52 protein-coding genes (2 of these 52 cut by a window edge) are annotated in these 57671 nt (G+C 45.6%); 29 read left to right on the top strand and 23 right to left on the bottom strand.

Features of this window, described 5'->3' with window-relative positions; translation table 11 throughout:
- On the top strand, positions 1 to 45 hold the 3' end of the coding sequence (locus QUB33_RS04640; protein ID WP_333347874.1) for an adenylate/guanylate cyclase domain-containing protein. It extends 1935 nt beyond the left edge of the window; 45 of the gene's 1980 nt are visible here — the last part of the coding sequence; the start codon falls outside the window, past its left edge; the stop codon is at positions 43 to 45.
- A 223-nt stretch (positions 46 to 268) separates the two neighbouring features.
- Here the strand turns inward: QUB33_RS04640 and QUB33_RS04635 are convergent, their stop codons facing one another.
- Positions 269 to 409: a hypothetical protein gene (locus tag QUB33_RS04635; protein ID WP_333347871.1), complete on the bottom strand. Its 141-nt coding sequence runs from the start codon at positions 407 to 409 to the stop codon at positions 269 to 271.
- Positions 410 to 795: 386 nt separating this feature from the next.
- Positions 796 to 1116: a ShlB/FhaC/HecB family hemolysin secretion/activation protein gene (locus QUB33_RS04630; RefSeq protein ID WP_333347868.1), complete on the bottom strand. Its 321-nt coding sequence runs from the start codon at positions 1114 to 1116 to the stop codon at positions 796 to 798.
- On the opposite strand from QUB33_RS04630, the gene QUB33_RS04625 reads away from it, so the two are divergent.
- The gene (locus tag QUB33_RS04625; RefSeq protein WP_333347865.1) at positions 1078 to 1872 is read left to right on the top strand and encodes a hypothetical protein; all 795 of its coding nucleotides are present in this window, start codon (positions 1078 to 1080) and stop codon (positions 1870 to 1872) included. The two genes, QUB33_RS04630 and QUB33_RS04625, sit on opposite strands and share 39 nt — an antisense overlap.
- Positions 1873 to 2339: 467 nt before the next feature.
- On the opposite strand, the gene QUB33_RS04620 is transcribed toward QUB33_RS04625, so the two are convergent.
- Positions 2340 to 3125, bottom strand: a complete 786-nt coding sequence (locus QUB33_RS04620; protein ID WP_190663796.1) for a PspA/IM30 family protein — start codon at positions 3123 to 3125, stop codon at positions 2340 to 2342.
- Positions 3126 to 3195: 70 nt separating this feature from the next.
- On the opposite strand from QUB33_RS04620, the gene QUB33_RS04615 reads away from it, so the two are divergent.
- Positions 3196 to 3372 (top strand): hypothetical protein, encoded by a 177-nt coding sequence (locus QUB33_RS04615; protein WP_333347862.1) that lies wholly within the window; start codon positions 3196 to 3198, stop codon positions 3370 to 3372.
- Positions 3373 to 3426: 54 nt separating this feature from the next.
- Here the strand turns inward: QUB33_RS04615 and QUB33_RS04610 are convergent, their stop codons facing one another.
- Together QUB33_RS04610 and QUB33_RS04605 are read right to left on the bottom strand one after the other, a co-directional pair.
- On the bottom strand, positions 3427 to 4131 hold the full coding sequence (locus tag QUB33_RS04610; protein WP_333347859.1) for a PspA/IM30 family protein: 705 nt from the start codon (positions 4129 to 4131) through the stop codon (positions 3427 to 3429).
- 268 nt (positions 4132 to 4399) lie between these two features.
- On the bottom strand, positions 4400 to 5626 hold the full coding sequence (locus QUB33_RS04605; protein WP_333347857.1) for a hypothetical protein: 1227 nt from the start codon (positions 5624 to 5626) through the stop codon (positions 4400 to 4402).
- 469 nt (positions 5627 to 6095) lie between these two features.
- On the opposite strand from QUB33_RS04605, the gene QUB33_RS04600 reads away from it, so the two are divergent.
- On the top strand, positions 6096 to 6425 hold the full coding sequence (locus QUB33_RS04600) for a hypothetical protein (protein WP_333347854.1): 330 nt from the start codon (positions 6096 to 6098) through the stop codon (positions 6423 to 6425).
- 223 nt (positions 6426 to 6648) lie between these two features.
- Here QUB33_RS04600 and menB read toward each other — a convergent pair whose 3' ends face one another.
- Positions 6649 to 7482 (bottom strand): 1,4-dihydroxy-2-naphthoyl-CoA synthase, encoded by an 834-nt coding sequence (menB, locus tag QUB33_RS04595; RefSeq protein WP_006635932.1) that lies wholly within the window; start codon positions 7480 to 7482, stop codon positions 6649 to 6651.
- Positions 7483 to 7789: 307 nt separating this feature from the next.
- Positions 7790 to 8386, bottom strand: a complete 597-nt coding sequence (locus QUB33_RS04590; protein WP_006635931.1) for a TerB family tellurite resistance protein — start codon at positions 8384 to 8386, stop codon at positions 7790 to 7792.
- Positions 8387 to 8464: 78 nt separating this feature from the next.
- Here QUB33_RS04590 and tadA point away from each other — a divergent pair, with 78 nt between their 5' ends.
- From tadA to QUB33_RS04575, 3 genes are all read left to right on the top strand, one after another.
- Positions 8465 to 8965 carry a tRNA adenosine(34) deaminase TadA gene (tadA, locus tag QUB33_RS04585; RefSeq protein ID WP_333347851.1) on the top strand — a complete coding sequence of 167 codons (501 nt, stop codon included), beginning with the start codon at positions 8465 to 8467 and terminating at the stop codon, positions 8963 to 8965.
- A gap of 283 nt (positions 8966 to 9248) precedes the next feature.
- Positions 9249 to 9977 (top strand): lysophospholipid acyltransferase family protein, encoded by a 729-nt coding sequence (locus QUB33_RS04580; protein WP_333347848.1) that lies wholly within the window; start codon positions 9249 to 9251, stop codon positions 9975 to 9977.
- Between the two features lie 181 nt (positions 9978 to 10158).
- Complete coding sequence (locus QUB33_RS04575; RefSeq protein WP_333347845.1) at positions 10159 to 10539, top strand: hypothetical protein; 381 nt, start codon at positions 10159 to 10161, stop codon at positions 10537 to 10539.
- Between the two features lie 180 nt (positions 10540 to 10719).
- On the opposite strand, the gene QUB33_RS04570 is transcribed toward QUB33_RS04575, so the two are convergent.
- Both QUB33_RS04570 and QUB33_RS04565 read right to left on the bottom strand, forming a co-directional pair.
- Entirely contained in the window at positions 10720 to 11484 is a 765-nt protein-coding gene (locus QUB33_RS04570; RefSeq protein WP_333347842.1) for an ABC transporter ATP-binding protein, read from the bottom strand.
- A 386-nt stretch (positions 11485 to 11870) separates the two neighbouring features.
- On the bottom strand, positions 11871 to 15383 hold the full coding sequence (locus tag QUB33_RS04565; RefSeq protein ID WP_333347839.1) for a HEAT repeat domain-containing protein: 3513 nt from the start codon (positions 15381 to 15383) through the stop codon (positions 11871 to 11873).
- Positions 15384 to 15907: 524 nt separating this feature from the next.
- Between QUB33_RS04565 and gor the strand changes: the two genes are divergently transcribed.
- The 10 genes from gor (at position 15908) to QUB33_RS04515 (ending at position 26079) form a co-directional block, all read left to right on the top strand.
- Positions 15908 to 17251, top strand: a complete 1344-nt coding sequence (gene gor / locus QUB33_RS04560; RefSeq protein WP_333347836.1) for a glutathione-disulfide reductase — start codon at positions 15908 to 15910, stop codon at positions 17249 to 17251.
- A 161-nt stretch (positions 17252 to 17412) separates the two neighbouring features.
- Complete coding sequence (locus QUB33_RS04555) at positions 17413 to 17949, top strand: opioid growth factor receptor-related protein (protein ID WP_333347833.1); 537 nt, start codon at positions 17413 to 17415, stop codon at positions 17947 to 17949.
- 55 nt (positions 17950 to 18004) lie between these two features.
- The gene (locus QUB33_RS04550; protein WP_333347829.1) at positions 18005 to 18967 is read left to right on the top strand and encodes a MoxR family ATPase; all 963 of its coding nucleotides are present in this window, start codon (positions 18005 to 18007) and stop codon (positions 18965 to 18967) included.
- Between the two features lie 3 nt (positions 18968 to 18970).
- Positions 18971 to 20323 carry a DUF58 domain-containing protein gene (locus QUB33_RS04545; RefSeq protein ID WP_333347826.1) on the top strand — a complete coding sequence of 451 codons (1353 nt, stop codon included), beginning with the start codon at positions 18971 to 18973 and terminating at the stop codon, positions 20321 to 20323.
- 2 nt (positions 20324 to 20325) lie between these two features.
- Positions 20326 to 22371: a transglutaminase domain-containing protein gene (locus QUB33_RS04540; RefSeq protein WP_333347823.1), complete on the top strand. Its 2046-nt coding sequence runs from the start codon at positions 20326 to 20328 to the stop codon at positions 22369 to 22371.
- A gap of 384 nt (positions 22372 to 22755) precedes the next feature.
- The gene (locus tag QUB33_RS04535; protein WP_333347820.1) at positions 22756 to 23346 is read left to right on the top strand and encodes a sigma-70 family RNA polymerase sigma factor; all 591 of its coding nucleotides are present in this window, start codon (positions 22756 to 22758) and stop codon (positions 23344 to 23346) included.
- Positions 23343 to 23789 (top strand): hypothetical protein, encoded by a 447-nt coding sequence (locus QUB33_RS04530; RefSeq protein WP_333347817.1) that lies wholly within the window; start codon positions 23343 to 23345, stop codon positions 23787 to 23789. The genes QUB33_RS04535 and QUB33_RS04530 overlap by 4 nt, the downstream gene beginning before the upstream one ends.
- Before the next feature lie 19 nt (positions 23790 to 23808).
- Complete coding sequence (locus QUB33_RS04525; RefSeq protein WP_333347814.1) at positions 23809 to 24294, top strand: Spy/CpxP family protein refolding chaperone; 486 nt, start codon at positions 23809 to 23811, stop codon at positions 24292 to 24294.
- Positions 24295 to 24646: 352 nt separating this feature from the next.
- Positions 24647 to 25339, top strand: coding sequence for a YqiA/YcfP family alpha/beta fold hydrolase (locus tag QUB33_RS04520; RefSeq protein WP_333347811.1), 693 nt, complete (start codon positions 24647 to 24649; stop codon positions 25337 to 25339).
- 32 nt (positions 25340 to 25371) lie between these two features.
- The gene (locus QUB33_RS04515; protein ID WP_333347809.1) at positions 25372 to 26079 is read left to right on the top strand and encodes an ROK family protein; all 708 of its coding nucleotides are present in this window, start codon (positions 25372 to 25374) and stop codon (positions 26077 to 26079) included.
- 288 nt (positions 26080 to 26367) lie between these two features.
- Here QUB33_RS04515 and QUB33_RS04510 read toward each other — a convergent pair whose 3' ends face one another.
- Positions 26368 to 26658, bottom strand: coding sequence for a WGxxGxxG family protein (locus QUB33_RS04510; protein ID WP_333347806.1), 291 nt, complete (start codon positions 26656 to 26658; stop codon positions 26368 to 26370).
- 183 nt (positions 26659 to 26841) lie between these two features.
- On the opposite strand from QUB33_RS04510, the gene QUB33_RS04505 reads away from it, so the two are divergent.
- Together QUB33_RS04505 and QUB33_RS04500 are read left to right on the top strand one after the other, a co-directional pair.
- Positions 26842 to 28014, top strand: coding sequence for a histidinol-phosphate transaminase (locus tag QUB33_RS04505; protein ID WP_333347803.1), 1173 nt, complete (start codon positions 26842 to 26844; stop codon positions 28012 to 28014).
- A 53-nt stretch (positions 28015 to 28067) separates the two neighbouring features.
- Complete coding sequence (locus QUB33_RS04500) at positions 28068 to 28463, top strand: VOC family protein (protein WP_333347800.1); 396 nt, start codon at positions 28068 to 28070, stop codon at positions 28461 to 28463.
- Positions 28464 to 28497: 34 nt separating this feature from the next.
- On the opposite strand, the gene QUB33_RS04495 is transcribed toward QUB33_RS04500, so the two are convergent.
- On the bottom strand, positions 28498 to 29076 hold the full coding sequence (locus tag QUB33_RS04495) for a hypothetical protein (RefSeq protein ID WP_333347798.1): 579 nt from the start codon (positions 29074 to 29076) through the stop codon (positions 28498 to 28500).
- Positions 29077 to 29134: 58 nt separating this feature from the next.
- Between QUB33_RS04495 and QUB33_RS04490 the strand changes: the two genes are divergently transcribed.
- Positions 29135 to 29560: a DUF2358 domain-containing protein gene (locus QUB33_RS04490; RefSeq protein ID WP_333347904.1), complete on the top strand. Its 426-nt coding sequence runs from the start codon at positions 29135 to 29137 to the stop codon at positions 29558 to 29560.
- A 165-nt stretch (positions 29561 to 29725) separates the two neighbouring features.
- Positions 29726 to 30142, top strand: a complete 417-nt coding sequence (locus QUB33_RS04485; protein WP_333215488.1) for a fasciclin domain-containing protein — start codon at positions 29726 to 29728, stop codon at positions 30140 to 30142.
- Positions 30143 to 30335: 193 nt separating this feature from the next.
- On the opposite strand, the gene QUB33_RS04480 is transcribed toward QUB33_RS04485, so the two are convergent.
- On the bottom strand, positions 30336 to 31802 hold the full coding sequence (locus QUB33_RS04480; RefSeq protein WP_333347795.1) for a glycoside hydrolase family 13 protein: 1467 nt from the start codon (positions 31800 to 31802) through the stop codon (positions 30336 to 30338).
- 764 nt (positions 31803 to 32566) lie between these two features.
- On the opposite strand from QUB33_RS04480, the gene QUB33_RS04475 reads away from it, so the two are divergent.
- The gene (locus QUB33_RS04475; protein ID WP_190732340.1) at positions 32567 to 33856 is read left to right on the top strand and encodes a glucose-1-phosphate adenylyltransferase; all 1290 of its coding nucleotides are present in this window, start codon (positions 32567 to 32569) and stop codon (positions 33854 to 33856) included.
- Positions 33857 to 34081: 225 nt separating this feature from the next.
- On the opposite strand, the gene QUB33_RS04470 is transcribed toward QUB33_RS04475, so the two are convergent.
- The gene (locus QUB33_RS04470; protein WP_333347791.1) at positions 34082 to 34285 is read right to left on the bottom strand and encodes a hypothetical protein; all 204 of its coding nucleotides are present in this window, start codon (positions 34283 to 34285) and stop codon (positions 34082 to 34084) included.
- A gap of 195 nt (positions 34286 to 34480) precedes the next feature.
- Between QUB33_RS04470 and QUB33_RS04465 the strand changes: the two genes are divergently transcribed.
- Entirely contained in the window at positions 34481 to 34774 is a 294-nt protein-coding gene (locus tag QUB33_RS04465; protein ID WP_333347788.1) for a hypothetical protein, read from the top strand.
- Between the two features lie 402 nt (positions 34775 to 35176).
- Positions 35177 to 36187, top strand: a complete 1011-nt coding sequence (locus QUB33_RS04460) for a J domain-containing protein (protein WP_333347786.1) — start codon at positions 35177 to 35179, stop codon at positions 36185 to 36187.
- A 163-nt stretch (positions 36188 to 36350) separates the two neighbouring features.
- Here the strand turns inward: QUB33_RS04460 and QUB33_RS04455 are convergent, their stop codons facing one another.
- From QUB33_RS04455 to QUB33_RS04435, 5 genes are all read right to left on the bottom strand, one after another.
- Positions 36351 to 36626, bottom strand: coding sequence for a DUF1816 domain-containing protein (locus QUB33_RS04455; protein ID WP_333035734.1), 276 nt, complete (start codon positions 36624 to 36626; stop codon positions 36351 to 36353).
- Positions 36627 to 36995: 369 nt separating this feature from the next.
- A complete protein-coding gene (locus QUB33_RS04450; RefSeq protein ID WP_006635224.1) occupies positions 36996 to 37286 on the bottom strand; it encodes a DUF1816 domain-containing protein in 291 nt (96 codons plus the stop codon).
- Between the two features lie 577 nt (positions 37287 to 37863).
- Complete coding sequence (locus QUB33_RS04445; protein WP_006635225.1) at positions 37864 to 38619, bottom strand: LmeA family phospholipid-binding protein; 756 nt, start codon at positions 38617 to 38619, stop codon at positions 37864 to 37866.
- A gap of 127 nt (positions 38620 to 38746) precedes the next feature.
- Positions 38747 to 39340: a pentapeptide repeat-containing protein gene (locus QUB33_RS04440; protein WP_333347781.1), complete on the bottom strand. Its 594-nt coding sequence runs from the start codon at positions 39338 to 39340 to the stop codon at positions 38747 to 38749.
- A gap of 87 nt (positions 39341 to 39427) precedes the next feature.
- On the bottom strand, positions 39428 to 40840 hold the full coding sequence (locus QUB33_RS04435) for an HD domain-containing phosphohydrolase (protein ID WP_333347779.1): 1413 nt from the start codon (positions 40838 to 40840) through the stop codon (positions 39428 to 39430).
- A gap of 276 nt (positions 40841 to 41116) precedes the next feature.
- On the opposite strand from QUB33_RS04435, the gene QUB33_RS04430 reads away from it, so the two are divergent.
- The 4 genes from QUB33_RS04430 (at position 41117) to QUB33_RS04415 (ending at position 47166) form a co-directional block, all read left to right on the top strand.
- Positions 41117 to 41854 carry a DUF2993 domain-containing protein gene (locus tag QUB33_RS04430; RefSeq protein WP_333347776.1) on the top strand — a complete coding sequence of 246 codons (738 nt, stop codon included), beginning with the start codon at positions 41117 to 41119 and terminating at the stop codon, positions 41852 to 41854.
- A gap of 414 nt (positions 41855 to 42268) precedes the next feature.
- Positions 42269 to 43323, top strand: a protein-coding gene (locus tag QUB33_RS04425) for an IS630 family transposase (RefSeq protein ID WP_333347773.1) whose coding sequence is annotated in 2 segments (ribosomal slippage) — positions 42269 to 42661 and positions 42664 to 43323 — 1053 coding nt in all. Because the reading frame shifts where the segments join, the coding sequence is not laid out codon by codon here.
- A 202-nt stretch (positions 43324 to 43525) separates the two neighbouring features.
- The gene (locus tag QUB33_RS04420) at positions 43526 to 44098 is read left to right on the top strand and encodes a DUF6658 family protein (RefSeq protein ID WP_333347769.1); all 573 of its coding nucleotides are present in this window, start codon (positions 43526 to 43528) and stop codon (positions 44096 to 44098) included.
- 920 nt (positions 44099 to 45018) lie between these two features.
- Positions 45019 to 47166, top strand: coding sequence for a SpoIIE family protein phosphatase (locus QUB33_RS04415; RefSeq protein WP_333347766.1), 2148 nt, complete (start codon positions 45019 to 45021; stop codon positions 47164 to 47166).
- Positions 47167 to 47571: 405 nt separating this feature from the next.
- On the opposite strand, the gene psb35 is transcribed toward QUB33_RS04415, so the two are convergent.
- Positions 47572 to 47784 carry a photosystem II assembly protein Psb35 gene (gene psb35, locus QUB33_RS04410; protein WP_333347902.1) on the bottom strand — a complete coding sequence of 71 codons (213 nt, stop codon included), beginning with the start codon at positions 47782 to 47784 and terminating at the stop codon, positions 47572 to 47574.
- A gap of 211 nt (positions 47785 to 47995) precedes the next feature.
- On the opposite strand from psb35, the gene QUB33_RS04405 reads away from it, so the two are divergent.
- Positions 47996 to 51001 carry a glycerol-3-phosphate acyltransferase gene (locus QUB33_RS04405; RefSeq protein ID WP_333347763.1) on the top strand — a complete coding sequence of 1002 codons (3006 nt, stop codon included), beginning with the start codon at positions 47996 to 47998 and terminating at the stop codon, positions 50999 to 51001.
- 113 nt (positions 51002 to 51114) lie between these two features.
- Here the strand turns inward: QUB33_RS04405 and QUB33_RS04400 are convergent, their stop codons facing one another.
- From QUB33_RS04400 to QUB33_RS04385, 4 genes are all read right to left on the bottom strand, one after another.
- Positions 51115 to 52845 (bottom strand): chemotaxis protein CheB, encoded by a 1731-nt coding sequence (locus QUB33_RS04400; protein ID WP_333347759.1) that lies wholly within the window; start codon positions 52843 to 52845, stop codon positions 51115 to 51117.
- Between the two features lie 329 nt (positions 52846 to 53174).
- Positions 53175 to 54395 carry an ABC transporter permease gene (locus QUB33_RS04395; RefSeq protein ID WP_333347899.1) on the bottom strand — a complete coding sequence of 407 codons (1221 nt, stop codon included), beginning with the start codon at positions 54393 to 54395 and terminating at the stop codon, positions 53175 to 53177.
- A gap of 108 nt (positions 54396 to 54503) precedes the next feature.
- A complete protein-coding gene (locus QUB33_RS04390) occupies positions 54504 to 55721 on the bottom strand; it encodes an ABC transporter permease (protein WP_333347756.1) in 1218 nt (405 codons plus the stop codon).
- A 297-nt stretch (positions 55722 to 56018) separates the two neighbouring features.
- Positions 56019 to 57671, bottom strand: the 3' portion of a protein-coding gene (locus QUB33_RS04385; RefSeq protein ID WP_333347753.1) for an efflux RND transporter periplasmic adaptor subunit. 216 nt of this gene lie beyond the right edge of the window; 1653 of the gene's 1869 nt are visible here — the last part of the coding sequence; its start codon lies off the right edge, out of view — the gene reads right to left on this strand; its stop codon occupies positions 56019 to 56021.

The raw sequence follows: 57671 nt of genomic DNA, 5'->3' as shown, positions 1-57671 counted from the left end.
GAAGGAATATTAGCCACTAGCACTGGAGAGGTGAATAACTGTTAAAATAACGTTAACTAAGGGTAGTTTTAACTCAAGATATCTCTCAATATTTTGGTCTAATTATCAACAATAAATATATCTAAGTCTGGTTTTATCGTACATACTAGCTAATTTAGGATGATTGCATTTACGGCCGAGAGCTTAAGTACACAGAGGCTTCGGTTGTTTTCGGAGATGTCTAGAGTTTTTCCCCATCGCACCTCATAAATAATGAGACTTTAAATAATTATGGCTGACAGCTAGATAGTTTTCCTAACCCACAGGCATTTTCCTGGATTCCATTCAAATTACATAAAAAACTCTCCATGCCTTTTTCCGGTTCTGCTTCACAACCGCTAAATTCTCGCTTTTCTTTTACCTTTAACACTCAATTGCTTAGTAATTGATGTATAATAATGCAAAGCAAAAATTAGATTAATTCCAAAAAAAACCAAAGTTAAAACAAAGGTAAAAAAAGACGTAAACGACAACCTAGAAGTCATCGTAAACATCGCCAAAATGATTGAGCAAAGCCCAAAACCGGAAGCAAAAGAACTTAAAAGCAGCAACCGCACCTTAGACATAGTTTAATTTAAAGATTATCAGTAAAATGCACTCTTGGCATCTACAGAGGAGTGCCAAATGATACTTATTACTATATAGCGGAAGTGCTCAGTTCTGCCAAGGGCAAAACGACTGCTTTCCTAAAAAGGTTTGAATTATACAGAAAAATATAGCCCGCGCTCTTGTAAACTCCTGTTGGTTGACTTAATATCAATCCAAGGAATTCCCCAGCCTCCGCGAGCATTCCACCTTTCGCGGTACAGTCACCGGCCGCAATCCCGCTGAGAGCAAAGATTCGCTTCCAAAACCGCGCATTCCCTGGGATTCCAAACATTGCCAAAATCCACAAACGGCGTCACCCGCAAAACTCCTTGTTTGTCGTCGGTGCCCTTGCATCGGATACCGCAACTCAACTGAATCAAAAATCCCGCTATCTGCCAGCAAAGCATCCTGACGGTAGCCCCGCAATGTGTCTGAGCCTCTTATACCGAATTGTTCGATCGCCAAAAGCTCGGCCCGAACCAATGCCACATCCGATCGCACCTGCAGCAGCGTCTCACGAGCCAACAACCGCACGTACTGCAACCCCGCCCTCAAAAATTAACGGTCAGCGTCGTTCCTGCTCACGGTAGCGCCAAATGCTGCTGTTCCGAGACAGAACTGCGATCGCGCCGCCAAGACATCTCTCTCTCCCCTCTGAGTAAAAGCCTGAAACAGCCTCACCGCCGCAACCCGAGTTCTACGCCGATTATCTGCTCCCAGCGACAGCGCGATCGCGATTTCTCTTCTGTGATTTCGCACGCTCGGCTCGCGGTAAATCAACTGCCAACTACTTCCGCCATCGATCGAGTTTTATCGTACCCGGAATCTTACCAATTCTGCTGGCTGTGCCGGCGCGGGAACCGCAGGCGGCAAAAGAGCTGTTCGCATGAAAGCAAGGGCGCCGCGCGGGTTATCGTAGGGGAGCCGGATTTGGCGGCCGCGGGTTGGGAAGGGGAAATTCTTGTCTGTTTTCTCCTCGGTTCGGCAATTGAGGGAGAGTTTCTGGGGCCTCACTTTGGGTCGATTGATCGAGCTCCGGGATGCTATTTTCTTGCTCTTTACTGCCTCTATCTGATTCTGAACCCGAGTATAAATTACGAAGCCGATCGCGATCGTCTGCTGTTTCTTGATTTAGTTTTAATTGAGACGGTAAATTATTATGCAAAATTGGCGCTTGCACCCCTGAGTCGGTACCAACCATCGACTCGCCAACACTTAGAGCTGATAGCAGTGCGGGGCAAATAGCTGCAATTGAAAAACCAAGTGCTAATGCCTTGAAAAACTTGATTTTACAAAAGCCTCTAGAAAATTGCACGGGCATGACAGATTAGCCATATTTGATAGTTATTTACACTTACGATCGGGCGAAGCCGACGCAACTGCAAGGAATAAAATTACTTTATCACTTTTTAAAGAGTTAATTCCTTAAGTCAATATAAAGATAGTTGACAGCCATTCTATTTTGTGTACTTAACAATTGCTAAAAACACTGCCACCTCCCAAGCTAGACCTCTTGCAAGGAATAAAATTACTCTATCACTTTTTAAAGAGTTAATTCCTTAAATCAATATAAAGACAGTTGACATAAATCCTATTTTGTGTATTTGACAATTACTTAAAAAAACTCCGACCTCCCAAGCTAGCCCTGTAGGTCGGCGGAGCATTCTATCAAACCTGCGATCTGAGAAATAGGTAAATTTTGATAGAGATTACTACATTTTATTGAGCTGCGATCGCAATTCTTCCAACTCAGCGTCAATCACCTGGCTCGACTCCGAGCTACTAGCTGCTGCTGTTTTACCCGCTGCCGGCAATTGACCTTGAGACACAGAACCCCCGGTCAGTTGAGCTTTCATCTGAGCCAACTCGTCGTCAACATCACCGCCGCTTTCGAGCAAGCGGAACTGTTCCTCTAAATTGCTGCCGCCAGCCGCCAATTCTGCCGAAGCTCCCGCGCGAGCTTCAATCTGCAAAACTTTTTCTTCCATGCGATCGAAAGCTGCCATTGAACTGCCAGTATTCAATGTGCCAATGGTATTGTTGAGCTGTTCCTGAGCCTTAGCAGCGGATATCCTCGCCTTGAGCATATCCTTCTTAGTCTTAGCTTCGGAAATTTTGCTCTCCAAACCGATCAAGTTGCGCTTGAGACTTTCCACCTGAGCCGATTGCTGATCCAGGCTGGCTTTCAGCGTAGCCGCCGTTTCAGCGTGAGACTTTTTGCGAACCAGCGCTTCCCGGGCCAAAGTCTCGTCTCCTTTTTGCAGGGCTAGCTGGGCGCGCTGCTGCCACTGGTTAGACTGAGATTCAGCTTGATTGTACTGAGTCTGGGTACGCTTTTGAGTGGCGATCGCGCTGGCAACGGCCTGACGCAACTGCACCAAGTCTTCCTGCATATCCGTAACGGACTGTTCTAAAATCTTTTCCGGGTCTTCAGCTTTGTTGACCAGATCGTTAAGATTGGCTTTGACGACTCGGCTAATGCGGTCAAATAATCCCATAATGCTATTTTTCCTGGGTGAGGTGTACGAAGTAGGCGGAAAGCAGGCTTGATAGCCCTAGCCCGCAGTTGTGAAATTCACTCTTGTCAGATTTTTAGTGCGATTTAGTTTTTGGCAATTTTTGCAGACAGATAAATCCAGTTTAAAGCGATCGAGTAATGTGATGCAGGCAAGCTTATTCATGCACCTATCTACTGAGTTTAACGTCGATCCGGGAATTCCCCAACAGGCTTCGAGCCATCTCTAGCTAGGCTGTTGATAAGTTTTTGCTCGTCCCGACTCTTGTTCTCTTGCCTGGGGTTCAGGATGCGGGCGGATCGCTCGACGGCAATTTGGGTGTATTCTTGCCCGGAAGCATTTGTGCTTTCATCGCCGCCAACTCGGTATCCACATCGTCGGCACCTTCGAGAGAGAGAAACTTCTTTTCTAAATCATTAGTTCCGAGTTCTGCGATTGCTTCGGAGCGAGCTTCTAGCTCCATGACTTTCTCTTCCATCCGTTCAAATGCGCTCAAAGTGCTGCCGGTACTGAGATTGCCCATCATTTCTTGAAGCCTTTCCGACGATGCGGCCGATCGAGCTCGGGCAATGTACATATCTTTTTTAGATTTTGCCTCGGAAATTTTACTTTCGAGCGCCCGCATATTTTCTTTAAGTTTAGTCACAACAGCGTTCTGTTGTCCGAGACTGGCTTTCATCGCCGTTGCCGTTTCTTGATAAGATTTCTTGCGCGTCAGAGCTTCCCGCGCCAAATTTTCCTCGCCTTTTTGCAAAGCTAGCTGCGCCCGCTGGTGCCATTCTGCTGCTGTAGACTCAGCTTGGGAGCACTGGCGTTCAGTGCGTTTTTGAGCTGCAATCGCTCCTGCCACAGCTTGTCTGAGCTGCACTAAATCTTCCTGCATATCCATTACAGCCTGTTCCAGAATTTTTTCTGGGTCTTCTGCTGCCCCGACCAAACTGTTAATATTGGCTCGAATCACTCGCCATAGGCGATCGAATAATCCCATTTTGCCAGTCTCCCAATTTTCAACTTTAGAATTAAGACAGAGAAATCAGAATTAAAAACTAAAAACGAAAACTCATCAATCGTCTTTTTAATTTTTAATTGTGAAATTTTAATTCCCTCTAAGTTAGGTCGTGATGATTATTTTTAGGATGGGTAGGGCGCGAGCATTACCCATCAAAACTGAGCAAATGTTGGGTGAAGCGAAGCGGAGGGTTCGTGCCTCGGCCCAACCTACTCCCCGATCATTAGTTTAATTGTCTTTGCCTAATTTATGGTTGATAGTATTGTGGCTTCACCCCTTTTTCTTGGAGTTCTTTCACCAAACGTTCTGCTGAGGCAGCATCGTTCAAAGCCCCCATTTGGATCTTGACACCCTTTGAGAAGTTCCGCACGTAGGCATCGGGAACTGCTTTTCTGGCTTGCTGCAGCGATTTTTCGTCGGTGTAATCGGTGACAACGTAATAGAAACCGTCGGCGGCCCGTGCAGGCCTTCCCAGGGGAGATGCTGCGGCTGGGGATGCTGCGGCTGGGGATGCTGTCGCCGGAGATGTGGTGGCAGGCTGGGCTGGGGATGGTGTTGCAGGCAGTGTTGGCAGTGCCGGCACAGGCTGGGCAGCGCTAGGGCTGGGACTGGGAAGCAAAGCCGTACTCAGATTGTTGAGTCCTTGTTCCCTGCCTCTGGGGGGGTTGCCGTCTTCTGTAGGAATCGGCACAACCCCACTGGGGCCCGGAGGCGCTGGCGGGGTTGGCGGGATTGATGCTTTTGGTGACGGGGAAGGAATCGGGCTGACTGTCGGCTTGACATTGCTGAGAGTGCTCAAATCTAGCTCCACAAATTCCTTGGATACCAGATTTGGAGCTTTCGGCAGTTCCTTGGTGCTGGTATCTGAGATGGAAGTAGAGGCGGGACTGTCGCTTGAAGAGGGTGAGGTGCGATCGAGGAAACGGCTCAGGCCTGCCATCTTAACCAGATTTGACGGGTACATGACTGCGTAGCCCAAAGCTGTGCACGACAGCAAAAACAGCAGCATCGAACTCAGTCCCAAGGGAGTTAACAAACTGGCGGCTAAACTGCGTTCTACCGTAGGCTCAGCTTTTGACTCGTCCAAACTTTCGATCAGTTTTTCGCTTGATTCGAGATAATTGTTGGGTGCCAAGGCACTGCTAGATAATTTTGTGCCACCCCTGGTAGTTGCTAGCGGGGCATCGCCCTGAGTGCCGGCAATGGATAGGGGCAGCGATAGCGGCTGCTGGGTTTCCTCCGCAGTCTTCTGCGCCAAATTTTGGGCTAGCTGTTGCTCGGTTGTGGCTGTTTGCTTGCCGGTACGAACTGAGGGCGACACCCACTGTTCGGCCCGCCGCCTGTGCCTTCTGTATGTTGTCAGTTCTGCTTCTAGGTTTACATCTAGACTCCCCAAGACTGCTTGCAAAGCAGGCTTGATTGGGGTTGAAGAGGATTGATGATTTGGGGATTCAACCGAAGAACGCTTACTCATTAGCAAAACTCCTATCGCCTCTGAATTAATAATGTTTTGATTGTAAAGATAAACAAGAAGCTTGAAAACTTGCCTATTTTATGATTAGCTACTTTTGGCGTCAATGCAACAGGGGCCCGATCGCCTCCGGTTATCTTTTCATTTTCATTTTAAGACTTAATTGTTGGTGTGTCCCGGAGGCAGCTTACCGAAACTCTCAGCAGCTTTTTGTATCCTGAGCTACCGCTTATTTGTAACCTCTAATACTCGTTGGGCATTTGTACTTTTTCTTGATCCCTAACGGCTTTATAAACTTTTAACCTGTCTTTTTACCTATACAATGAGCAAGCACCGAGCTAATTGTTTCTATATATAACGAGATTATAAATAAATTATAAAATTTATTTATGCTTCGGGGATCGCTACAACCCAGACAGCATAAAGGTTGGGATGCTCTAAAACAGGCTAGCTCTACAAAGGAGAATTAGAGATGAAAATGATTTCCCTAAGAACTTTTATGCAAACCTCCTTAACTTCACCTTTAACTTCAGCTTGTGGTCACTGCCGTCACTATACCCCTGAGGGCAGACGCGGGGGTGTTTGCGCTTTACTAGGCGGACCGGTTCAAAGTCACTGGAAAGCTTGTGCTTTAGCAGTTTCGCCTTTTAGGTCATCTTGGGAAAACATAGAAGAAATTGGAATGTGGCAAGAATCGACTCTGAGGCTGCAGGATGCCACCGTCACTCTTTCCGAGCGCCATGCTTGCCAGCTTACAAGCACAACGTTAACCGAAAAATCCGCAGCAGCAGTCTCGGTTTAGTTAGTCGGCAGCAGGATAGGTCATACGATTTTCGATTTTCGATTGGGGAATCACTGATCATTATCATGGTTTGGATATGACAAAACCGTTTCATTCTTTTTGGGAACGGGTATCAATACTGACACTTTTGGACGATCGGGTGCATTTGGCTTTACTAACTCATAAAAATCAGCAGCATCTACTTTAATATGAGCGCATAAAAAAAACTGATTTCTCCATCCAGCTATGGCAGCCAAGGATATTGACTAAAATCAGGTTGCCGTTTTTCCAAAAAGGCTTGTTTGCCTTCGGCGCCTTCCTGCGTCATATAGTACAACAAAGTGGCATTTCCAGCCAGTTCTTGCAAACCGGCTTGACCGTCGCAGTCGGCATTAAAAGCGGATTTCAAGCAGCGAATCGCGATCGGACTTTTTTCGAGAATTTCTGCAGCCCACTGAATCCCTTCTAGTTCTAGTTGTTCGACGGGCACGACGCAGTTGACTAAACCCATTTCTAGGGCTTGCTGCGCGCTGTACTGGCGACACAAAAACCAAATTTCTCGGGCTTTTTTCTGGCCGACGACTCGGGCGAGATAGCTAGCTCCGAAACCACCGTCGAAACTGCCGACTTTGGGGCCGGTCTGTCCGAAAATAGCATTGTCAGCAGCGATCGTCAAGTCGCAAATTAAGTGCAGAACGTGACCCCCTCCAATTGCGTAACCTGCAACTAAAGCAATTACAACTTTGGGCATCGAGCGAATCAACTTCTGCAAGTCGAGCACGTTCAAGCGGGGTATGCCACCTTCGTCTACATATCCCGCCGCACCCCGCACGCTTTGATCGCCGCCGGCGCAAAAGGCGTATTTGCCGTCTGTATGAGGCCCCGCACCGGTGAAAAGGACAACGCCGATTTTTGTGTCTTCACGGGCATCTGTAAAGGCATCGCATAGTTCCTGCACGGTTTTGGGACGGAAAGCGTTGCGTTTGTGAGGTCGATTGATGGTAATTTTGGCGGTGCCGCCGCTTTTGTGATAGAGAATGTCTTCGTAGGTTTTGGCGGTTTGCCATTCAATTTGCATAATCAATCAATTTGAGATTTGAGATTGAGCTGAGTCAATCAAGGCAGCGACGAGTCGCTTTTAGATTTTAGAGGCATTCGGTTCAATGGGATACAAGGGTCGATCGACTCTTGCAAAAAAAAATAAAGCGGGAGTTAGGCCGAAACCAGGTTTTTTACGAACATACGCCGTGCAAGGCTCTTGGTAGGGGTTAAACAACCCGGTTTTTGAGGGTAAGAGCGCCCAAGTCCCATCTCAAATGGACACACCGTCAAATCCTCGAATTCCTCTCACTACTTTTACTGCCCCAAAATTTATATGCGCTGGATTATTTGCGGAGTAAAATACTCAGCAAGTGCTTTGCTGCTTTGCCAAATACCGGATCGCGGGACTCGAATTCGCTGGGATCGAGTAAAGCTTGAACTTCGGCAAAAGCTTGTGAGTCGAGGGTTCCTTCTTTAGTAAATAAAGTTTCTAGGACTGCAATGTGTCTGGAGTCGAGGCCGAGCCGATTTGCGATCGACTGTAAGTACATTTGCTCCCGCATATCGATGTGTCCGTCGGCCGCTGACATTTCGTAGCCGGAACCGATAAGCAACAGTTTTTCTGATTCTGAGAAGAAAGCTGTCAGGGTTAGCAATTCCGTGGGGTTGAAGTAAACCTGCTGTTTGGATACTCCTTTGACAAGGCGCTGAATTAGTTCTACCCGATCGCGGTCGCCGCTGGCAAAGGCTTTGAGAGTCTTTTGCAGCCGTTCTTCTTCTTCAACTGCGATCGTCCTGTCAATAATCATCACTCCGCGCAGGATGGAAATCAGAGCAGTCACAAACACTACCAAAGGAGTGATATCTTGTTCGCGCAGCTTTTGTCGGCTAATGCGGCACAACAGCTCAACAATTTCAGTGGTTATCCTGGTGGTGTCCATAATTAAAAATGACTTTCTATTAAGCTGTAATGTAACTTTCTTTCTCGATCTTAAGTTTTTGTGTTACGTAGGTATGACGTGAATTCTAAAACTGAGCCATTGTCTATTAGTGATACTACTTATTTTATTCACAAACGCTGGATGGCTAGGGCTGTGGAACTGGCACAAGCAGCCGGTGATGCGGGTGAAGTACCCGTCGGTGCTGCCATTGTTGACGGTACTGGCAAATTGATTGCCGAAGCGCAAAATCGGCGAGAGCGAGACTGCGATCCGACTGCTCACGCTGAAATCTTGGCTTTGCGGGCGGCCGGTCAAGTTTTGCAAGACTGGCATCTTAACCAATGCACGCTCTACGTAACGCTAGAGCCTTGCCCGATGTGCGCTGGTGCGATCGTCCAAGCTCGGATTGGTCTGCTGGTATACGGAGCAGATGACCCGAAAACTGGCACGATTCGGACTGCGGCTAATATTCCAGACAGCGCGCATTCGTGTCACCGCTTGGAGGTGCTCGGCGGTATTATGGAGTCTGTTTGCCGCGATCAGTTGATTTCCTGGTTTGAAACACGCCGGAAAAATTAACAGGTAAAATTTTTTACTCTCTTCTGGGCGATGTTTAATCGAACTTGACCCTTTAGCTGGAATAATAGATCCGTAATTGCCCGATCGAGCTTTCCAGGCGGCCCACTACTTTGTATTAGTGCTGTCCGGTTGGCTGAGGTTTTACCTGTTAGAGATTATCTCTTGCGGGCGCGATCACTCGATCGGTACAAGGCCAATAGCAAAACTGTCCCGACCCAAAAACTAAAGATTTGTCCAATCACTTACTTTAGACTTGAGATCTCGATAAAGCAGCTTAATTGCTATGCCCCACACCGCCACGATCGCCGTTGAGTCCAGTAAATCATCTCTAGTGAAGCCAATGCCTGCCAAGGTAGCATCTAATACCTCTCGCGTTTCTCCTTGGTTAACCTCCTTGCTCTATCCGCTAGGTCACTATGTTGTCCTACCGTTTCATTTTGGCAAGATTGAGATAACCGGACAGGAGCACTTGCCGAAAGACGGGCCTGTCATCTTAGCCCCTACGCACAGATCCCGGTGGGATGCCCTGATGATGCCCTATTCAACTGGACAGAAGGTGACTGGACGCGATTTGCGGTTTATGGTAACTGCTGATGAAGTGAAAGGACTGCAAGGTTGGTTCATCAGAAATTTGGGAGGGTTTCCTGTGGATCTCAAGCATCCGGCAATTGGCAGTCTCCGTTATGGGGTGGAACTACTCCTCGACAAGGAAATGTTGGTGATTTTTCCCGAAGGCGGTATTTTTCAGGATGGCGAAGTTCATCCGATTAAGCCGGGATTGGCTCGCTTGGCAATGCAAGCAGAGTTGAGCAAACCGGGTTTGGGGGTAAAAATTGTACCGATGAGTATCCGCTATCGCCCGCGCATTCCTCGATGGGGTTGTCAGGTAAAAATTGCGATCGGTTCTCCGATTTGCGTGGCGGATTATGCTAATGGTGGCGGTGGTAAAAAAGAAGCACGATTGTTGACAGCCCAGCTCGAAATGGATCTTAAAAAGCTTGATGAAAGTTGAGAAGAAGAAGGAAGTTCGGCAACGGATTCGCTTTCTTCGGATGTAACGGATGTAACGGATGTCAGGAAGAAGGAAGAAGGAAGAAAGAAGAAGGAATTATGATATAATGTTTTCGGGTGCTGTCGAGAGATACAGCACTTATTTCGCTGCTTTGTCTTGTCTGTATTAAGTGTGAGCATTAATGGATTGTGCTTTGAACTTTAAGCCGGGTCAAATTGTCAGTTTAGAATGTGGAGATGCGTGCCTGCATTCAGAGGTGATCCAAGTGGTTGAGGCACGTCAAGTTTGTTGGGTGCGCCCTTTAATGTTAGTTGTATTACTGTCGGGGAAGGATTTATCGGCGCAATGGTCGGAAGACTACACTTTATCCGACTTGCGGGATGGTGCTGATTTGCTGTGGCCGGGGAGTTTGTTTCGGGCGGCACTGGATACCGAGGTAATTTCGCTGTTGACTCAGTTGCAGTCTCTGGACTCTGAGAAAAAGGATGGTGCGATCGCATCTCGGCAACTTAGAGATTTTGTCGATCGAGTTTGGGAAGCTTTTCCCAGTGCTTTTCATTAAGGAGATATCTGGCGTTTTGTCTATTAGTCCGCCAGGGGTTGAAAACCCCTGCTAATAGCTAAAGCCCTCTTGGATAGAAGTAATACTCTCTTGATTCTTCAGTCCGCGTAGGCGGACTTCGTTTGTCTACAAGCGATTTCAATCGCCCAATTTTCTTTTCGCTTTTCGCGGACTATTCTACTAAAATACAGCCTGTGAAAGTTCTTCCGGGTTGAGATTATTGTGAATAACTTGACCGTCGCGGAACCAGACAACGCGGCGAGTTTGGCGCGCTACTTCGGGCTCGTGCGTTACCATAACAACAGTCATGCCGCTTTCGTTGAATTCTGTAAAAATATCCATTACTTCTTGAGTAGTTTTTGTATCCAATGCACCTGTAGGTTCATCAGCCAGCAACAACACGGGACGGTTGACAATAGCCCTGGCAATGGCTACGCGCTGCTGCTGTCCTCCTGATAGTTGATTCGGTCTGTTTTGCAGCCGGCTTTCCAGGCCTACTTTCGTTAAAGCATCTACTCCCCGTTCACGTCTTTCTGCGGCGGGAATGCCGGCATATACCATCGGTAACATGACATTTTCTAATGCTGTCAATTGAGGCAACAGGTGAAATTGTTGGAATACAAACCCCAATTTTAAATTACGAATTCCCGCTAATTCTTCTTCGGGCATTTGGGCGACATCTACGCCGTCTAAGTAGTAACTGCCGCTCGTAGGTCGATCGAGACAGCCGATAATATTCATAGCTGTAGATTTGCCGGAACCCGATGCGCCCATAATCGAGCAATATTCTCCTTGTCTTACGGTCAAGCTGACGCCGTTTAAGGCGCGAACTTCCAGGTCGCCAATCCCGTAAACTTTTGTTACCTCTTCCAGACCGACAACAACGGGCTTTGAGAGGACTTGCGGGTCGAGGTCTTGGTATGTATCGGTTTGTAGTTCAGGCATTTTTTTTCTGTGCGATCGACACAACTAACTACTAAGTTAACACTTCTTCTCGGTTTTCGCGACTGGAGTGGCGATCGTTTGGACGCTAATTGACGAGATATAAAAAAACTAAATCTTTAACGACGTGTTTGTGAGTTGTTTGATGAGAGTCATCTGATGTTGTAGCACTAGATAGTTATCTAATTTGCTTTTTCCAGCGCGGGTCAAGCCTTGATTATTGTGGGCATAAATTAGGTCGGTGATATGCTTTTTTGCTTCCTCGGAGAGTGGAAAGTTGATAATGCTGTGGGGAGTGTGGCCGTCGCCAAAAATTCAACTGTTTCTGCATAAGCTTTGGAGATATTAGTGGCTACAGTCCTATTTTCTTTCTGCTTTTTGTGTTTCTTTCACAGCTTCTCTAATTGGGTCAACTTTTTCTGGGCAAACTGGCGGACTTGTTCATCTGGATCGTTAGCAAATCGATCGCGAAGTATTTCTAAAGTTTTTGGGCGATCGCAGTATTGCTTGACCATGATTTCAAGTGCTGTTCGTCTGGGATTATCTTGGAAGCTGGACTGGCGTTCAAAAGGATGATTGATAGCAATATCACACAATAATTCAAATGTTTTCTGGTCATCTTTCCACCCCCCTGCTAATTCTTGAATTGCTGAATAGCGCACATCCCAATTCTCATCAGATTGAGCCAGTTGTTTGAGCCAAGGTAAGGTTTCCGGGTCATCTTTCCACCCCCAGGCTATTTCTTGGACTGCTGAAGAACGCACATCCCCATTATCGTCATATTGGGCGTGTTGTTTGAGGATAGGTAAGGTTTCCGGGTCATTTTTCCACCTGCGTGCTAATTCTTGGACTACTAATTGTCGTACCAAAAAATCCTCATCACATTGAACACGTTCTTTGAGAATAGCTAAGATTTCAGGATGGTGCTTCCACCCGCGTGCTAATTCTAGAATTGCTGTGTGTCGCACCTGCAAATCATCATCAAATTGAGCCAGTTGTTTGAGGATAGATAGGGTTTCGGGGTCATCTTTCCACCCCCCTGCTAATTCTTGGACGGCTGCATATTGCACATCGCTATTATTATCAGATTGAGCTAGTTGTTTGAGTATAGGTAAAGTTTCGGGGTCATCTTTCCACCCTTGTGCTAATTCTCTGACTGCTGTCGATTGCACAAAAAAATCATGACCAGATTGAGCTATATGTTTTATCAAACATAAGGTTGCTGGGTCATCTTTCCACCCGTGTGCTAATTCTTCAACTGCTACTTGTCGCACATAAAAAATATCATCAGCTTGAGCAATTTGTTTGAGCAAAGGCAAGGTTTCTGGGTCATCTTTCCAGCCGCGCGCTAATTCTTGGAGTGCTGCTTGTTGCACCCTATAATCATCATGATGTTGAGCGAGTTGTTTGAGTATCGGTAAAGTTTCGGGGTCATCTTTCCAGCCGTTTGCTAATTCTTGGACGGCTGCACCTCGCACTACCCAGTTATCATCAGATTGAGCACTTAATTTTAGCCAAGGTAAGGTTTCCGCGTCATCTTTCCACCCCCGTGCTAATTCTTTAACTGCTGCATATCGCACATCCCCCTTATCATCAGATTGAGCGCGTTGTTTGAGCCAAGGTAAGGTTTCCGCGTCATCTTTCCAAGTAAAGGCGATCGCACTTACTGCTTGAGTACGAATTGCCTTAACTAGATTAGCTTCTTCTCCATAAGGCTGATAATAGTAATTGAGGTCGTACTTGGTTAACTCTTTTAAGCGTTCAAGCAATTGAGTCTCAACCGCAGCAATCTCTTTTCTCTCTCTCACCTCATTCAAACACTTCGCCGCCAAAAACAGATTGCGGAACTTTTGCCCTTCCCCATCCTGCTCAATCAAAGACTCAATCAACTTTCCGGTCAAGTTTCCAGGAATCAATCCCGCAATCAAGCACAAAACTTCCTGCCAAGATTCATTATCCCAGTGCTTGCCAAAAACCTCGGTTTTTAACTCCTCCAGTAAAATTTCTGGTGTCTTATACAACCTTTCCACAACCTCCGACGCACAGAAATATTCCAAAAAAGTTCGATGCACAAATCCGTAACTATCCGCGCCCAAAAAGCATAAAATAAAGTTGCGGGTTCGCAGTTGATTAATGATTAATTTCGCCCCTACTCTGGGTCGATCGAAATCTTTATTCTTCAGATATGCTGTCAGGGTATTCTCCAAATCTTCCGCACTAATAATATTGCCAGCCAACCCTTCAGGTGCTGCTTGCATTTTGTAAGCGACTCGCCGCAGCATTTCTTGCTTATCTTTAGCATCAATAGTTTTCGGATCGAGCCTGCTATCCTCTACTAAAGACCTTTCCACATCCCATTGATAAAGCAATACCCGCGAAGCATGATTGTAAAGTTCCGCCCTGTCTCTCGGCAATTCTTGCCCGCGATTTAAAATCGCCATAATCGTTAACAATAACGGATTACCCGCTAAATCTCTAATCGTTGATGAATACGCTAATGCTCTTTCCATGCGCTCACTAATCCGCGATTTTTCCACAGCATCAGTAAAAGTTAATTCGTGCCAGCGGTGAACAAAATCCTGAATTTGTTCCGCATTCAAATCTTGGAGAATAAAGTGATGAAACTCTGCATCTTGCAACCGTTGAGGTTTGTAACCAATAATCCGAGACGTGACAATCACTCGCACGCGCGGATACTCATTGGTAAACCGATGAATCGCTGTAATTACATCTTCTCGTTTCCCGGGATCGAAAATTTCATCTAACCCGTCGAACATCACCACAGCGTCGCCTGCTTTAAGCTGTTCCTGCAATTGATGCTGATTCAAATGACAAATTGAACCGGGACTTTGATGGAAAAATTCGAGGAAATTCTTGCAATCTCCTGATTCCCCGCTGCGAATGTAAGTCCGCAATTCTATTAGCAGCGGAATCGGCAGAGATGTCACGCTATTTAAGGGCGATCGCGCCCAGTTTAATGCTAAACATTGTAACAGAGTAGACTTGCCAGAACCCGGATCGCCTAAAATAACAATGTAGGGATACTTTTGCTTGTCATTGATAACATCTAACACGGATACGATCGGCTGAGAAAAATAACCGCGCCGATATTTCTCTAAATTTTCTAGATCGATCGCGTCTAATTGATTGCTGTCTTGCAGCCGCCGTTGATGTTCTTTAGGAATTTCGTAAGCTTGGGGCAGAAATGATTCGTAAATCGATCGCACATCTTGGAAAATAAAGATTTGCCAAACCTTCAGCTTTTCGCGATAATCGTAGGTATTGGGATCGACGCTGCTTAAATTGAGATTGCTGTAACGCTCGCACAGAGCTTCTTGATATTGCCTCAAGTCAAATTCTGGGATAATCCCCGCCGTTTCTTGAGTATTTTTCTGAATGCTATCCAGATTTTGAGCATTCAAGATATCGCGCAAGTCTTTTGAGTCAAAGAGAATTTCTTGAACTTCTGCCAGATACTGAGTGGCGATGGTTTGCCACTTAAATCTTGCTGGTAAAGAAGCTAAATTTAGTTGAGTCCAGGTTTGTTCGAGAAGTTCTGCATCGAGAGATTCGCGCTCGCTCTCAAAAGCCTTGCCCAAAATTTCCTTAACAGACTTGTTATTGATAAACTGTTTAACATCTTTAATATACAGCTTTCTTTGCTCTGGGGAAAGTCCGCCAATTTTCAACTGCTGTTCCACCAACTCCAAAAACTTTTTGAGCGCTTTGCCCGCTGCGACTTTTCGCGGGTCTTTTTCGCCTAATAAGACGTTTTTCAGGGAATCTTTAAAAAAATCTTTAGCAAAATCCTTCGCGCCGTCTTTGATCAAGTCTTCTAAGATGGGTTGAACGAGAATGCCGACTCCTTGCGTCACTCCCCAGAGCAAAAGCCAATCGATCATAAAGCTAGCCCGAGAATTAATTTATGTTTATAATATAGCAATTATCAAGGATTGATGAAATTATCAAAAACTGTAGGGTAATCTCCCGTGATTGCCCCAATAGGTTAGGGAAGTATCAGTTTTCTATCGCTGCACTGCGATTAGCCTTGATCCCGCGTGATTGTTCTCCTCTACTACCCCTTAAAAATCGGGAAGAGCATCAAAGTCGCGCTTTTTTACAGGGATTTACGGGAGTTCGACTCGGCTATAACGAGCGATAGACAATTAGCTCTTTTATTTGTGGCGGCGGCTAGAAAATAGTTATATTTTTATATGTTTCTGGTCGATCGCTTGTGTTATAATCTAATAATGGAAGTGTGAGTAATTTTAAAATTAACGTATAATATCCTATTATTTAATAATACCATATCAATCGCAAACAGTAAAGTAGTGGCTCCCCAAAAAAAACAAAAATTTTTTGAGATATCATTAAGAAAAGTAAAGCGTAAAATTGGTAAGTGGGCGATAAGAAGGTACAGACAATTATGACATACGACTACGACTTGTTTGTGATAGGTGCGGGTTCCGGCGGATTGGCGAGTTCCAAGCGAGCAGCATCCTACGGCGCAAAAGTGGCGATCGCCGAAAATGACTTAGTAGGCGGAACCTGCGTAATTCGCGGCTGTGTCCCCAAAAAACTCATGGTGTACGCCTCAACATTTTCGCACCTTTACGAAGATGCGGTGGGCTACGGTTGGAGTCCAGTAGAAAGCAGTTTCGACTGGGAAAAACTCGTCACCACGGTAGACACAGAAGTGCGGCGGCTGAGCAAACTGCATATCAGCTTCCTCGAAAAAGCCGGAGTCGAATTAATCTCAGGATACGCGAAATTTATTGATCCCCACACCGTCGAAGTTGGCGACAAAAAATTTACCGCAGCCAAAATCTTAGTTGCAGTCGGCGGAGAAGCGCAAAGAGTCCCAATTGTCGGCATTGAACACGCGATTACCTCTCGCGAAATCTTCCTCCTAAAAGAGCAGCCAAAACGGTTGGCAATTTGGGGAGGAGGCTACATCGGCGTCGAATTTGCTTGCATTATGAACGGGTTGGGAAGCCAAGTAACTCAAATCATCCGCCGTGACTTAATTTTGAACGAATTTGACACAGAAATTCGCACTAACGTGCAAGAAGGAATGATTAAGCACGGAATAAACATTTTGACCGAAAGCTCAATCAACCACATTGAGAAAACCCCAGAAGGCTTAAAATTAACTCTGTCTGGAACATCCGAAGGAACGCTAATAGTAGACGCGCTGTTGTGCGCTACCGGGCGTCAGCCTAATTTAGACAAATTGGGTTTAGAAAATGCGGGAGTAGAAACAGATAAAGGTGCGATCGCAGTTACCAAAGACAGCCGCACCAGTCAGCCGCACATTTTTGCAGTGGGAGATTGCACCAACCGCATCAATTTAACGCCAATTGCGATCGCCGAAGGACGCGCGTTTGCAGATACTGAGTTTGGCCACAATCCCAGAGCAATCAATTACGAAAATGTGCCGTCGGCGGTATTTTCCCAGCCGGAAGCGGGTACAGTCGGCTTAAACGAAGTGCAGGCTAGAGCAAAGTTCCCCGACTCAATTAAGTGCTACACAGCCAAGTTCCGGCCGATGTTTCACGCTTTGACAGGTGCAGATGAGAAAACTTTTGTCAAGTTAATCGTTGAGACTAATACTGACAGAGTTTTGGGCGTGCACATGGTTGGGAAAGACGCCGGCGAGATTATTCAAGGAATGGCGATCGCGGTTAATATGGGAGCTACGAAGAAAGACTTCGACGCGACTATTGGCATTCACCCATCGACTGCTGAAGAGTTTGTGACTCTGCGGTAAAGCGGGCGAAGCAGCCAGGGGTTTAAACCCCTGGCGAAGCAGCCTAAAGTCGCTTAAAATTCAGATATTGCACCATTTTCCAGAACAGGCAGGATGCCTGTTCCACAGAAAAATTAAATTTTATTGTGGGGTGGGCATCCTGCCCGCCCGTGAAGAAACTAATGAGTAATTCAACCAAACAAAACAAAATTTTAGCATTCTATCTCGGTCAGCAGGCTGATTCACAAGGTCGGGCGATCGAGGATATTTGGTCGTGGGATTACCAGAAGCTGGAATCCGTGCACAATTACATTCAATGGCTGTTTCCCCTGAGAGAAAAGAGCCGCTTTAATTCCAGTGCTCCTATTTTAAATGATCAGGTTATTCAAGCTTTTAGAACCAGTGAAGAGTTGAGAAATCGCTTAGTCAAATCTCTAAAAGTCATGCTGGCATTTTACGGGCTGGAATGCCGCGAAGGGGAAAACGCAGAAATTGTAATTGCGAAATCCCAGGAATATTTGTCAAGAAAAAGAGAGTGGATTGAACAATTTAATCACAACTACCTGCGACTGACTAGGATTCTCACAAGTTTGACAGAGTTGGGATTGAAAAATTACGCTTTAGCTCTTTTCAGGTGTTTGGATGAGATATATAATGAAAATCAAAAAACTATTGGTTTAAAAACTTATACATATTGGAAAAATGCTGTAAATAGTTAAATCGATCGAAGCCAATCAGCGGGACATTAACCGAACGCTACGAACAGAATAAATAATGGATAAAGCAATTACAGAAAATCACGCTCAGTCGGGCAGAGAAATTTATCAGAGGATTTCCAACAACATTCAAAAAGTGGTGAAAGGGCAATCAGCAGCAATCAGGAAATTGCTGTCAGCCTTTGTGAGTGGCGGGCACGTCCTCCTAGAAGATTATCCCGGTACAGGTAAAACTACCCTAGCTAAAGCCCTAGCCTTATCTGTCGATGTCACCTTTAAACGCATTCAATTTACACCTGATCTTTTGCCATCCGATATCTTGGGCATATCCATGCTTGACCCCAATCAACGCACGTTCCATTTCCACGAAGGGCCTATTTTTGCTAATATTGTCTTGGCTGACGAAATCAATCGGTCATCACCGCGAACCCAATCTGCCCTCCTAGAAGCAATGGCAGAATTTCAAGTCAGCATTGACGGAAATTTGCACAAACTTAAAGACCCATTTTTTGTTATTGCTACTCAAAATCCAGTAGAATCTCGTGGCACTTATCCACTTCCTGAAGCCCAAATGGATCGCTTTGCAGTTCAATTTAGTCTAGGATACATCTCGCCAGAAGACGAAGTTAACCTGCTCGGAGATCAAATCCATCAACATCCTATTGATACACTTCAAACCTGCGTTAATTTAGAGGATTTAATTAGCTTAAAACAGCAGGTAAGGCAAATTAGAATTAGTGAAGAGTTGAAACGTTACCTCGTAGATATCGTGAATGCAACTCGCTCAGCCGAAGGGGTACAACTAGGAGCGAGCCCCAGAGCTTCCATAGCTTTAATGAAAGTTGCTCAAGCATTAGCTTTGTTCGATGGCTATGAGTTTGTTACGCCAGAACATATTCAAGAACAGGCGGTATCAGTCATCGCTCATCGCCTAGTAATGGAACCTCAAGCGCGTTTTTCTGGCAGAATGGCCCCAGGTGTTGTTGAAGAAATTATCAAATCTATTCCTGTACCAGCCTAAAAAATGAAACGTTTTTTCTACGCTATTTTTCGCTTCTGTGCGCGTGTAAATCGCTCGCGAAAGAAGCGATTGACCACCAATGGGTTAGCAGTGCTTAGCTGCACCCTTTTAGCGGGAATTTTAGGATTAGATACTAATCAGACTGTGACTTATCAAATCTTTACTTTCCTGTTGTCAATTATAGGAATAGCCATAATTTTTAGTAAATTTTTTCGCTTCCGCTTCAATGCAGTACGGTTGTTGCCAAAGTTTGCAACTGTTGGAGTCACTTTAAAATACCGTATACTCATTCATAACAAAACTAGCCAGAGTCAAAATAACCTGAAATTGTGGGAAAATTTTGCCGACACATACCCAAGCTTTCAAGAATTTATAGAAACACCTGAACCCGGTGAAGAACAGCGCACTTCATTGGATAAATACTTCGGCTATTATCGTTGGCTGTGGCTGATTTCTAGAAAACAATGCGCCACAGCTAAGGTCATAGAATTGCCTCCTCTTCCACCCAATAGCAAAACAGAAGTAGTAGGTGAAATTACGCCATCCTGCAGAGGTGTTGTCCGCCTCAGTGGTCTAACAGTTACTCGCTCTGATCCTTTTGGAATTTGGAATGCTTGTAAAACAAATTCCTTGCCCCAATCTATGTTAATTTTACCCAAACTATATCATTTACCACCAATTCAGCTTCCTGGCTCAAGAAGATATCAATCAGGTGGCGTAACATTAGCTTCATCCGTAGGAGATTCCGAGGAATTTAGGTCTCTGCGGGATTATCGACCGGGAGATCCGCTACGCAAAATTCACTGGAAAAGTTGGGCAAAAGCAGGTAAGCCAATGGTCAAAGAAGAACAGGATGAATTTTTTGTGAGGCACGCCCTAATTTTGGATACATTTCAAAGTGTAAAATATAGTGAAATTTTAGAAGAAGCAATTTCAATTGCTGCTTCATTATCCTATGAAGTTCAGACTCAAGAATCCTTATTGGATTTGATGTTCGTCGTTCAAGAAGCTTATTGTTTTACCTTTGGTAGAGGGCTGAACTCTACTGATAAAATGCTAGAAATTCTCGCCTCCGTCGGTGCCTGTCAGGATAAAGTTTTTGACTCGCTCACCTCCGTTTTGATGGAGAAAATCTCTCTGCTGAGCGGTTGTATTTGTATATTTTTGTGTTGGGACGAACCTAGAAAAACATTAGTAAATTATCTGAGAAGTCGCGGTATTCATACCTTAGTTTTAATTTTAACAGAGCGAGACGCTCAATTAGATAGCTTAAACTTAGAGTTGATTAAAGATGACTTAACAAGCTGCCATATTTTAAAGCTAGGTCAAATACAAGAGGAGTTAATGAAATTATGAAAATGCCAGTCTTTCTTTTGGGTGTTAGTGTAATTTTTTGGGGCTGGCAGACGGGACTATGGTTTTTTGCTTTGCCAATGGCTCTGATTTTAGAGGCAGCTAACTGGTTGCCTTATCGGTGGGATTTTTCAGCTAGTGATTTTAGGCGCATTGCTAATTTATGCCTGATTTTTTTGTGCTGTTTGCTGGTTTATCTCCTGGTCGCCAACCGCTCTATTTACTTGATATATAATTTGTTGCAGTGGCTTCCTGGTGTATTGTTTCCACTGGTAGCTGCTCAGGTATATTCTGTCAAGGAAAGTTTGGATATACGCCTAATGTTTTTGTGGCTAAACAAAGCCACAAAAAAAGCACCACTTAACCCCTTGATGGTGAATCTAAATTATCCATATTTTATCTGTTGTCTGCTATCCGCTAGTGCGACGAATAGTAGAGAGATATCTTTTTATGCTGGGATATTTGCATTAACCGCTATTGCTTTGTGGTCGGTGAGAACGAAAAGATTTTCATCTCTTCTCTGGGTTGGTCTGATGTTAATTGCTGGCAGTATAGGATTTATAGGGCAGATGGGCCTGCACCAACTTCACCTAGCAGTAGAACAGCAAGCAATCTCATGGCTTAGTAATGGGAATTCTCAAGAAACAGATTTTTTGAAAAAACAAACGAACATCGGGTCAGTGGGATTATTAAAACAGTCAAATGAAATTATTTTTAGAGTGGCTCCAGAAGCTAAACAGACTCCTCCCCGACTGCTAAGAGAAGCCACTTATAATCGCTACAACTCTTCACTTTGGCTCGCCTTAAATCCTAACTTTGTTCCCGTACAACCAAAGACTAATGGCACAACTTGGGATTTAGGCGACCAACTACCGAATCCATCAACGATTACTATTTCGGCTAGACTCCAAGGCAACCAAGGTTTATTAAAGCTGCCCGATGGAACTTTTAAAATTGAAGCATTGCCTGTCAGTCAGATGGAAAAGAATAAATATGGCACAATAAAAGTGGTGGGAAAAGTTGATATGCTGGCTTATCGAAGCTACTTTAATAATAATTTTTCTGTAGATAGCCCGCCGACAGAATACGACCTGCAAATACCAAAATCAGAAATGCCGGCACTGAATAAAATCCTCAGTCAAATGGATACTCAAGGAAAGTCGCCACCAGAAATATTAGATAAAATAGAGTGGTTTTTCCTAAAAAATTTCGTTTATTCACTGAAGCTTAGGGGCAAAGATAATGATGCTACGCCTCTATCAACATTTTTACTGAACACTCGCTCTGGACATTGTGAATATTTTGCTACTGCTGCGACACTTCTCCTGAGAAAACTCGGTATTCCAGCCCGCTATGCAGTTGGATATTCAGTTCACGAATTTAGTTCTTTGGAGAACCAATATATTGTAAGAAGTCGCCATGCTCATGCTTGGACTTTGGCTTATATCGCGGGAAAATGGCAAGCTTTTGATCCTACGCCTTCTGATTGGGAAAGCATGGAGGATGCTGCTGCTCCCCCAGGGGCATTTATCTCTGATTTATGGTCGCTATTGAGTTACAAAATTGTGCTGGGGTTGCGATATTTATCAGGTAGCAATGGATTGAAGTATGGGGGAGTCATCCTGCTGGCATTAATATTTTTTGGGAGGTGTAATCCTAATTTTAAGAAAAATGTACGCCTTTTATCTAAGAAACAAAGCTGGCTAAAAGCTATTTATAACAAAGATTCGTTGAGTCCGAAATCGGAATTTTATTTAATCGAACAGGCGTTAAATGAGTCTGGATTGATTCGCCCTCCTTCCGAGTCTTTTAAAAATTGGATCGAGAGGTTAAAGAAAGAAAAACCGGAATTATATTGTCTCGAAGAGTTAGCATTGTTGATTGAAATTCATTATTGCGATCGCTTCGATCCAGAAGGAATTCAAGACGCACAAAAAGCTGAATTTAAATTGGCAATTCAATCCTGGATCGAGCAATATCGCAGGCAGGCGATCGCCTCAAACTCTCAGGTTAATAAAAGCGGTAAGTCTACTATAGCTTTTCTCAGGTAGATGATGTACAGATTTAGATTTTAAATTGGGGTATTGAGGACTTTTTAATTGATTCGTAAATTCCCCAATTATTCAATTATTCAATCTAAACTTGTACCTCCCTTAATTGATAACCGCTATACATAGCTTTTCTAAATCACTTGTAAAAGTAACGCTTCTGGGGCGAGTCAGAGCGTCCATTTTCTCAACCAAGGCTGGGACTCTGGATCTGGGTTCCCAGGTTTACACCTCGGAACCCGTTAATTACAGGAAAAATTAGGACACGGCAGTGCCGTTTCCTTACCTGCGGCCTCGTCGAAAAAAAATTTTAAATCCTTTGAACCTTTTTTGCGATCGCCCTGTCTAAACACTTCAGATAACGAACTGGTGGGGGAGACTTCACAGGTGTTAGCTGTGTCAGCCAATGTTTTAACCGATGACTGTTCCGACTCGGACTTAGTTGCTGAGTGTCTAAAGGGCGATCGCACTTGCTTTCGCTACCTTTACCAACGCTACCAACACAAAGTCAGGTCAACCCTTTATCAACTCTGCGGCCCGTCGCTTCTTGACGATTTAGCACAAGAAGTATTCCTGCGAGTCTGGAAAGGATTGCCCAAACTCAAGCACCAGGAAAACTTTTCTACTTGGCTTTATCGAATCACTTGGAATGTGGCTTCCGACCAAAGACAAGCATTTGCTAAACAGCATTCTTTTGACTCCCAACTCAAAAATCAAGAAACAATGGATCGGGTTATTCTCAAAGATAACACCTCAGACTTGATGCAGTTGCACTATCAAGATTTAGTGCAACGGGGACTGGAGCAATTGAGCTTTGAACACCGCAGCGTTTTGGTGCTGCACGACTTAGAAGACATCCCGCAAAAAGAAGTAGCCCAAATTTTGGGACTGCCTGCGGGAACCGTCAAATCTCGCGTGTTTTATGCCCGAAATGCTGTGCGGCAATTTTTGCAAAAAGAAGGTGTCAGCGAGCTATGAATAACCCAAGCAGCGACCAAGAGTTAGTTAATTTCTTGAAGCGACATCGCCCCAATATTCCTGAAGCTGTACCAGATTTAGAGCAAAAAATTCTAGCAGCCATCGAAACTAATCAGGCGATTGTTTTCCATGAAACCCACCGCAAAAAAACGCGAGAAAGTGCCTCAGCTAAGTCTAATGACAGGTTAAAAATATCATCTGTTTCTAAGTGGGCTGTGTCGTCTGCGATTGCTGCTGGTCTGCTAGTTCTTTGGTCTGGCTACCGTCCGTTTGAGACTGCACAATTGCCAGATGATGAAACAGCTAAGTTAGAAGCATTTTTAGTTACTAACTGGGAGGGTGTCCTCCATGATTCTCCGCAAGAAAGTATGACCGATCGCTCGCAAACAGGCTGGTTGACTGTCAGCCCTGGTAATGACACTGAACCGCCCACAAATAAGTAATATCAAAGAGGTAATTTTCATGTCAATTCGTCGTATATCTGCCCTAGCCGTTTTAATGCTGACTCTCGGCAGCACAGCCGCAGCAATAGCAGTTCCCAATCCCCTAGAACCGGAAACAATTTCACAAAACCAGCGTCCCAATCGACCCGCTGGCAGGGAAGGTGGGATGTTCGAGAAACTTAATTTAAGCGCAGAACAAAAGCAGCAAATGCAGGCAGTGCGCGATCGCTACAAAGACCAAGTTTCCCAGCGGATGCAAGCAGTCCGCCAAGCGAGACAAGAATTGGAAACGATGATGTCCGGCACGGCAAATGCCAGTGAAATGCGCGAAAAACACCGTCAAATAATCGGATTGAGGCAGCAGTTGGAAGAGGTGCAATTTGAAAGTACACTCGCAATGCGAGAAGTGCTCACAGCCGAACAGCGCAGCCAATTAGCTCAACTGATGCAGCAGCGCCGACAAACTGCTAAAAACCGGATGCAAAACGGTCAAAAAGCACAGTAATTGACGAGTAGTTTTGAGTGAATCGCAGGGTGCCCAGTACGCACTCTGCGATTCATTGTAAGCAGGTAGAAATCCATAAAGGCAGGCATCGATAAACGAAGCTTGTCTGTAATTAATGCGATTGCTTTATCTCTTCGATAAAGTAGTCTAAAAGCGAAGCAAGTTTCTATTTTATGGGAGTGCTTTAGTTTGCTATAAACACTCTAAAAGCACAGAAGTCAACTTGCTACCAATCCTTGAACTATTCGGAATATCCCTATATATTTTATTTAATGGAGTATCTTAAGTTTTTTAGTTAATAAGTCATATTAAGTTAAAATAATTAGTTGGGAAGTCTCATAAATTTTTCTGGATGAATCTACAGAACGAGTATAATTACATTTATTTACACGGATTTGCTTCAAGTCCCGATTCCCTTAAGGCAAAATATTTTCGAGACCGCTTTTCAGATCTAGGGATTGACCTAACAACTCCCGATCTCAATCAAAACGATTTTTCTGGGCTCACTCTCACCCGCCAATTAAACCAAATAGAAACAGACTTTTTGCCAACCGAAGCCTCTCAATCTCCCACAGAAAAAGTAAAAAATATCGGGGGAATCACCATAATTGGGTCGAGTTTTGGGGGACTGACAGCGGCTTGGGTGGCCCAGCGACAATTGTCTGTAAAGCAAATAGTTTTGTTAGCACCGGCTTTTGACTTTATCTCCCACTGGCTGCCGCTGTTGGGACAGCAACAGTTAGAAAAGTGGCAGTCGGAGAAATATCTGCCCGTTTATCACTACGGCGAACAGCGTTATCTGCCACTGAATTATCAGTTTTTGGCAGATATGGCTCAATACCCTGAACAAAAATTAATGCGTTCAGTGCCTACGTTAATTCTTCACGGCAAGCATGATACAATAATACCGATTCAAGCTAGCAGAAATTTTGCCGCTAACCGTCCCTGGGTGCAATTAATCGAATTAGAAGACGATCATTCTTTGGGAAATGTCCTAGCGGAAATGTGGGAAGCGATTCAAAAGTTTTGCCAATTCAAAAATTAAAAATTTACCCACTTGCAAGTCTCAACAATCAAATGACTGAACAAGATCGATCGACTCGCACCTTAGCCGTTGACATTGGCGGAAGTGGCATCAAAGTTATGGTTTTGGATAATGAAGGCCAACCCCAAACGGAACGCAGCCGTTTAGAAACGCCTCAACCACCGAAACCTGAACCCGTACTAGAGGCGATCGCCTCTTTAGCCAGCGGACAAGGGGAATTTGACCGAGTATCCGTCGGTTTCCCAGGCGTCGTGCGTCTAGGCGTCATCAAAACCGCAGTGAATTTAGATCCCTCTTGGATAGATTTTGACCTAGAAACTACCCTCAAAGATCGCTTGGGCAAACCTGTGCGAGTGGCTAACGATGCGGATATTCAAGGATTGGGAGCAATTGCTGGGACGGGGGTAGAATTAGTAATTACCCTTGGCACCGGTTTCGGTTCTGCCTTATTTGTCGATGGTATCTTGGTGCCAAATCTAGAGTTAGGACATCACCCGTTTCGCAAAGGGGAAACTTACGAACAGCAATTAGGGCGATCGGCATTAGATGCAGTCGGTTCCAAAAGATGGAATCGCCGTCTGGAAAAAGCGCTCACCTCTCTGCAAAATCTCTTTAACTGCGATCGCATTTACATCGGCGGTGGCAATACTAAAAAGATTGTTTTTGATTTACCGGCTCAGGCTAAAATAGTACCCAATGTGAGCGGTTTGTTGGGCGGGATTGCTTTGTGGCGCGATTGAATAAACTTTGTGGTGTGGCAAAAATGCGAAGAGTATGCTCGTCATCAAGAAAAGTCTTATCCTGTCCGGTAAATTAACCATAATTATTGTATGGGCGGGTTCACCCATTATCGATAATCTAAGCCTGAGACGAGCCTAAACCCGCCCCGACAGTCAGATTGCGGTCAATCAACCGAACACGATATCAAACGACAATCACTTTCTCGGGCAAGGCAAAGAGTTTTGAGTCGCGCTAAAACTTGCTTCTGGTTTCTGCCTTTTGTGATCGAGCGATCGCCGTTTAAACAATTATTCGCCCATCGGATCGCGGTAGCGTTTGGGTTCATCCTTGCGAAACAGATTCGCCAAACCCAAGATGCCCAACAAACCCAAAGCACCCCAATGATTGTTGTCTTCCTTGCTTTCTTGAAGGGGAGTTCTGTCTAGAACAACTCCATTAGAATTAGAATCAGTATTGTTCTGTGCCGGAGCTGAGTTAGTTTGAGCGGAGGCAGGCATAGCTGAAGGGAGAACAGCCAAACTCAAAGCTATGAGGGTAGCAGCGGCATTTTTAGATATATCGGAAGGCTTGACTTTCATACTCGGTTTCCAAATATCAACAGTTACTTTATCAAAATAATCAATTTGCCACAGCCGACGCATCAATCGATCGACAGAAACTAAATCCCCCCTCTCCTCTTGCTTTCGAGATAGAACAAGCTCTATGCTAAGTTCAGATGCTTCTAAGCAGATTATCTAAAATAAAAAGTCGTAAATTATACCATGCTTCCCTTTATCCGAAAAGATTTAGCCGAACTTACCGCATACACTCCCCATCCGGGCGGCACATCAGGAGAACCAGCGCACTCGAAAAGTGCGATCGATCGCCTCGATACCAATGAATGCCCCTACGACTTGCCAGAGGAATTAAAAAAAAAGCTAGCTTGGACTTACCAGCAGTTAATTGAGACAAATCGCTATCCCGACGGAGGCCACGCAGCGCTCAAAGAGGATCTCGCCCAATACGTCAATGAATCAATCACAATCCCCCGCCTAGGGGGGGTTACACTGCCAACAACCGCCATTACAGCCGACAATATTTCTGTGGGCAACGGTTCCGACGAACTCATTCGATCGCTCTTAATAGCTACTTGTTTAGGCGGGCAAGGCTCTATTTTGGTAGCGAATCCTACCTTTTCGATGTATGGAATAATCGCCCAAACCCTCGGGATTCCCGTTGTGAGTGCTCAGCGGAAAGAGGAGAATTTTGAAATCGATATCGAGGCTGCTAAAAGGGCGATCGACCAAAATCAAAATCCCCCCGTGCGCGCCGTCTTTGTTGTTCATCCCAATTCCCCCACAGCCAATGCTTTGACATCAGATGAAATAGAATGGTTGTCAACTTTACCCGAAGAGATATTAGTAGTAATAGACGAAGCTTATTTTGAATTTAGCCACAATACTTTAGCCGACCAATTGCACCAACACCCGAATTGGATAATTTTGCGGACATTTTCCAAAGCATTTAGATTAGCGTCAATGAGAGTCGGATATGCGATCGCCCATCCCGAACTCACAGCCGCCTTAGAAAAAATCCGCCTCCCCTACAACCTCCCCAGTTTCTCGCAAACTGCAGCCGAGTTAGCGTTAGCACAGCGGCAGTTATTGCTAGCAACCATTCCCGAAACTCTATCAGAAAGAGCCAAATTAATTGCAGCGCTAACTCAGCATCAAAAATTGCAAGTTTGGCAGAGTGCGGCTAACTTCGTTTACCTGCGGGTGAAAGCCGGCGAGGGCGAATCTGCCGAACAGGAACACAAACAAATCATGCAGCAGCTAAAACAGGGAGGTACTTTAATTAGGCATACTGGAGGAGGTTTGCGAATTACGGTGGGTAGCCCGGAGGAAAATCAGCGAACGGTCGATCGAATAGGAGAAATTTTTGACAACTCATAATATTCGGTCTCCAGTTTCTGTTTGACACAAAAATAACTTGGGAGAAGATATATATGCTTCAAGGAAAAGTTTTACGGGTTGCTCGTCCAACGGATTACCTCGATCGAGTTGTTCATTTTTACACAGAGGGTTTAGGACTGCAAATCCTCGATAGTTTTGAAAATCATGAAGGTTTTGACGGAGTAATGGTTGGGATGCCAGGAGAAAGCCACCACTTTGAATTCATCCATCAACGGGGACATATTGTAGGTGGCGCTCCAACTCAAGACAATCTTATCGTCTTTTACCTTCCTAACCAACAAGAATGGCAGCAGGTTGTTGAGCGAATGAAAGCAATGGGATTTGAGCCTGTAAACTCCTACAATCCCTACTGGGACAAAGATGGAGTGACCTTTGAAGACCCAGATGGCTATCGAGTCGTTTTGCAGAATGCCGAGTGGAGCTTGTAGCAGCGCGATCTCAGCATAAGGTATCTACACCAATTTATACCCGATCATTTCCTTGCCGTGCCGCCCGAATGGTTTGGGGAAATACGCCTACTAAAAGTGCCAAAGCTTCATCGGGAATTTGTGCCACCGTTTCCGAATCCAAATATTGTTCAAACTGAGTTAAAACCATTTGTGCGCGTTCCAAAGCTGCCGGCTTTGCCGTTAACTGTTCCATTAACCGCACCCACTGCCGTCGAATTCCAAAAGCTTTCTGTATTTCTTCGGGAGATTGAGGGCCAACCAAACAAAAATCGCCCACGGGAATCGCCTGCTGAGAGTCAACCTCAAAAGCGCCCCCAACGGCAGCCCCAGGCCCGGCAAACTCCGCGTGGAAACGTTTAATCAAAATTAGGCCGTTCCGGCGACGGCTATCTACCACCAACAGCTTACCGCTGTTGATTTGTGCGAGAATGTCAGAGGAGTGGGGGTGTTCTGTCAAATCTGTGCCAAGGTTTCGATGTCGCAAGTCCGGGCCAGCAGAAAGGCCGGCGCGAACAATATAATTAGAGGTAAGATTAGAGCTGGATGAAGTATCAATTTTTTTCTCATCCCGCTGCCTATCGAGATTATTCATTTAAAGTTATAAATTAATACTGTCACAAGGTGGTAGTTTGAGCGCGATCGAATATCAAATGCAGGTAGAACAAGCAGTAGACACCCTGAAAGCGGATCTCCCGACGCTGTTTGAGAAAGACATCTCCTACGACATCTACACAAAAGATGTTTATTTTCAAGACCCTGTTAACAAATTTAAAGGAAAAATCAACTATCGCATTATCTTTTGGACTCTGCGATTTCACGGGCAGCTATTCTTTAACGAGATTTACTTCGACCTGCACGACGTAGGTCAGACAGCCCATGATACTATTGTGGCAAATTGGACTGTTCGCGGGACACTGCGGGTTCCCTGGAAAGCTCGGATTTTTTTTAACGGCTACTCTACTTATAAATTGGATAAAGACGGCTTAATTTACGAACATATCGACACCTGGGACAGAGAACCCGGAGAGATTTTAAAGCAGTTTTTCCGCAAGGGGGAGGAGGCGAGCCAAGTATAAGCCAAAAAGGTCGATCGCGCCGAGCCATCAGGGCCGGCAACCCAAATAACTTAGAATGAGTAAAATAATCATCATCCCTCGGATTCATTTTCTGCTATTTGTAAATTGCTAAAATGATCGTCGCCCCAGATTTATTTTCTGCTATTTGCACTCCTGAAAAACATCATGCCAGATATTGTCGAGACTGCCACCAATGCCGGCTCTTTCAAAACCCTCGTGACTGTTATTGAAGCGGCTGGTTTGTTAGATTTATTGCAAAGTCCGGGCCCCTACACCGTCTTAGCACCAACTGACGAGGCATTCGCCAAAATTCCTACCAACACTATTACGTCTTGGCTGGAAGACATACCCAAACTCAAGAAAATTCTGACTTATCACATTCTGTTTGGCGAGGTACTAACTGAGAATTTGCTTGAGTTAAGTTCTGCTGAAACAGTAGAAGGTTCTGTGGTGGGAATTGATACTTCTGACGGCATTAAAGTGAATGATGCTAAAGTTCTCACTTCAGATATTCTTGCCGACAATGGCGTCATTCATATCATTGATTCGGTGCTACTACCAGCAATGGTTGCAGGAGAATAAAAGTTTGATTTTCGCTGATAAATTTCGGGTGCGCTAGGCGCACCTGATGCCTATAATAAATTCTTCTAAATTTAGAATAGGCGGGGCAAATCACCAATAAATGTAGGCGCGCACCTTACTGCTATAAATGTAGGCGCGCACCTTACTGCTATAAATGTAGGCGTACAGGGAGCAGATTACCCTACATTTTAAACTAATTATCCGAACCTAAAATCAAGCCAGAGCGTGCCGGCAGCATCAATTCTAACTGCCGAGTTTCCCCGTCACCTTTCCAAACAAACTCGCCTTTTCCATACAGCAATTTATCGTGAGGAGATTTCAAATTAGCTGGCTCAAAGCTAATATTAGCTGCTTCGGTCGCGACATTGACAGCAACAACTATTTCCTCATCCCCCAAAATTCGGGCAAAAACGTAAACCGGTCCCTCAGCAAAAAGAATTTGGTACGATCCAGTACGGAGGGCAGCGTATTTGTGCCGCAAAGCTATCAACTGCTTGTGATAATCTAAAACATCAAGTTCCCAGTCAGCTTCTAAGGGAAAACCACGGCGAGAATCGGGATCGAGAGCACCGGGCAAACCAACTTCATCGCCGTAGTAAATGCTAGGAGCTCCAGGAAAAGTTAACAGCAGCAAATTAGCGAGTTCGACGCTAGCTTTATCGCCTCCAGCAATTGACAGCAACCTAGCTGTATCGTGACTGGCTAACAAGTTGAGTTGAGTTAGCTGTATTTCCCAAGGATATAATTCCAAAACGTGCTGAATTTTGTCGCCGTACTCTTTAGCCAAAAGTGCCGGATAGGGGTAATAAGAACGACCTTCCAGTTGAGCTAAATCTACCCTGTCTCCCGCTGCAAAAGCAATAGTCGGGGCAGCAAAAAGATAATTCATCACCCCGTCAAACTGAGTACCGTCGAGCCATTCTCTCGCATCTTCCCAAACTTCGCCGACAATGTAAGCTTCGGGATTAATTGCTTTAACTCGTTCTCGAAATTCCTGCCAAAATCCCGGGGTTTTAATTTCAAAAGGAACGTCCAGCCGCCAGCCGTCGATGCCGAATTTAATCCAGTATTCGGCGATTTCCATGATGTATTCTTGCACTTCTGGATTGTCGTGATTGAATACAGGAAGGGCTCGATTCCCGTCCCAACCAGCATAATTAGCAGGAAAATTGCCGTCGTAGGCAGATAGCGGCCAGCCTTCAATTTTAAACCAATCGAGCCAAGGAGAACCGGGGCCGTTTTCGAGGATGTCGTGAAAGAAGAAAAAGCCGCGGCTAGCGTGGTTGAATACGCCGTCGAGGACAACTTTGATGTTGCGATCGTGGGCGGCGTCTAGAAGCTCTTTAAAAGCTGGATTGCCGCCCAACATCGGATCGACTTGATAGTAGTCGTGGGTGTGGTAGCGGTGATTGCTGGCCGACTGAAATATGGGGGTGAAGTAAATTGCGTTAATGCCTATGTCTTGCAAGTAATCTAGTTGTTCCATCACGCCCCACAAGTCGCCGCCTTTGTAGCCTTGCAAGGTGGGGATTTCGTGCCATTCTTCCCACTTGAAGTTTTGCAGCAGGCGTTTGCGGGGCTGTTTGCTTTTGGCGAAGCGATCGGGGAATATTTGGTAGAATACCGCGTGTTTAACCCAGTCCGGCGTTTGAATTTCCATACATTTTTTCTAGCTTTTAGGGGTTAGGCTACAGTAGCAGAGGTTTGTAGGGGATCTAGCTTTTGGTAGAGAATAGACCTTTTATCCAATTTTGTCGATCGACAAATTGTAAAATATTACACAAATTTGCAGTCAATCTAAGACTGAAAACTGACTCTACCTAGAAATTTATCGTCCCGATGGGCCGCGCTTCCTGAGTGCTGTGGAGTCGGACAAACTCAGATAACAGGAACGCCCGCAAAAAAAACCGGATCAAATTCAAGCAGAACCAAAGCGCACTTTGGGCCCAAACAGAGAGTCTGCGGGCGTGGCGGTGCGATCGCGACCTGCCTTGAAAAAGAACAACAGGGCCATGAGCCGGGAGCGATAAATTGCCAAAACGGGGAATTTACCCACAAAACTTGTTATTAACAGCCAAAACCCAGAACCTTATTCTTTTGTTAAACTGCCCTTATTGATTGAGGGGTATTTTAACAGACAACTCCCAAGTTTTTTAAATATTCATTATTGAGTGAGGGGTATTTTAACTCACAACTCAAAAGCCATAACTCCAGCCCCGGAAACACTCCAACTCTTCTAAACCGGGTTTTTTAACTCTTATTGAGGGTTTGAAGAAGCATTTGGATTAAACAACCCGGTTTGTGGGTAAGCGACTCAACTCATAACTTAAAACTCAAAACTTCCTTGCTCCCCCCCCTTGTCAAGAAGCCCTCACCGTCCGACACTGTACTTGGAGAGTTAATCGACCTTAGGGAGAAAGTTCCTTGAAAAAAGTTTTAGCCATCATCCTCGGTGGCGGTGTGGGCACCCGCCTTTACCCCCTAACCAAACTGCGAGCCAAACCCGCTGTTCCCCTCGCAGGCAAATATCGCCTCATCGATATTCCTGTCAGCAACTGCATCAACTCGGAAATAGTCAAAATCTACGTCCTCACCCAATTCAACTCGGCATCCCTCAACCGTCACATCTCTCGCACCTACCAGTTTTCGGGCTTCACCGAGGGATTTGTCGAGGTACTCGCCGCCCAGCAAACTCAGGAAAACCCCAACTGGTTTCAAGGGACAGCCGACGCAGTTCGCCAATATCTCTCGCTGCTAGAACAGTGGGACGTTGATGAATACTTGATTCTCTCTGGCGACCACCTCTACCGCATGGACTACCAGAAGTTTGTGCAGAGACACCGCGAAACCAACGCCGATATCACCCTCTCGGTTTTGCCAATGGACGAGAAGCGGGCCTCGGATTTTGGTTTGATGAAAATCGATGACAGCGGTCGCATTGTTTCTTTCAGCGAAAAGCCAAAAGGCGATGCGCTCAAACAAATGCAGGTGGATACTACTAAACTGGGACTGACAGCGCAGCAGGCTCAGGAAAGTCCTTACATTGCTTCGATGGGGATTTACGTCTTCAAAAGAGAAGTTCTGATTAAACTCCTGAAAGAATCTCCAAACCAAACTGATTTTGGTAAAGAGATAATTCCGAATTCTTCAAAAGACCACAACGTTCAAGCTTATTTGTTTGACGATTACTGGGAAGATATCGGAACCATTGAGGCTTTTTACGAGGCTAACTTGGCTCTGACAAAACAGCCTCAGCCGCCTTTCAGTTTCTACGATGAAAAGGCGCCGATTTACACTCGCCCGCGTTTCTTGCCGCCGACTAAGCTTTTAAATACTCATGTGACTGAATCGATTATTGCTGAAGGCTGCATTCTCAAAGAGTGCCGGATCGACCATTCTGTGTTGGGAGTTCGATCGCGCATTGAAGCTGGATGTACGATTCAAGACACTCTGGTCCTGGGTGCTGACTTCTACGAACCCGACGCCGAACGGCATTCGAGTTTGGACAACGGCGGCGTCGCCCTCGGTATCGGTGCAGATACTACAATTCGCCGCGCGATTGTGGATAAAAATGCCCGCATCGGCCGCAATGTTCAATTAATTAATAAAGACCGAGTGGAAGAAGCCAACCGCGAAAACCAAGGTTTTTACATCCGCAGCGGCATTATCGTAGTCCTGAAAAATGCCACGATTCCTGATGGAACTATCATTTAGTTATTAGTCATTAGTCATTAGTCGTCAGTCATTAGTTTTTTCAGTTAAAATCTGTTACCTCTCAGCCAGTAACTGATGATAAATAAGTAAATTAGTGACAGATCACCAATGACCGATGACTGATGACTGATGACAAAATTAATTCTTTTTTTTGTTGATTATTAATTCCCACCGCTGATGCGAGGTGGTCGAAATACTTGGCTTTATTCAAAGGCTAGTGCATTATTAATAAGCGACAGTCTCTGTTACTGTCTGCCGCGATACAGATATGTCCGCTCGCCTGCGTCTGGCGAATAGCTTCTGATTCTTGTATTTTCGCTCGTAGCACGACTGACAAATGCGCTGCCCGTTTCTGAGTACAACACAACTCTCGGAACTATCTTTCCAATCGTCGCAGCAGCCGCAAGGCCAACTTAGCAAATAATTCATAATGTTAGCACCCTAGTAGCGTTAAAAGCTTATTGTTCTACTATCCTATCTTAATGTTTTATAAAAGTGTGTGATGTAGCTAACAGACACAGGAGAAATTATGTTATATTACTTTGAATTAAATCTCTTCAGAGGTTGTAAAAATAAAATTCTATAGCACGGATCTGGGGTGAATAAAAAATATCTAGAAATTTTGTGCAAGAACGGCGCAATTTAGGGTATTATATAGTCACAATTCAGAAACCCGATTTGACCGGACTTGCAGATGAAAACCTGTTAAGATTTGGATTGGGTGATAAAGCTCATATCGAGAAGTTCGTAGGCGTAAGCCGGGGCGTAGCCATCGCACCGCGCCCCGGAAAAAAAGAGCAAAAAAAAATCGCTAGTCCGCGCCAGTCAACCCTCCTGGACTCGCGCCCGCAACAGCAGCAGCTTTCTCCGCCTCACCTTAACAGGGCTGCCGCCTCCCGAACCCCCTTTGCCTCATAACTCCCCAAAAGTTTTCGCCGCAGGATTTTTACCGTCTCAAAGCTCACAGGTATAGCAACGGCCTATAGGGTAAGGACGTTCTTAATTAATGAAAGCATTGTTTTTGCTGTCGAATGCCAAAAGCATTTCTAGAGGCGGCGGCTCCGGCTCCCTTCAGCACGAGAGAGCCGAATGATATAAAATCTTAAACAGCAGCGGAGTGCGGAAATTGCGATCGTCCCGCAAGCAACAACCGAACTAGATCGAGTCCAAACCTTTGATAACCTATAATTTGAATGAGATGCCGCAGGCACTTCGGCTCCTGGCATTATACTAATGCGCCATCCTGCGGCTAATTTGGGATTTATTCTTTCTAACAACTAACAACTAACAAATAACAACTAATAAAGAGGGGATTGCTTAATGGCTGCAACGGATTTTAAAGACTATTACGCTATTTTGGGACTCAACAAAACTGCCAGTTCTGACGAAATTAAAAAAACTTTTCGCAAACTAGCCCGCAAATATCACCCGGACATGAACCCCGGCAACAAAGACGCCGAAGCTCGTTTTAAAGAAGTAAACGAAGCTTACGAAGTGCTCTCAGACCCTGAAAAACGCAAAAAATACGACCAATACGGTCAATACTGGAAGCAAGCTGCCACAACTCCAGGGGGATGGCCGGGCGGGGGCACTACAAATGTAGACTTTGGTGGGGTTGACTTCAGCGAGTACGGCAGTTTTGACGAATTTATCAATGCCTTGCTAGGCCGTGCAGGTAGTAATCCGGCTAGTGGCCGCAACGCCAAGTGGAATTACAGTAACTACCGCACTAGCAGCGGCGGGCCCGCAGGTTTTGGCGGATTTGAAGATTTCGCGGGGTACGAAAACCGCAGCGCAGGAACCTCTCTCGACACCGAGGTCGCCATTTCCTTGACTCTGGGGGAAGCATTTCGGGGAACTTCCAAGCGAGTCGCCACGGGCGAAGTTTCGATTCCAGCAGGAGTGAAAACCGGCAGCAAAATTAGGATAAAAGGCAAAGGGCAAGTTGACCCATACACGAAGCAGCAGGGAGATTTGTATCTAAAATTAGAAGTTTTGCCTCATGCTTTCTTCCAGTTTGAGGGAGAAAATTTGGTCTGCGAAGTACCGATAACTCCAGACGAAGCGGTGTTGGGAGCTTCAATTGAAGTGCCGGTGCCTGAAGGAACGATCACTGTGAAAGTTCCAGCCGGGATTCGTTCGGGTCAGTCTTTGCGGTTGCGGGGCAAAGGATGGCCGAAACCCAAGAAAAACGAGCGGACTGATTTGTTGGTAAAAATTGCGATCGTGCCGCCGAAAGAACTCACCTCTATCGAACGCGAGTCCTACGAGAAAATCCAAGCAAATCGTACTTTTAATCCTCGCAGTAATCTCAATCAGATGATGCTTTGAAAAAGCGTGCATTTCTCGGACGCAAATCAAGATTCTTTCTTCACTATTTCCTCGGGACACAGCATTGTTGTGTCCCTAATGTATGCAAGCGCGATCTCATTTGAAAAAAACCCTGTTAATAAATCAACTTTTCTTCGGCCGTAATTGGCAGTTTCCAACCTTCTCAAGACTCTTCGCTAGCTCTTAGCTGAGTAGGTTGGCTACCTTGTTTGAGGTTGATGGTAATTTTTTTAGCTCCTTTGTTCTCCAGATCTCGGATGTAGCCGGTCGATCTGTCAGAAGCTTCCTGTCTGCTGTCATAGGGCCCAAAGTAATAGGTACCCTTTGGCGAATCTGTATCCACTTCTACCCACCATTCGTCGCGTCGAGTGCTGCTAGCAGGTTGAGCTAGCACCCAAAAAGCCGTGAAAAACATACCCAACATAGAGATTTCAAACATATTTACCTCTGAGAAGACTTAAGTAGTTTTTAGTAGTCTCAATTTATCAACCCAACCGGAGCGCTCGACTCGTCCTCAGTGCTGATTTGGCCCCGATTATTTTTGGCCGTTAATGCTGGCTAAAATCTGCATTTTGGTGGAGGAGATGCCGACTTTTAAGCCACCACTACAATTACAAAGTCCGCAGATTAAGGACTAGGACAAGATCGTGCTTAATATTATTGTTGAGGCTTGAGGTAATTGAAAACTCAAACAAAACTTAGGCACTCTTGACGCTCAGAAACCGGGTTATTTAACAGATACCCCTCGTGATAGAAGGAGTATTTTAGTCAAAAAACCCGGTTTCTGGCGTCTGCACTATCAAAATTCTTAAGCCGCGATACCCTCTGAGAATTCACTATCGCAAATCGTGAGTTCCGAAGGCTGACACCGTTTGATGCGGATGCTAAGTCTTTTGGCTCCCTCGCTTTCGAGGTCTTCGACGTAGCCCGGAATATTGCTGGAGGCTTCTTTGTCGGTGTCAAAGGGGCCAAAATAGTAGGTACAGTGAGGCAGATCTGTGACAATTTCTACCCACCATTTCTCGGGCCTGCGGGTGCTTGGTCCAGCAAACACGGACAAGACTGCGATGTAGATACAAAATAAATAAAATCCGAACATTTTTCCTCTTTTGGGGTTATTTATTTTCTATAGGACTTACGCCCCCGCGACTCTCATCAACCGGGTTGTTCCAATCCTGGCGATCGCCCTTTACCAGAGAAGTTAGTCCTTCAAACCCGGTTTCTGGGTTGAGGACGCTCTAACTTTATCAAGGTAATTTATGCGATCGCATCAACCTGAGTGCTGATTTTGAGGCGAGAATAGAATCCCAGTGAATCAACTATTTTGCATTTAAATTTAAGCTTGAGGGTGCGCTAGGAGTGGCCACCCCACAAGAGTTTAAGTACGCAGTAGTTGATTAATTAAATGCGCGACAACTTAGTTCTGTAAATACGCCGGAAATAGCATTTCTTGGCTATATGAGGTATGAAATCACACTTAAGAAGCTTGGCAAGACCGATTTCGGTGTACCCAATTTTTGTCACAAAGGCTATAAGGCTATAGCGCGACCTTACCCTAGCAGCGCCACCGCTTAAAAACTGTCGCTAAAATAGCAAAACCCGCCTGGGCGGGTTTTGTTGTTAAGCTATAAAATTCCTCAAACAAATTTCATTTGGCCACCTCAGCAGGCTGAGGTTTAGCGCTTGCCCTTGGGGAACTGTTCGATACCAGCCCAACCGTAGAAAACCAGCTCGTCGTTCTGAACTCGGCAGCGGTCTACTCGCAGTTGAGTGCCTTCTAAGGCAAATTTGTCTAAGTCTAGCAAGTTATTTACGTGGGCAATTATAGCTTGACCCAAGTCTATTGCTTGCCCGTCACCGCCGTAAGTAACGCTGACAAATTGGATTTTGCGTCGGTCTTCTACTTGCAATTGAGCTGTAATATCTATTTTGACGGGTTCGCTGGCATCGCCTACGGTAATTTCGGACTGAAGCCGAATGGATTTGTCGGCTCCGAAGCTGACTTCAGTGTTTTGAAAGTGCAGAGATTGCTCTTGATACTTCAGCTTCTGGAGTTTTTCAACTACAAAAGGTGTATTGAATGAGGTGGTTAAATCCGATCGACTTAAGACTACTCGCATATTTGCCTGGGTAGGCTGCCGTAATTTCACTTGACCTGCAAAAATCGCTCCAAAATCAATGGAGAGTGCTTGCAGGTAGAGTTCCATCACTTCTATGCGAAGGCCGTTGTACATCAACATACCTTTGCCAACGAAGTCGAAACCGTCGATGCTTCCCTGCAAGAGTTTGGCTACTGGTTCGACTCGGATGTTGGCCTCGGCCTTTTCAGAACGCTTGAATAAGGCTGCGATCGCAGCTCCTGCTACTTTACTAACAAGGCGATCGCCACTTTGACCTTGAAAGGATGTACCGCTAAACAAAGCTGCTACCATTTATTCGTTTGCTCGTCTACAGTCGCCATTATAACCCCATATTAAGAAATGTAAAAATCGCTTGTGCTTATTCACCTCATAAGCAGATCTTGTTTTTTGTCTGTCTTCAAAACAACATTGTTGAAATTTAACGGCTCAGGGGGGTGCCTTGGAGACAAGCGCGATCGAGCAACGCTCCATCCCAAACGGTTTGTTCGATCGTAGCGCAAAGCAAATTAGCCCCCGTCAGGTTAGCGCCGCGCAGTACGGCTCCATTCAGGATCGCTTCTTCCAAGTCAGCTCCCGACAAATCTGCGCCGGACAAATTGGCATTGCTCAAATCGGCACCAAGCAAAATTGCCCGAGCCAAAGCAGCGCCCCGCAAATCGGCGCCGCGAAAATCGACACCGCTCAAATCCAAATTGCCGATAGATGCCCCCGTCAAAAAAGCACCCCCAAAACTTGCGTCGCGGACTAAAGCGTTAGCGAAGGAAGCTCCCCGCAAATCGGCATTGCGAAAATCTGCGCCTCGCAAGTCAGCGCCGCTCAAGTCAGCGCCTCGGAGGTTGGCTCGCAATACTGCCCGCTGCAAGTTAGCGCCGGCGAGATTAGCTCCACTCAAGTTGGCTTGAGACAAGTTAGCACCGGCGAGATCGGCTCCCGCTAAGTCTTTGCCGGCTAAATCAGTGCCGGCCAACATCAAAATTTTGCCTTTGCGTATGGCTTCGAGGTCATTAGTCATTAGTCATTAGTCAGTTGTTTGTTGTCAGTTGTTGGTTAACAGTCAACTGTCAACAGTCAACAGTCAACAGTCAACAGTCGAGTTATTTTATAATGCCGGAGCGGTCGCGGTTGTTCGATCGCCCAAATCCTCCAACCATACGTTAGGCAGTTGGCTCGGGCGGTTCGGTAACTCCATCAAACCCATTTCTGCCAGTCTGACGACGTTGCTGAGAGTTTCCACCAAAGCCGGATCGAAGCGAGTGCCCGACAGTTCCCGGCACTCTTCCAAAGCTTCGCTCAAACTCAAAGCCGGACGATCGCCACGCGGTTGAGTCAATTCTTGAAAATCAGCGACCAACCCCAAAATCCGCGAAGCAACGGGTATGGTTTCGGCTCGCAAACCCTCTGGCCTGCCGCTGCCGTCCCAATATTCGAGTTGGTGCTTGACAATTTCCGCCACAGGTGCTAGTTCCGGCATTGCTTGCAGCAGTTGGGAACCGATGAAACTGCGATCGCGCCAAAATGAGAAAGTTGCTGGGTCGAATTGATCGGGGGTGCGATCGAACACCTCATTCGGGGCCGAAATTAAGCCGACTCGAAATAGCAATCCAGCCAGCCGCAGCCTCCGCAACTGCAAAGCCGGCAAATCCAGCAGTTGACCCAAAGTTTCCGACAAAGCCGCCACCTGCAAAGACGCTGTAGGATTTGAGGTATCGCGTTCGTCCACGCGCTGCGCCATCCGCAGAAAAGCTTGAAGTTTGTTAGCGTTCAAATTGCGGCTGACGCGCAAAGCTTGACCTTCCAATTCCCACAACTCGCGGGTTTGGCGGTTAATTGCTACCATTTGCTGCTGAGAACTTTGCAGGTAAGTGACGATCCGCGATACCACGCCACTAATGTCGGCCAAGGGCGGGCCTTTAGTTGCCAGGATTTCGTGGTGCATTTCCAGCAAACTGTCGGCCAGGGGAGAGTTGTAATGTCGCGTCTGTTCTATAAAAATTTCAGCAGCAGCCGACACCAAAGACTGGTCAAACGACCACAAACCGTAGAACTTTCGTTCTGTATCTACTTCTGGCTTGCCCTCGGGCAAGTATTCCTGGTCTGAAAGTTCACGGCAAAGCACCATTGCTTTGTATGTCGGGGCGAGAATGATTAAATTCCATTCTTGGATGATGGGGTCGCTCTCATCGAGATTTATTAAAGATACATTTTCTAATTGACCAGTTTTGTGGGTAGCGAAACCGCTGTCGGCTACCGCAGCGATGACAACGCGCCGAGAGGCATTAGCAATATCTAGGTAGCGATCGGCTTCCTGTAAATACCATTTACCCTGCTGAAACGTTACCAAAACTAAGGGTTGGAGTTCGCTCTTGTCCCCGCCACTGGTTTGCAAAATGTGGTCTTCTAGGGCGTGACATAGGGCTACTAGGGTGTTTTTGAAGTATACCCCGTAGCTAGAAGGCAGTTTTCCGTCGGGAAGTGTAGCTTGTAGTCTAGCGAGAGTTGATTCTGAATTCATTGCAAAAAGCGGTGCCGGCTCTTACTTATTGTAGCGGGCGATCGAACTTCTAGAAAATACTTTTGGCAAAAATCCGAGTTTTTGATTTTTCACCGCTTCGCCACCGAGTCCATGTAGAGTGCACCGAAGAGCAGCTCACTAATTTTAGTAATTTTGTGGAAACCCTCTGTCTTTGGCTGAGTTTTTTTCAGACGCGAAACCTGCCGAGAGGAAGACGCTAACTCAATTAAGTATTAACTACTATTTTTAAAACAATAATTATTAGGAATTCTGAGCGTGCTTCAACAAAATAGAAGTTTAGGGGAACAGGCGATCGACAAAGTGGCCGAGATTGCTATTTCGAGCAAATTAGACGAATCCGAAACTTTGTCTGTGACAGTTAACACCGATCCGATCCAGCTAGCCCAGGGTTCAGTAGAGGCCGTTGCGGTTGAGGGCACAGGGTTGGTAATGCAACAAGATTTGCGCGTGGAAGATTTGCAAATTCACATAAAGGATATTGCTGTCAATCCCCTGACCGCTATGTTTGGCAAAATTGAACTGAACGGCCCTGCCTTCGGTTCGGCACGCGCAGTTTTAACAGAAAGCGATATCAACCGCGCTTTTAATTCCGAATACATCAGCAGGAAACTGAAAAACTTAAAAGTTACTGTTGACGGACAACAGCAGACAATAGACGTTAAAACTATTGAGTGCCAATTGCTAGCCGGAAAAATAGCTTTAAATGCTGAGGTATTGGTGCGGGAAACTGCCTCCACGGAAAAAATTTATTTTACATCCAAACCTCAGATCGCAGAGGGCGGTTGGGCAATTTCTCTTCAGGATGTCGAGTATCCCGAAAACAAGGAATTTTCGCCGGAGTTAACAGCAGCTTTGGCCGACAAAGCTGGTGAAGTTTTAAACTTGCGAAATTTTGAACTGGAGGGAATGTCCCTGCGAATTCAGCAGCTAAATGTGGAAGCTGGGGTGCTGACTTTGCAAGCTGAAGCGAAAGTCGAAAAGTTCCCAGAGTAGCAGTAGGGTTCTGAGGTTATTAGCTGGTAGGGTGCGTCAGTGGATTTGAGATTTTAGATGTTAGGTTTACTCCACAGATGAATCTAGGTGCTTGAACAAGAGTCTAAGATTTTTATAACTCCACGACAGGAGTAGTGCGCAAGTATCCGTTTTTAGGCGTGGTCAAAAACAAAAAAGCTTTTGTGAGCAATTATTGGAACGCACGCAGCCGAAGACTACGCTTTGAAACTACCTCCCCCCTTTTCTTCTCCGTCTGGTACGCGAGTTTCTCAACCGAACTTTATCTAGAAACCCGATTTTTTTACCGGGTTTCTAGATATCGGCGTGTTAGTCATAAGTAAGGCGACGCGAAAAAACCTAACTATGTTAAAATAAGTAAATACAGAGAATACATCTACTGAGGTAACTCAATATATGGGCGCTAGATTAAGGGTATTTCTCACTCAAAAGCAAGACAAAATCCTATTCGAGCTGAGAACGGCGGATGTACCACAAAAAGTCAAAGATCGAGCAGAAGTAATTAGATTAAATGCACATGGCTGGTACGTTGAAAAAATAGCGGCTCACTTTAATTGGACTCCACAAACAGTGAGAGAGGTTTTACATAAATGGCAAAAACTAGGCCTGGAAGGGCTTTGGGAATTACCAGGTAGAGGGGGAAAACCGAAATGGAAAGAAGAAGACATAGAGTTCTTAGAAGAATGCCTCAAAAACGAACCACGTACATACAATAGTGTTCAACTAGCTCAGAAATTAGAAAAAGAGCGTTCTATTAAACTAAGTCCGGATCGATTAAGACGAATACTAAAAAAAAAGGGTTTATTTGGAAACGAGCGAGGAAGAGCCACAAAGGAAAACAAGAAAGTGCAGTACGCCAAATCAAACAAGCAGACCTAGATATGGTGGAATGGGCTGCTGCTGCGGGAGAAATTGACTTAAAATATTTAGATGAATCAGGATTTTGTGCGTGGAGCGAACCTAGTTACACTTATTACAAACGAGGACAGCAAAAACGGCTAGAACAAACGAAGAGGCGTGGTCGGAGATTAAGTATTGTAGGACTTTTTCAACATGGATTAAGCTTTGTTTACGGTTTGGTAATTGGGGGTGTCGATCGAAAAGCTTATATCAGAATGATGGAATCCGAAGCACAGGAAGCCAGTCAGAGTAAACGAATGAGAGTAATAGTACAGGATAATGGCCCAATACATCGATGTCATGAAGTTCAACAATTATGGTCGAAGTGGGAAAGCCAGGGTCTATATATCTTATTTTTACCCAAATATTGTTCAGAAATGAATCCGATAGAATTGGAGTGGCAACATATCAAAAAAGACGAGCTAGCAGGACAAATGTTTGAGGATGAATTAGAGCTGGCTTATGCCGTAATTAATGGGGTAGAAGCTAGAGGAAAAAAAGGAAACTACCCTACAAAACGCATTAAATTTAGCTCCGAGCGCTCCACTTAATCTTTTGTTACATAGTTATAAACTTTCGCATCGACTTACTTACCAAAAATAATCTCTCGAAGGCAATCGCACTTTTTAAATCCCTCTAAGGTTATAAAAAAATTGATAGCAAGATGCGGCAAAATATCACCGCCGTTAGAGGCAGGTATGAGCAGTTTATTTTTACTCTTGACAAGTAGTAGTAAAGAATTGGAAAAATTTTGTGAACACAGTAACTGCTTTTTTTAAAAGACTGCGTATCGGTCAATTTTTGACTGTATTGATGGCAGGTGTGCTGCTGTTTACCAGCACCGCTTGCAATTCGGGCGATGTTCGAGGTGCTCGGCCTGAGAATCCTCCCGTTCAAATGGGAGGAATGAATAACCCCCACAAGGGCGGTGGAGATGGATACACGAATTATCAAATGTCTACCGACCCTAAAGTCAATCAATCGCCTGCTAAAGCAGAAAAGAATAGGGCTGATTTGTCGATCGTGGGCGATCGTCTCCTGGCCGCGACTACCGGGGAATCTAATTCCTCAAAGCTGCTTTATCCGGGTTCTGCACCGATGGAAACTGACAAGTTCGACCTCGAACTCGGCGGAGATAAAACTCTGTTAGACTCGCCAGACGGACAGCCGGCTAAGGCTCAAACCGTATTCGACCGCAGCGATCCCGATGCCAAAATTTTAGAGAGAGTAGGCGCCGCCTTTAAGGATGCTTCTGGTTTCCTCAAAGATAGCGCTGAAGATGCCAAGGAAAGCTCGGTTACGAAACTCAATCCGCTGCAAAAATAAGCAAGCAGAACCAAAAATGGTGTAGGGGCTGTCTGAAATTAGCCCCTACATAAATAATATAATTTATTTAAACTAGATAAACGCTTGTAGAGCTGCTATCTGCTCTACAGGATTTACGCTTCTTTGATATGATGAACAGCAATATATTTTACATTTTCTGGGATTTCGGCACCGAATTCCCACAGTATTTATGGTAAATTTTAATCAGGTTGAATAAATTTAAAACATATTGAGCAATATGAACTATTTTACCATAAATTAAACTGACTGGGTTGTTAATTTCGTGAGCGAGTCCAGCGACTAACCGTGCTAAACTCGACATTTGTTCCGAGTGAATTAGCTGAAGATGCCAACGAAAGTTTCGTTACCAAACTTAAATTTTATGATTATTTTACAGAGCCAGGAAAGACCCTAAACACTTTTAGGCGTAAAGAAGCATTGTAATGAGGAATAAAATACCAGATAGCTCCCACATGATTGGAAAGCTTTTTATAAAATGACCCAGTTTTTCTTACAATAGCGAGATATCATTGGCATCAGGGTGTTATTGAATCTTTCTATATCAGAAGTTTTGCCCGGTCTCTCCCGACAGATTGGTGTCGCTTGCGAGGGAAAAATTTTTCAGATGTAGCCTAAAAAGTTGTATAGTGCAAGGCAAATTGTGCGTAAAATAATGCTGAGAGCGAATCTCACAAATCTGCTGGGTGCAAGAAAACAGGGACATCTACAGCTTCATATGAAAGCGAGTTTAGGGTTTGTTAGGGCTTAAAACGCAGTTTTTGTCCCGCTCAGCCAGTGATGATATTACACTGCGACTTGTGAAGCAATAAGTAGAAACTCCTAATAACGCCACAACAACTGGAAGCGATACTGAAAGGGTGAATTATTCTTAGTTAACCGCTATCCCCGCCAAATCTTTTATGAATAACAGCTCCCTTAAATTCCGCCTCCACACTGCCCTCATAGTACCCTTTATCCTGCAAATTGTTGCAGCAGTTGGATTAGTCGGCTATCTTTCATTGTGCAACGGACAACAAGCCGTAACTGATCTTGCCAACCAGTTGATGACTGAGGTGAGCAACCGAACCGATCAGCAACTAAAGGACTATCTTTCCATACCTCATCAAATTAATCAGATCAATATTGATGCAATCGAGACAGGATTACTCAATATAGAAAACTTTGACCGGGTGGGACGTTATTTTTGGAAGCAGGTGCAAGCCTTTAATAATGTTGGATATATCTCATATGGGTTAGTAGATGGACGCTTTATTGGGGCTGGCAAATACATTCCAGGGGAAGGAGTCATCATTGAGGAAGTCTCTGCAAGAACAAACGGAGATTTAGCTACCTATGCCGTGAACAAGCAGGGCGATCGGGGTAAAGTGCTACGACGGATTAATGCCAAGAAGGTGGCACCCGACCAGGTGGCACCCGCATGGTTTATTCAGGCGGCTAAAGCAGGTAAACCAACCTGGACTTCGGTGTACTCTCTTGACCCAATCAACTTCCTTGCTGTAGAGGCAGTGCGTCCCTTTTATGCAAAAAACGGCAAATTACGTGGGGTGATTGGGGTTGATTTACAACTATCAAATATTACGAACTTTTTGCGCGGGTTAAACGTTAGCTCATCAGGGCGAGTCTTTGTCATGGAACGAGATGGCCAGTTAATCGCCAATTCTAGTTCTCAACCCTCTTTTGCCAAAGTAAATGGTAAGACACAACGGTTTAGTGCCTTAGAGATTAATGATCCGTTAATTCAAAGGACTGCTCAAACTATAAAAAATCGGTTTAGTAATTTTCAGCGAATTAGAGAAAGGCAAACGTTGAGCTTTCAAATTCAAGGACAACTTCACTTTGTCCTTGTTCATCCTTGGCAAGACCAGTTTGGGTTGAACTGGCTAATCGTGACTGTAGTTCCAGAATCCGACTTCATGGGTCAAATCAATGCTAATACTCGTAGCACAATAGGGTTGTGTCTGGTAGCGTTGATGATGGCGCTCCTGATCGGTATTCTCACCGCTCGTTGGATTACCCGCCCCATTGAGCGGATTACCCAAGCCTCAGAAGACATGGCAGATGGCAATTTGGAGCAACACGTTAAACACAGTCGCCTCGTTGAACTTGATAAGTTGGGAAACTCCTTCAACAGCATGGCAGGGCAACTGAAGGAATTGTTTGAAACACTCGAGGATAAAGTCAAAGAACGCACGGCAGAACTAGCAAGTGCCAACGACGAAATCATTGCCCTCAACGAGAGACTCAAGGAAGACAATCTCCGCATGGGTACGGAATTGGATATCGTGCGTCAAATGCAGCAAATGATTCTGCCAAATGCTGAGGAACTGAAAATTGAAGGACTCGATATTGCCGCATACATGGAGGCTGCCGATGAAGTCGGCGGCGACTACTATGATGTTTTAAACACCGATGGCGTTGTCACTCTTGGCATCGGTGATGTCACTGGACATGGACTTGAAAGCGGTATCTTGATGCTGATGGCGCAAACCGCCGTTCGCACCCTCAAGGAAATCCGCGAAACTGATCCGGTTCGGTTCTTAGATGCGCTCAATCGCACCCTTTACAAAAACGTGCAGCGCATGAAATCTGAGAAAAGCCTCACCCTAGCGATTTTAAATTACTCCCAAGGACGGGTGAGCATTAGCGGTCAGCATGAAGAAACAATCATTGTGCGAAACGGTGGACAGGTTGAACGTATCGACACGATGGATTTAGGCTTTCCCATCGCTCTTGAGGATGACATTGCTGAGTTCATCAGTCAGATTTCAATTGAGCTAGAGCTAGGAGAGGGTATAGTCCTATATACCGATGGTATTCCCGAAGCTTATGACATTAAGAAAAAACAATATGGCGTTGAGCCGATGTGCGAAGTTATTAGCAAAAACTGGCATTTATCGGCACAAGAAATCAAGCAAGCGGTGATTGACGATGTGCGGCGACATATCGGCAATCAAAAAGTATTTGATGACATCACTTTGTTGGTTTTGAAGCGGACGGAATTAGGCGTAGAAACAGAGTCACAGCCTCAAGCAGCCGCATTGGTTTAGAGCGATCGCCCATACGTCGAAAAAACAAACTTATGACATTAAACGGGAAAATAATCTTTGGGGCGATCGCCTTAGCAGCCAAATTTACGAATAGGTGGTGAGATGTCTCAAAGGCCACTTCCCAAAAGAGTCTGAATCTCCTGATAACTCTAAAGCTATAGTCAAGGTAGAAATTTCTATGATTAAATCTATCTAATGAGCTCTTCCATCAAGGTCAATAAAGGGATCGATCGCGGGATGAGCGATCGCTTTATTGACATTAGTGCTTTCTGTCTATTAAAACTGTTCACTCAAAGCTTTTATATATAGCAGCGTAAGGCGCGCCGAGGCGCACCCTACCGGATAGATATGCAAGGGTAATTTCTACTCCTCTCAAAGCTTTTTTTGATCTCAAACAGCTTTGTTCTATTTTTTATTTGAATCAGAAACCTCAGCAATCAAATCATCTTTATCAACTTTGGGTACAAAATCAGGGCGTTCTTTGGCTTCCCAACCGGGGGGACGCTTGGAGTTATACCAGGCGACAGAGCCGATCGTAGTTGCGGCAATAAAGCCAACAACAAGAACTGCTATTGGAATGTTCAAGCTGACACTCGATTCCGGCACTGGCTGCTGCATCAGCAGCTCAATCATTACTCGCCGGATGGGTGCAACAACAACTGCTATGGGAGTGGTCAAGCTGATACCTATCATTAGGCTAAATCCTTATCTACTCTACTTTTACATTATCTTAAGTGCTAAGGACGTTTGGTTGATATATCGGAAGACAGAAAAATTGACAGAATTGCCCTCATAATGTTTAGAGCTTGAAAATAGGAGAGCTGATTTTATGCCGTTGCCGACAATAGCATTGCTGTTGACTGCTAGTTTCAGCCTGGGTGCTTTACCGCTAACGGGATGGGCGGTGCGAGTGTTTGGCCGCCGAGATTTGAGGGCGCTGGGCACGGGGAATGTGGGGGTGTCTGCAGCTTTCATTCACGGGGGGAAATTAGCGGGAATTGCTGCGGTGTTGGCGGAAATTGCCCGGGGTGTTGTGCCGGTGTTGGCGGGGCGATTTTGCTTCCCGGATGCACCTGCGATCGCGATCGCCCTGTTAATTCCTCTAGTTGCGGGCAGATATGCGATCGCCCGAGGTGGAGGCGTGACGAACGCGGTGTGGGGTCTTTTGGTATTTTCGCCGCCAGTGGCTGTATCATCCGGCATTTGGGGGCTGCTGGCGTGGGGTTTGGCACAGCGGTGGTGGGGTGAGGGCGATCGGGCGAGACTCTTTGCTTCCCGTTGCGGGTGTCTGTGTACGCCAATTTGGGTTTGGGTGTGGCGACAATCAATGCCTGAATTTTTAGCAGCAACAGGGTTAGCTTTGTTGTTAGCAGCAATTAATTTCAGTCAGGGTGATGATATGGCTTTATCTAAATCAGAACAATTGTTTTCTATTGATGACTCGTTAGATGCTGCAATCTGCGGCGATAAAGCTGCTAAATTGTCTCAACTGAAACGCGCAGGTTTTAACGTACCTGCTGGTTTTATATTGGCATCGAAGGAAGAAGGAAGAGGGAAGAAGGAAGAAGGAAGAGGGAAGAAGGAAGAAGGAAGAGGGGATGAGGAAAATGCCGAGCGACTGTTAATCAGTAATTCTGTAATCCAAAATCTAAAATCCAAAATCCAAAATCGAATGATTGTGCGTTCTTCGGCTGCGGGAGAAGATGGCGATACCAGTTCCGCCGCCGGACAATATCAAACTATTGGCCCTGTTTTCACTGAAGCAGAATTGATCGATGCAATTAATTGCTGCAGGCAGTCTTATTGGACTTCCGAAGCTGTGGCTTACCGCCGCCAGCGACAACTCCCCGCTACCCAAATGGCTGTATTAATTCAGCCTTATATTGACAGCGAATTTGCGGGAGTCATGTTCAGCCGCAATCCTTTAGATGGCGGTTCCCAGATTATTATTGAAGCTTTACCGGGAGGAGCCGAAGCTGTTGTCGGCGGACAAATTACTCCGGTTCATTTGGAAATAGATTTTAGTACACCAGAATCATTAGAAGAAAGTTTAAGTGAATTTGAAAATAATTCAATTATTGATAAATCGCTTATAGCAAAATTGGTGAATCAAGCGCAAGCCATCGAAGCATTTTTTCACGGAATTCCGCAGGATATTGAATGGAGTTGGGACGGGGAAAAAGTTTGGATTTTGCAAAGCCGCCCAATTACTAATTTGCAGCCTTTTTGGACGCGCACTATTGCAGCAGAAGTGATTCCCGGTGCAATTCGCCCCCTAACTTGGTCGATTAATCGACCGCTTACTTGCGGGGTTTGGGGAGAGATTTTTCAGTTGGTTTTGGGCGATCGCGCGATCGGCTTAAACTTTAATGAAACGGCAACTTTGCTGGGTTCTCACGCCTATTTTAATGCGACTTTGTTGGGCGAAATTTTTCGGATGATGGGATTGCCGGAGCAGGGCTTGGAATTTTTGCTGAGAGGGCAAAAAATGGGCAAGCCGCCTTTAGGGAAAATTTTGCCTTCTTTGCCCGGTTTGTGGCGTTTGGTGCAGGGGGAGAGGGCGCTGAATGCAAAATTTAAAGGCGATCGCACTTCTGTTTTCCTCCCCGCACTGCAAAGTCTGGAGAAGGAAGAAGGAAGAGGAAAGAAGGAAGAAGGAAGAGGTTCGAGCGAAGAAAAAATATTAATGCCTAATGTCCAATGCCCAATGCCCGATTATCAATATTTGTCGGAATTGTTGGAGAGAGCCGAGCAAATTCAGGAGTGGCTGAAACCGATTACTTACTACAATATATTAGGGCCGATCGGGCTGGCTATTCGCAAGGCAATTTTTCGCGTTTCTGATGAATGGCTGGACAATGACAGCGCTCCTGAAATTGCTTCTGTGCGAGCTTTACAGCAGTTGGCTCAAAAATTGCGGCAAGCTGCAGTTTCGCAGTCTGACGAAACTCTTTCAGTCGCACATTTAGCACAGACATTTTCTGAAACTCCGGCTTTACAAGCCGAGTTTGAAAAGTGGCTTGATATTTACGGATATTTGAGCGAAGTGGGAACGGATATCGCTGTTTCTACTTGGCGAGAACAACCGGAAGTTTACCAAAAACTGCTAATAAGTATGGCTCAAAAAGCGGAAATTAATTTAGTCAAAAAGCGGAAATTAGGCTTAACTTTTGGGCAGAAGTGGCGACTAGATAAATGTCAGGAAAGAGCGATCGTCAAAAACGAAATTAGCGAAATTTATGCGCGGTTGTTGGCTCATCTACGCTGGACTTTTTTGGAGATTGAAGCTTGCGGATTGGCAATGCAGGTGTTTGAGGAAAGCGGGGATATTTTTTATCTGGAATTTGGGGAAATTCAGCAGTGGATTCGCAGCGGGGCGAGTGTTTCGTTTAAGGATACAATTAGGGAAAGGCGCGATCGCCTCTTAGCCGATCGCGATCGTCCGATTCCCCCTGTCGTCTACGGCAATTTGCTGCCAAATTCTCAGAAAAGGTCGATCGAACTTGCCACATCCGCAAGTAATATCATGCAGGGAATTCCCGCAAGTATTGGTCGTGTCGAAGGCTTTGTCAAGATTTGCCGCACCGCGAGCACAGATTTAGGAGAAAATGCGATCGCAGTAGTTCCTTACACCGATGCAGGTTGGGCACCGCTGCTATTAGGAGCAACAGCAATTATCGCCGAAGTTGGCGGCCAACTATCTCACGGAGCAATAATCGCTCGCGAGTACAAAATTCCCGCAGTCATGAATATTTCTGAAGCTACAACTCGCTTGCGAGACGGTCAAAAAGTCCGAGTAGACGGGTATCTCGGCACTGTAGAACTACTGGAATAAACCGAAAGAAAAATGTAAAAACTCCTGCATCCTGTAGGGGCGGGTTTTACCAACAATAATTGCCTAAAACCCACAATCTCGTAAACCCGCCCCCACCCCACAAAAAAGCTTTCCTAAGCCTTTAAGAAATTCTGCACAACATGGTTCCCCACTTTTCTACCTGTAGTCAAACCATCCACGTTAGCACTCATGAAATGAATGCCTCCGTAAATGCGACTCATGCCCGATTCATCGGCCGCTTGGGTGAAGTTTTCATAGGTTCGCAAAGTGTTGACACTCCTGTCTCCCCGATCTCCAAAGCCGTAATCCGAACCAAATACAGAACTCATAACAGGATCAGCAGCACCGCTAAAGGTGCTGTGGCCCGACGTGTACTCAGGGAACGGCGGAGTAGTTAGCAGCGGAGTCCACAGGGGGTCGGCTGTCGTTTCGGGATTGTTGTCTGCGTCAGCTTGGCGGATAGCTGTCACCGGCCGCCATAAATTGTACTGGTACTTGGCATCCCAGCAGCTAATAGCTGCATCGGCAAGAGCAATATTCAGCAGGGCGAACAAGCGGGCGCTATCTTCTAAGGATTGACCGCTGAGAGTCGCTGTTTCTTCGGCGATTTGGTTCCAGTGGCCCGGAGGCGTAAACGTCCCAGCGCCGTTGGCCCAGAATTTGGCGATGACTGTTTGGTCTGGGGTGCGCGTGAGGCTGTCACTTTTGCCCATTTCTTTGACGTAGTTAAGTTCGTCTGCGTACTTGGCGCTGTCAAGGGCGGGCGGGCCCGACGGGCGGAACTGAGAACCGCTAGTCATGGCAAAGGGAGTAACTTGGGGCCACCCCGGCGCCAGCGCGGCGGCAAGGGCGGGGGGAGTCGGCACCCAACTGCCAAGGTCGGTTGAGGGGGTGTACTGCACTACTTTCGTGATGCCGTCTGTACTCCGCGAACTGATAATTTGGTCGGCAACTTGCTGTCCGAGGGCAATCCCGTCTTGTTTGGCTTTGCCGTCGGTAATTTTGGCTAGAGACGATGCGTATGCTTCGTCAAATGTGGCTGCTTGCGCTGGGTAGAGGTTGACTAATACGCGGTGGGCGGCCGCGGCGGTGGCTGCTTCTGCTGATGTACCTGCGGGTGGGTCTATTTCCACGAGGTAAGGGGTGTATTTTTTGCTGATAGAGTTAACAGCATCGTAAATGGCTGCGTGAACCATTGCCATGTTGCGGGAAGCGAGGGGAGGTGCGGTACTGGCTGTCCGCACTGCATTCAGTATGATTCCGTTCCACTCAATGACTGAGTTTGCCGATAGCTGATTTGTGAATTGGTCGCGGTTGATTGTGTTGCTGTTGACTCCTTGCAAGACTGCTAAATACTCGCCCGTGAGTTTGTCTTGAATTACGGTGCTGTTGCTGTTGGCACCGGTGCCTTGCTGGATGTTTAAATCTTCAAAGGTGAGGCCGTTTAGCAATCGAATTTGGTCATTGCCGTTGCCGAAGTCGGCGATGTAGTCCGCTGTGGCTACAGTTGGGCCGCCGTTGCCTTTAGCAATGGCAAATATATCATCGCCTGTGCCGCCGCTCATGGTATCGCTGCCTGCGCCCGCGTAGATGATATCGTTGCCGGAATCGCCACCAATTAGGTCGCTGCCCTTGCCTCCCCAAAGGATGTCATTGTCCGCACCGCCCAGAATCGTATCGTTGCCGGGGTCGCCGCAGATTTTGTCTTTGCCGACATCGCCTTCGAGATAGTCGTCTCCGCTGTTGGCATAAATGATGTCGTTGCCATCCAAGGCGTTAAATCTGTCGGGTTCGGTGGTTCCTTGGAGATAGTCAAACTTAGGAGTTGGGGGGAGGGATGCCATGTTTATTTATTGGATATTTAGATTAAATCGCAAAGGTTTTGTAAACTCTGTAGATGCTTAAGTGTGTTTACCCCTAGTTTAATATTATTAAACTTTCTGGCGGAGATGTAAACACCACAACCGCGCTTTATTGAGTCTTTAATATTTAATCGGCTTTTTATGAATTTTTCTGCTCTAAATGTGCGTAAAAATACAGTCATTAAAACTGCTTCAAATACTACAAGATTGTTAAATTTTTACAAAAAAACAGTTTATTTTAATATTTAGAGCCAGATAAGTTTTACCAGCATCAAAGGCGCGGATTGTGTAACTGAGTAAGTATATATTGATTAAGCACTTCTCAAAGCTGCGATCGGGTCTAGTTTGGCGGCTTGGCGGGCGGGGACAACGCCGAAAAAGAGGCCAACTGCACCGGATACACTGACAGCAAGGGCGATCGCCACGGGCGAAATACCAGCTTGCAAGGGCGTGAAATTACCTACAAGCAAGATACCGCCGACACCTACGCAAGTACCGACTATGCCTCCGGCCGCAGATAAAATTACAGCTTCGACAATAAATTGAAACAAGATATCTTGTTGGGATGCGCCGATCGCCTTTCTGAGTCCAATTTCCTGAGTGCGTTCGCTGACTGAAACCAGCATAATGTTCATAATCCCAATGCCACCGACTAATAGGGAAATGCTGGCAACAGCAGTTAGCATCAGAGTCAAAGCGCCGGAAATTGCCCCCATTCTTGCCATTAAATCTTTCTGATTTCTGACAGTAAAATCATCTTCGGTAGTAATTTTGTGCCGCAATCTCAGCAGGTTTTCTACCTGAAATTGCGCCGCGTCCATTTGTGATTCATCTTTAATCGAAATAAATATCGACGTGACAGCTAAACCGTAGGGAGATTTGCGCCCGACTATGCGATTAGCCATTGTGGCGATCGGCACAGCGGCGGAATTGTCAAAATTCGTACCAAAAGATGTGCCTTTGGGCGCCAATACTCCAATTACTTTGACGCTGACATTTTGGATACGCACCTGTTGGCCCAAGGGATTTGTATTGCCAAAAAGTTTCTCCGCTAATTCTGAACCGAGAACCACAACTTGGTTACTTTGCTTAACATCGAGTTCCGTCAAAAACCGCCCTTTTGCCATTTCAAAGCTTCTAACTTCTAGAAATTCTGGAATCGTGCCGAAAATTAGAGCAGAAACATTTTTGTTACTGTAGCGAACAATCTCTGAACTGTTAAGTTCTGCTGACACGCCTTGAACGGAGGGGACTTGAGTTGCGATCGCCTTTGCGTCTTCTACTATCAGTGTTTGAGGCGCATTTGCGATCGAACTTCGCCTAGCCTTGGGAACTCCCGGCATCACGATTAATACGTTTGTACCGAGGGCTTGAACTTCTCCTGCTACAAATTTTTGAGCTCCTTCTCCAATTCCAATCATGGCAATTACTGAAGCGTTGCCGACAATCATGCCAATCATCGTTAAACTGCTGCGAATTTTGTTGGCTAGTAGCGTTTGACCGGCCATTTTGACACTTTCAATAAAATTCATACTTTGGGAATTGGGAATGGGGAATTGGGCATCGGGCATCGGGGATTGGTAATTGAAACCAACAAATAACAAATGACTAATGACTAATGACTAATGACTAATGACTTCTTAAGCACTTCTCAATGCCACAATCGGGTCTAATTTAGCAGCTTGTTTTGCGGGCACGATGCCGAAGAATAAGCCGATGCTTCCCGAAACACCAACTGCAAGTGCGATCGCCACTGGGGAAACACTAGCTTGCAGGGGAGTAAACGCAGACACTAAAAAAACGCCGCCGATACCGAACCCAGTGCCGATCGCGCCACCTGCTGCTGACAAAATCACAGCCTCGATCATAAACTGAATCAAAATATCCTGCGGAGAAGCTCCGATCGCCTTTCTCAGCCCAATTTCCTTCGTGCGTTCGGTAACAGAAACCAGCATGATATTCATAATCCCGATGCCACCCACAAACAGCGAAATTGCCGCCACGAAAGCCAACATCAACGTCAAAGCACCGGTTATGCTGCCCAAAGTCTTCATTAAATCTTTCTGATTTCGGACAGTAAAATCATCCTCTTTCGTAATATTGTGGCGCAGTCGCAGCAAATTCTCTATCTGAAATTGCGCCGCTCTCATCAAACTCTCGTCTTTAATGGAAACCGAAATAAATGTTACCTTTGTACCGTAGGGAGACGAGCGACCGACAATCCGGTTTACCATTGTTGTCAAGGGCAAATAAACGTTCATATCTTGATTGTCGCCAAAACTAGAACCCTTTCCCTGCATGACTCCTATTACTTGAAAAGTAGAGTTTTTGATACGAATATATTGACCTATCGGCTGTGTATTGCCAAACAACTGTTCTGCTGCTTCCGAGCCTAAAGCAACCACATTTTCTTGTCTTGCTAAATCCAGTTTGTTTAAAAATCGACCTTGAGCAACATCAAAACTTCTTACCGACAGAAATTCGGGAGTAGTTCCGACAATGGAAGACGAAACATTTTTATTGCGGTAAGTAACGAGTTGACTGTCGTTGAGAGTTGGTGCAACTTCTTTGACAGAAGCAACTTGAGATGCGATCGCCTCGGCATCTTCCAACACCAATGTCTGAGGTGGAATCACTGGGCGACTTTGCGCTTCAGGACTTCCGGGAATCACAAATAGCAAATTTGAACCCAGAGAGTTAACTTGTCCCGCAATAAATGTTTGAGCTCCTTCGCCGATGCCGATCATAGAAATTACGGAAGCATTACCGATGATAATTCCTAACATCGTCAAGCTGCTGCGTAATTTGTTTGCCATCAAGGTTGTGACGGCCATTTTGACGCTTTCAACAATATCCATAATTCGATTTTGGATTTTAGATTTTAGATTTTAGATTGGGATTGAATTTTGGTTATTGGTATCAACTTAAGACTGAAATATCTAATAAATCTCGCTTGTGTTCGAGTCTATATCCCCCTAAATCCCCCTTAACAAGGGGGACTTTGACTTATCTTGTCTCCCCCTTCTTAAGAAGGACTTGGACTGCTCTTGTCCCCCCTTTATTAAGGGAGGTTAGGGGATATCTCCGGGTTTAAAAACACCCTAGAGCGATCGAGAGAAATAATGCCCAATGCCCGATGTCCGATGCCCAATTCCCTACTTTTGATTCTTGATAATATCCTCTAATTTTTTACCTTGAGGAAGTTCGGTAAAAACGCGATCGCCCGCTTTTGCACCCTCTAAAATCTGAATCTTGTTGCCAATAGTCGAGCCAACCGTAACAGGCTTAAACTTCGGCTGTTGTTTCTCATCAGGAACTAGCACACCCGTTTGACCTTTATTAGTCACAATTGCCACCGTCGGCACAACTAAAGCATTGCTCAACTTTTGACCGACAAATCTCAAATCTACGTTCATCCCCGATTGCAAGAAATCCTTGCCCGTAGCAATGGCCACGCGCACTTGAAATAGCGTCACATCCCGTTCCTTAACAGCTTCCGGCGCTATTAATTTAACCTTGCCTTTAAACACTTTATCGGGATAAGCATCAGCCACTATTTCAACTTCTTGACCCGGTTTAATTTGACTGATATCAGCCTCCGGGACTTTCGCCAAAACTTCCACATCTCTAGCTAAAGCGACAATCGATGTCGAAGTTGCCGAAGTAGCTTCCGAGGCCGAAGTTGCGGGAGTTACAAAAGCTCCTTGAATGGCGTATCTTTGGGTAATAACTCCAGCAAAAGGAGCGCGAACTTTCGTATCTTCTAACTGCACTTCTTGAAAGCGGACTTGAGCTTGAGCTTCGGCTAATTCAGCTTGAGCTTGAGCTATTTCTTCCGGGCGAGAACCGTTTTCTTGTGCGGCCAATTGGCTTTTTGCTTCAGCAACTGCTGCTTCGGCTTTGGCGATTTCTTCTGGACGGTTGCCGTTTTCTACTTGCGCTAATTTGCTTTTAGCTTCGGCAACTTCTGCCTCACCTTGGGCAATTTCTTCCGATCGCGTGCCGTTTTGCAATTGGTTCAATGCTTGCTGCTCGACTTGCACAGCAGCTTGCAGTTGCTGAATTTGCGACAGCCGATTTTCTTGTAGTTGTTGCAGGCGTCTTTGAGATTCTGTTAATTTAGCTTGGGCTGTACGATTTTCTTTAATTAATTCATCCAGTTTATCTTTAGCAAGAGCACCTTCTTCCACTAACGGTCGGTTGCGTTCCACCCGCTGAGCTGTTAGTTCAGCTTGAGCTTTACTCGAGTCAATTTGCGTTTGTGCTTGGGCAATTTCTTGTTTGACACTGCCGGTTTGAGCATCTGCTAAACGAGCTTGAGCTTGGGCTAAACGAGCTCGCCCTTGGCTGACTTCTTCAACGCGGCTGCCGGCTCGCAGTCGCTGCAAGCCGGCTTGAGTTTGCTGCAAGCGGGCTCTGGCTCCTGCAACTTCTTCTACGCGGCTGCCGGCTTGGACTTGCGCGAGACTGGCCTCGGCTTGCTCTAAGCGCGCTCGGGCGCTGGCGATGTCTTCCGATCGATTCCCGGCTTCGATTTTGGCGAGTTTTGCTCGCACGCTGGCTTCGCGGGCTTTAGCTTGAGCTAGTTGAGCTTCTACATCGCGGCTTTCCATGCGGGCAACAATCTGTCCTGCTTCCACTTTATCGCCCTGTTCGACAAATAATTCTGCGATTCGCCCGGAACCTTTGGGGCTGAGATTCACGCGCTGTACGGGCTGCACGGTGCCGCTGGACGTGATCCGCACCGTGAGGTTTTGCGCTTCCACCGGCACTGTCATCGTGGCGATCGCATCTACTTTCGGTTGCGC

It is taken from the genome of Microcoleus sp. B3-A4 (genome assembly GCF_036705385.1).
GTDB lineage: Bacteria > Cyanobacteriota > Cyanobacteriia > Cyanobacteriales > Microcoleaceae > Microcoleus.
Note: the sequence above shows the minus strand (reverse complement) of the source record. Positions and strands in the feature narration are given on the sequence as shown.

Excerpts from the sequence above, each read along its gene's own strand:
- QUB33_RS04620 (WP_190663796.1), bottom strand. The coding sequence starts at position 3,125 with ATGGGATTATTTGACCGCATTAGCCGAGTCGTCAAAGCCAATCTTAAC.
- QUB33_RS04610 (WP_333347859.1), bottom strand. The coding sequence starts at position 4,131 with ATGGGATTATTCGATCGCCTATGGCGAGTGATTCGAGCCAATATTAAC.
- QUB33_RS04605 (WP_333347857.1), bottom strand. The coding sequence starts at position 5,626 with ATGAGTAAGCGTTCTTCGGTTGAATCCCCAAATCATCAATCCTCTTCA.
- QUB33_RS04600 (WP_333347854.1), top strand. The coding sequence starts at position 6,096 with ATGAAAATGATTTCCCTAAGAACTTTTATGCAAACCTCCTTAACTTCA.
- menB (WP_006635932.1), bottom strand. The coding sequence starts at position 7,482 with ATGCAAATTGAATGGCAAACCGCCAAAACCTACGAAGACATTCTCTAT.
- QUB33_RS04590 (WP_006635931.1), bottom strand. The coding sequence starts at position 8,386 with ATGGACACCACCAGGATAACCACTGAAATTGTTGAGCTGTTGTGCCGC.
- QUB33_RS04580 (WP_333347848.1), top strand. The coding sequence starts at position 9,249 with ATGCCCCACACCGCCACGATCGCCGTTGAGTCCAGTAAATCATCTCTA.
- QUB33_RS04575 (WP_333347845.1), top strand. The coding sequence starts at position 10,159 with ATGGATTGTGCTTTGAACTTTAAGCCGGGTCAAATTGTCAGTTTAGAA.
- QUB33_RS04570 (WP_333347842.1), bottom strand. The coding sequence starts at position 11,484 with ATGCCTGAACTACAAACCGATACATACCAAGACCTCGACCCGCAAGTC.
- QUB33_RS04565 (WP_333347839.1), bottom strand. The coding sequence starts at position 15,383 with ATGATCGATTGGCTTTTGCTCTGGGGAGTGACGCAAGGAGTCGGCATT.
- gor (WP_333347836.1), top strand. The coding sequence starts at position 15,908 with ATGACATACGACTACGACTTGTTTGTGATAGGTGCGGGTTCCGGCGGA.
- QUB33_RS04555 (WP_333347833.1), top strand. The coding sequence starts at position 17,413 with ATGAGTAATTCAACCAAACAAAACAAAATTTTAGCATTCTATCTCGGT.
- QUB33_RS04550 (WP_333347829.1), top strand. The coding sequence starts at position 18,005 with ATGGATAAAGCAATTACAGAAAATCACGCTCAGTCGGGCAGAGAAATT.
- QUB33_RS04545 (WP_333347826.1), top strand. The coding sequence starts at position 18,971 with ATGAAACGTTTTTTCTACGCTATTTTTCGCTTCTGTGCGCGTGTAAAT.
- QUB33_RS04540 (WP_333347823.1), top strand. The coding sequence starts at position 20,326 with ATGCCAGTCTTTCTTTTGGGTGTTAGTGTAATTTTTTGGGGCTGGCAG.
- QUB33_RS04530 (WP_333347817.1), top strand. The coding sequence starts at position 23,343 with ATGAATAACCCAAGCAGCGACCAAGAGTTAGTTAATTTCTTGAAGCGA.
- QUB33_RS04525 (WP_333347814.1), top strand. The coding sequence starts at position 23,809 with ATGTCAATTCGTCGTATATCTGCCCTAGCCGTTTTAATGCTGACTCTC.
- QUB33_RS04520 (WP_333347811.1), top strand. The coding sequence starts at position 24,647 with ATGAATCTACAGAACGAGTATAATTACATTTATTTACACGGATTTGCT.
- QUB33_RS04515 (WP_333347809.1), top strand. The coding sequence starts at position 25,372 with ATGACTGAACAAGATCGATCGACTCGCACCTTAGCCGTTGACATTGGC.
- QUB33_RS04510 (WP_333347806.1), bottom strand. The coding sequence starts at position 26,658 with ATGAAAGTCAAGCCTTCCGATATATCTAAAAATGCCGCTGCTACCCTC.
- QUB33_RS04505 (WP_333347803.1), top strand. The coding sequence starts at position 26,842 with ATGCTTCCCTTTATCCGAAAAGATTTAGCCGAACTTACCGCATACACT.
- QUB33_RS04500 (WP_333347800.1), top strand. The coding sequence starts at position 28,068 with ATGCTTCAAGGAAAAGTTTTACGGGTTGCTCGTCCAACGGATTACCTC.
- QUB33_RS04495 (WP_333347798.1), bottom strand. The coding sequence starts at position 29,076 with ATGAATAATCTCGATAGGCAGCGGGATGAGAAAAAAATTGATACTTCA.
- QUB33_RS04490 (WP_333347904.1), top strand. The coding sequence starts at position 29,135 with ATGCAGGTAGAACAAGCAGTAGACACCCTGAAAGCGGATCTCCCGACG.
- QUB33_RS04485 (WP_333215488.1), top strand. The coding sequence starts at position 29,726 with ATGCCAGATATTGTCGAGACTGCCACCAATGCCGGCTCTTTCAAAACC.
- QUB33_RS04480 (WP_333347795.1), bottom strand. The coding sequence starts at position 31,802 with ATGGAAATTCAAACGCCGGACTGGGTTAAACACGCGGTATTCTACCAA.
- QUB33_RS04470 (WP_333347791.1), bottom strand. The coding sequence starts at position 34,285 with ATGAATTATTTGCTAAGTTGGCCTTGCGGCTGCTGCGACGATTGGAAA.
- QUB33_RS04460 (WP_333347786.1), top strand. The coding sequence starts at position 35,177 with ATGGCTGCAACGGATTTTAAAGACTATTACGCTATTTTGGGACTCAAC.
- QUB33_RS04455 (WP_333035734.1), bottom strand. The coding sequence starts at position 36,626 with ATGTTTGAAATCTCTATGTTGGGTATGTTTTTCACGGCTTTTTGGGTG.
- QUB33_RS04450 (WP_006635224.1), bottom strand. The coding sequence starts at position 37,286 with ATGTTCGGATTTTATTTATTTTGTATCTACATCGCAGTCTTGTCCGTG.
- QUB33_RS04445 (WP_006635225.1), bottom strand. The coding sequence starts at position 38,619 with ATGGTAGCAGCTTTGTTTAGCGGTACATCCTTTCAAGGTCAAAGTGGC.
- QUB33_RS04440 (WP_333347781.1), bottom strand. The coding sequence starts at position 39,340 with ATGACTAATGACCTCGAAGCCATACGCAAAGGCAAAATTTTGATGTTG.
- QUB33_RS04435 (WP_333347779.1), bottom strand. The coding sequence starts at position 40,840 with ATGAATTCAGAATCAACTCTCGCTAGACTACAAGCTACACTTCCCGAC.
- QUB33_RS04415 (WP_333347766.1), top strand. The coding sequence starts at position 45,019 with ATGAATAACAGCTCCCTTAAATTCCGCCTCCACACTGCCCTCATAGTA.
- psb35 (WP_333347902.1), bottom strand. The coding sequence starts at position 47,784 with ATGCAGCAGCCAGTGCCGGAATCGAGTGTCAGCTTGAACATTCCAATA.
- QUB33_RS04405 (WP_333347763.1), top strand. The coding sequence starts at position 47,996 with ATGCCGTTGCCGACAATAGCATTGCTGTTGACTGCTAGTTTCAGCCTG.
- QUB33_RS04400 (WP_333347759.1), bottom strand. The coding sequence starts at position 52,845 with ATGGCATCCCTCCCCCCAACTCCTAAGTTTGACTATCTCCAAGGAACC.
- QUB33_RS04395 (WP_333347899.1), bottom strand. The coding sequence starts at position 54,395 with ATGAATTTTATTGAAAGTGTCAAAATGGCCGGTCAAACGCTACTAGCC.
- QUB33_RS04390 (WP_333347756.1), bottom strand. The coding sequence starts at position 55,721 with ATGGATATTGTTGAAAGCGTCAAAATGGCCGTCACAACCTTGATGGCA.